50 protein-coding genes are annotated in these 52,636 nt (G+C 63.2%); 27 read left to right on the forward strand and 23 right to left on the reverse strand.

All coding sequences use genetic code 11. From position 1 onward, the window contains the following. Positions 1 to 167: 167 nt before the first annotated feature. Positions 168 to 491: a DUF2025 family protein gene (locus tag M5G11_RS18440; protein ID WP_273909831.1), complete on the reverse strand. Its 324-nt coding sequence runs from the start codon at positions 489 to 491 to the stop codon at positions 168 to 170. Between the two features lie 189 nt (positions 492 to 680). Here M5G11_RS18440 and M5G11_RS18445 point away from each other — a divergent pair, with 189 nt between their 5' ends. Continuing rightward, entirely contained in the window at positions 681 to 1,895 is a 1,215-nt protein-coding gene (locus tag M5G11_RS18445; protein ID WP_273909830.1) for a GAF domain-containing sensor histidine kinase, read from the forward strand. On the opposite strand, the gene M5G11_RS18450 is transcribed toward M5G11_RS18445, so the two are convergent. Continuing rightward, positions 1,834 to 2,751 carry a LysR family transcriptional regulator gene (locus M5G11_RS18450; RefSeq protein WP_273909829.1) on the reverse strand — a complete coding sequence of 306 codons (918 nt, stop codon included), beginning with the start codon at positions 2,749 to 2,751 and terminating at the stop codon, positions 1,834 to 1,836. The genes M5G11_RS18445 and M5G11_RS18450 overlap by 62 nt on opposite strands. Before the next feature lie 124 nt (positions 2,752 to 2,875). Between M5G11_RS18450 and M5G11_RS18455 the strand changes: the two genes are divergently transcribed. Next, positions 2,876 to 3,634 (forward strand): SDR family NAD(P)-dependent oxidoreductase, encoded by a 759-nt coding sequence (locus tag M5G11_RS18455; protein WP_273909828.1) that lies wholly within the window; start codon positions 2,876 to 2,878, stop codon positions 3,632 to 3,634. Between the two features lie 4 nt (positions 3,635 to 3,638). On the opposite strand, the gene M5G11_RS18460 is transcribed toward M5G11_RS18455, so the two are convergent. Continuing rightward, positions 3,639 to 4,424 (reverse strand): LysR family transcriptional regulator, encoded by a 786-nt coding sequence (locus tag M5G11_RS18460; protein ID WP_273909827.1) that lies wholly within the window; start codon positions 4,422 to 4,424, stop codon positions 3,639 to 3,641. A gap of 100 nt (positions 4,425 to 4,524) precedes the next feature. On the opposite strand from M5G11_RS18460, the gene M5G11_RS18465 reads away from it, so the two are divergent. Then, a complete protein-coding gene (locus tag M5G11_RS18465; RefSeq protein WP_273909826.1) occupies positions 4,525 to 5,250 on the forward strand; it encodes an SDR family oxidoreductase in 726 nt (241 codons plus the stop codon). Here M5G11_RS18465 and M5G11_RS18470 read toward each other — a convergent pair whose 3' ends face one another. The 6 genes from M5G11_RS18470 to M5G11_RS18490 all read right to left on the reverse strand — a co-directional run bounded on the left by M5G11_RS18470 (position 5,251) and on the right by M5G11_RS18490 (position 9,312). Next, entirely contained in the window at positions 5,251 to 6,111 is an 861-nt protein-coding gene (locus M5G11_RS18470) for an efflux RND transporter periplasmic adaptor subunit (protein ID WP_273909825.1), read from the reverse strand. A 10-nt stretch (positions 6,112 to 6,121) separates the two neighbouring features. Further along, complete coding sequence (locus M5G11_RS18475) at positions 6,122 to 6,328, reverse strand: DUF1656 domain-containing protein (RefSeq protein WP_273909824.1); 207 nt, start codon at positions 6,326 to 6,328, stop codon at positions 6,122 to 6,124. Further along, the gene (locus M5G11_RS18480; protein WP_273909823.1) at positions 6,315 to 8,303 is read right to left on the reverse strand and encodes an FUSC family protein; all 1,989 of its coding nucleotides are present in this window, start codon (positions 8,301 to 8,303) and stop codon (positions 6,315 to 6,317) included. The genes M5G11_RS18475 and M5G11_RS18480 overlap by 14 nt, the downstream gene beginning before the upstream one ends. Positions 8,304 to 8,521: 218 nt before the next feature. Then, the gene (gene ccoM, locus M5G11_RS27440) at positions 8,522 to 8,632 is read right to left on the reverse strand and encodes a cytochrome c oxidase subunit CcoM (RefSeq protein WP_337994599.1); all 111 of its coding nucleotides are present in this window, start codon (positions 8,630 to 8,632) and stop codon (positions 8,522 to 8,524) included. 134 nt (positions 8,633 to 8,766) lie between these two features. Continuing rightward, positions 8,767 to 8,928 (reverse strand): hypothetical protein, encoded by a 162-nt coding sequence (locus M5G11_RS18485; RefSeq protein ID WP_273909822.1) that lies wholly within the window; start codon positions 8,926 to 8,928, stop codon positions 8,767 to 8,769. Positions 8,929 to 8,973: 45 nt separating this feature from the next. Then, positions 8,974 to 9,312, reverse strand: a complete 339-nt coding sequence (locus M5G11_RS18490; RefSeq protein WP_273909821.1) for an aspartate-semialdehyde dehydrogenase — start codon at positions 9,310 to 9,312, stop codon at positions 8,974 to 8,976. Between the two features lie 198 nt (positions 9,313 to 9,510). On the opposite strand from M5G11_RS18490, the gene rapA reads away from it, so the two are divergent. Continuing rightward, entirely contained in the window at positions 9,511 to 12,357 is a 2,847-nt protein-coding gene (gene rapA, locus M5G11_RS18495; protein ID WP_273909820.1) for an RNA polymerase-associated protein RapA, read from the forward strand. 129 nt (positions 12,358 to 12,486) lie between these two features. On the opposite strand, the gene M5G11_RS18500 is transcribed toward rapA, so the two are convergent. Then, entirely contained in the window at positions 12,487 to 13,830 is a 1,344-nt protein-coding gene (locus M5G11_RS18500) for a spinster family MFS transporter (protein WP_273909819.1), read from the reverse strand. Between the two features lie 271 nt (positions 13,831 to 14,101). Here M5G11_RS18500 and M5G11_RS18505 point away from each other — a divergent pair, with 271 nt between their 5' ends. Then, on the forward strand, positions 14,102 to 16,366 hold the full coding sequence (locus tag M5G11_RS18505; protein WP_273909818.1) for a putative bifunctional diguanylate cyclase/phosphodiesterase: 2,265 nt from the start codon (positions 14,102 to 14,104) through the stop codon (positions 16,364 to 16,366). Here the strand turns inward: M5G11_RS18505 and M5G11_RS18510 are convergent. Next, complete coding sequence (locus M5G11_RS18510; RefSeq protein WP_273909817.1) at positions 16,266 to 17,153, reverse strand: NAD(P)-dependent oxidoreductase; 888 nt, start codon at positions 17,151 to 17,153, stop codon at positions 16,266 to 16,268. The genes M5G11_RS18505 and M5G11_RS18510 overlap by 101 nt on opposite strands. A gap of 201 nt (positions 17,154 to 17,354) precedes the next feature. On the opposite strand from M5G11_RS18510, the gene M5G11_RS18515 reads away from it, so the two are divergent. Then, positions 17,355 to 19,529, forward strand: coding sequence for a hypothetical protein (locus M5G11_RS18515; protein WP_273909816.1), 2,175 nt, complete (start codon positions 17,355 to 17,357; stop codon positions 19,527 to 19,529). Positions 19,530 to 19,728: 199 nt separating this feature from the next. Here M5G11_RS18515 and M5G11_RS18520 read toward each other — a convergent pair whose 3' ends face one another. Further along, positions 19,729 to 20,034 (reverse strand): DUF2288 domain-containing protein, encoded by a 306-nt coding sequence (locus M5G11_RS18520; RefSeq protein ID WP_273909815.1) that lies wholly within the window; start codon positions 20,032 to 20,034, stop codon positions 19,729 to 19,731. A 361-nt stretch (positions 20,035 to 20,395) separates the two neighbouring features. On the opposite strand from M5G11_RS18520, the gene M5G11_RS18525 reads away from it, so the two are divergent. The 9 genes from M5G11_RS18525 (at position 20,396) to M5G11_RS18565 (ending at position 27,974) form a co-directional block, all read left to right on the forward strand. After that, complete coding sequence (locus tag M5G11_RS18525; RefSeq protein ID WP_273909814.1) at positions 20,396 to 21,523, forward strand: branched-chain amino acid ABC transporter substrate-binding protein; 1,128 nt, start codon at positions 20,396 to 20,398, stop codon at positions 21,521 to 21,523. Between the two features lie 226 nt (positions 21,524 to 21,749). Beyond that, positions 21,750 to 22,673: a high-affinity branched-chain amino acid ABC transporter permease LivH gene (gene livH, locus M5G11_RS18530; protein WP_273909813.1), complete on the forward strand. Its 924-nt coding sequence runs from the start codon at positions 21,750 to 21,752 to the stop codon at positions 22,671 to 22,673. After that, positions 22,670 to 23,926: a high-affinity branched-chain amino acid ABC transporter permease LivM gene (locus M5G11_RS18535; protein ID WP_273909812.1), complete on the forward strand. Its 1,257-nt coding sequence runs from the start codon at positions 22,670 to 22,672 to the stop codon at positions 23,924 to 23,926. Before livH ends, M5G11_RS18535 begins: the two co-directional genes overlap by 4 nt. Then, positions 23,923 to 24,690, forward strand: coding sequence for a high-affinity branched-chain amino acid ABC transporter ATP-binding protein LivG (livG, locus tag M5G11_RS18540; protein ID WP_273909811.1), 768 nt, complete (start codon positions 23,923 to 23,925; stop codon positions 24,688 to 24,690). The genes M5G11_RS18535 and livG overlap by 4 nt, the downstream gene beginning before the upstream one ends. After that, positions 24,691 to 25,392 carry an ABC transporter ATP-binding protein gene (locus M5G11_RS18545; protein WP_273909810.1) on the forward strand — a complete coding sequence of 234 codons (702 nt, stop codon included), beginning with the start codon at positions 24,691 to 24,693 and terminating at the stop codon, positions 25,390 to 25,392. 137 nt (positions 25,393 to 25,529) lie between these two features. Beyond that, complete coding sequence (locus M5G11_RS18550; protein ID WP_273909809.1) at positions 25,530 to 25,823, forward strand: BufA1 family periplasmic bufferin-type metallophore; 294 nt, start codon at positions 25,530 to 25,532, stop codon at positions 25,821 to 25,823. 26 nt (positions 25,824 to 25,849) lie between these two features. Next, complete coding sequence (gene bufB, locus M5G11_RS18555; RefSeq protein WP_273909808.1) at positions 25,850 to 26,731, forward strand: MNIO family bufferin maturase; 882 nt, start codon at positions 25,850 to 25,852, stop codon at positions 26,729 to 26,731. Then, positions 26,728 to 27,483 carry an HvfC/BufC N-terminal domain-containing protein gene (locus tag M5G11_RS18560; protein ID WP_273909807.1) on the forward strand — a complete coding sequence of 252 codons (756 nt, stop codon included), beginning with the start codon at positions 26,728 to 26,730 and terminating at the stop codon, positions 27,481 to 27,483. Before bufB ends, M5G11_RS18560 begins: the two co-directional genes overlap by 4 nt. Continuing rightward, the gene (locus M5G11_RS18565) at positions 27,480 to 27,974 is read left to right on the forward strand and encodes a DoxX family protein (RefSeq protein WP_273909806.1); all 495 of its coding nucleotides are present in this window, start codon (positions 27,480 to 27,482) and stop codon (positions 27,972 to 27,974) included. The genes M5G11_RS18560 and M5G11_RS18565 overlap by 4 nt, the downstream gene beginning before the upstream one ends. Before the next feature lie 126 nt (positions 27,975 to 28,100). Here the strand turns inward: M5G11_RS18565 and M5G11_RS18570 are convergent, their stop codons facing one another. Beyond that, the gene (locus M5G11_RS18570) at positions 28,101 to 29,009 is read right to left on the reverse strand and encodes a LysR family transcriptional regulator (RefSeq protein WP_273909805.1); all 909 of its coding nucleotides are present in this window, start codon (positions 29,007 to 29,009) and stop codon (positions 28,101 to 28,103) included. Between the two features lie 107 nt (positions 29,010 to 29,116). Between M5G11_RS18570 and M5G11_RS18575 the strand changes: the two genes are divergently transcribed. The 4 genes from M5G11_RS18575 (at position 29,117) to nhaA (ending at position 33,539) form a co-directional block, all read left to right on the forward strand. After that, complete coding sequence (locus M5G11_RS18575) at positions 29,117 to 29,716, forward strand: short chain dehydrogenase (protein ID WP_273909804.1); 600 nt, start codon at positions 29,117 to 29,119, stop codon at positions 29,714 to 29,716. Between the two features lie 70 nt (positions 29,717 to 29,786). Then, positions 29,787 to 30,458: a COG3650 family protein gene (locus M5G11_RS18580; RefSeq protein WP_273909803.1), complete on the forward strand. Its 672-nt coding sequence runs from the start codon at positions 29,787 to 29,789 to the stop codon at positions 30,456 to 30,458. A 107-nt stretch (positions 30,459 to 30,565) separates the two neighbouring features. Then, positions 30,566 to 32,173: an NAD(P)/FAD-dependent oxidoreductase gene (locus M5G11_RS18585; RefSeq protein ID WP_273909802.1), complete on the forward strand. Its 1,608-nt coding sequence runs from the start codon at positions 30,566 to 30,568 to the stop codon at positions 32,171 to 32,173. 184 nt (positions 32,174 to 32,357) lie between these two features. Then, positions 32,358 to 33,539, forward strand: coding sequence for a Na+/H+ antiporter NhaA (gene nhaA, locus M5G11_RS18590; protein WP_273909801.1), 1,182 nt, complete (start codon positions 32,358 to 32,360; stop codon positions 33,537 to 33,539). 101 nt (positions 33,540 to 33,640) lie between these two features. On the opposite strand, the gene M5G11_RS18595 is transcribed toward nhaA, so the two are convergent. Next, positions 33,641 to 34,105 carry an outer membrane lipoprotein gene (locus M5G11_RS18595; protein ID WP_273909800.1) on the reverse strand — a complete coding sequence of 155 codons (465 nt, stop codon included), beginning with the start codon at positions 34,103 to 34,105 and terminating at the stop codon, positions 33,641 to 33,643. Positions 34,106 to 34,252: 147 nt separating this feature from the next. Here M5G11_RS18595 and M5G11_RS18600 point away from each other — a divergent pair, with 147 nt between their 5' ends. Next, positions 34,253 to 34,486 (forward strand): hypothetical protein, encoded by a 234-nt coding sequence (locus M5G11_RS18600; protein ID WP_273909799.1) that lies wholly within the window; start codon positions 34,253 to 34,255, stop codon positions 34,484 to 34,486. Here M5G11_RS18600 and pdxH read toward each other — a convergent pair. The 5 genes from pdxH to dinG all read right to left on the reverse strand — a co-directional run bounded on the left by pdxH (position 34,483) and on the right by dinG (position 41,966). Beyond that, positions 34,483 to 35,130, reverse strand: a complete 648-nt coding sequence (pdxH, locus tag M5G11_RS18605) for a pyridoxamine 5'-phosphate oxidase (protein WP_273909798.1) — start codon at positions 35,128 to 35,130, stop codon at positions 34,483 to 34,485. The two genes, M5G11_RS18600 and pdxH, sit on opposite strands and share 4 nt — an antisense overlap. Positions 35,131 to 35,148: 18 nt before the next feature. Then, positions 35,149 to 36,141: an OmpA family protein gene (locus M5G11_RS18610; protein WP_273909797.1), complete on the reverse strand. Its 993-nt coding sequence runs from the start codon at positions 36,139 to 36,141 to the stop codon at positions 35,149 to 35,151. 99 nt (positions 36,142 to 36,240) lie between these two features. Further along, complete coding sequence (locus M5G11_RS18615; protein ID WP_273909796.1) at positions 36,241 to 37,386, reverse strand: serine hydrolase domain-containing protein; 1,146 nt, start codon at positions 37,384 to 37,386, stop codon at positions 36,241 to 36,243. Between the two features lie 92 nt (positions 37,387 to 37,478). Further along, the gene (locus M5G11_RS18620; protein WP_273909795.1) at positions 37,479 to 39,740 is read right to left on the reverse strand and encodes a beta-galactosidase; all 2,262 of its coding nucleotides are present in this window, start codon (positions 39,738 to 39,740) and stop codon (positions 37,479 to 37,481) included. Positions 39,741 to 39,821: 81 nt separating this feature from the next. Then, positions 39,822 to 41,966, reverse strand: coding sequence for an ATP-dependent DNA helicase DinG (gene dinG / locus M5G11_RS18625; RefSeq protein WP_273909794.1), 2,145 nt, complete (start codon positions 41,964 to 41,966; stop codon positions 39,822 to 39,824). A gap of 97 nt (positions 41,967 to 42,063) precedes the next feature. On the opposite strand from dinG, the gene M5G11_RS18630 reads away from it, so the two are divergent. After that, entirely contained in the window at positions 42,064 to 42,528 is a 465-nt protein-coding gene (locus M5G11_RS18630; protein ID WP_273909793.1) for a CopD family protein, read from the forward strand. 143 nt (positions 42,529 to 42,671) lie between these two features. Here the strand turns inward: M5G11_RS18630 and M5G11_RS18635 are convergent, their stop codons facing one another. The 4 genes from M5G11_RS18635 to M5G11_RS18650 all read right to left on the reverse strand — a co-directional run bounded on the left by M5G11_RS18635 (position 42,672) and on the right by M5G11_RS18650 (position 45,304). Continuing rightward, a complete protein-coding gene (locus tag M5G11_RS18635; RefSeq protein ID WP_273909792.1) occupies positions 42,672 to 43,430 on the reverse strand; it encodes a collagen-like protein in 759 nt (252 codons plus the stop codon). Next, positions 43,423 to 43,698 (reverse strand): DUF1145 domain-containing protein, encoded by a 276-nt coding sequence (locus tag M5G11_RS18640; protein ID WP_273909791.1) that lies wholly within the window; start codon positions 43,696 to 43,698, stop codon positions 43,423 to 43,425. The genes M5G11_RS18635 and M5G11_RS18640 overlap by 8 nt, the downstream gene beginning before the upstream one ends. Positions 43,699 to 43,807: 109 nt before the next feature. Further along, the gene (locus M5G11_RS18645) at positions 43,808 to 44,521 is read right to left on the reverse strand and encodes a PA1041 family peptidoglycan-binding anchor lipoprotein (protein WP_273909790.1); all 714 of its coding nucleotides are present in this window, start codon (positions 44,519 to 44,521) and stop codon (positions 43,808 to 43,810) included. A 90-nt stretch (positions 44,522 to 44,611) separates the two neighbouring features. After that, entirely contained in the window at positions 44,612 to 45,304 is a 693-nt protein-coding gene (locus M5G11_RS18650; RefSeq protein ID WP_273909789.1) for a PA1041 family peptidoglycan-binding anchor lipoprotein, read from the reverse strand. Positions 45,305 to 45,464: 160 nt separating this feature from the next. Here M5G11_RS18650 and M5G11_RS18655 point away from each other — a divergent pair, with 160 nt between their 5' ends. From M5G11_RS18655 to M5G11_RS18680, 6 genes are all read left to right on the forward strand, one after another. Further along, the gene (locus M5G11_RS18655; protein ID WP_273909788.1) at positions 45,465 to 45,959 is read left to right on the forward strand and encodes a DUF6231 family protein; all 495 of its coding nucleotides are present in this window, start codon (positions 45,465 to 45,467) and stop codon (positions 45,957 to 45,959) included. Positions 45,960 to 45,963: 4 nt separating this feature from the next. Beyond that, positions 45,964 to 46,440 carry a YchJ family protein gene (locus M5G11_RS18660; protein ID WP_273909787.1) on the forward strand — a complete coding sequence of 159 codons (477 nt, stop codon included), beginning with the start codon at positions 45,964 to 45,966 and terminating at the stop codon, positions 46,438 to 46,440. Then, on the forward strand, positions 46,440 to 46,928 hold the full coding sequence (locus M5G11_RS18665; protein WP_273909786.1) for an LEA/WHy family protein: 489 nt from the start codon (positions 46,440 to 46,442) through the stop codon (positions 46,926 to 46,928). Before M5G11_RS18660 ends, M5G11_RS18665 begins: the two co-directional genes overlap by 1 nt. A gap of 6 nt (positions 46,929 to 46,934) precedes the next feature. Continuing rightward, entirely contained in the window at positions 46,935 to 47,144 is a 210-nt protein-coding gene (locus M5G11_RS18670) for an SEC-C metal-binding domain-containing protein (RefSeq protein ID WP_273909785.1), read from the forward strand. A gap of 269 nt (positions 47,145 to 47,413) precedes the next feature. Continuing rightward, the gene (locus M5G11_RS18675; protein ID WP_273909784.1) at positions 47,414 to 49,852 is read left to right on the forward strand and encodes a penicillin acylase family protein; all 2,439 of its coding nucleotides are present in this window, start codon (positions 47,414 to 47,416) and stop codon (positions 49,850 to 49,852) included. 203 nt (positions 49,853 to 50,055) lie between these two features. Continuing rightward, positions 50,056 to 52,098 (forward strand): c-type cytochrome, encoded by a 2,043-nt coding sequence (locus M5G11_RS18680; RefSeq protein ID WP_273909783.1) that lies wholly within the window; start codon positions 50,056 to 50,058, stop codon positions 52,096 to 52,098. The last annotated feature ends 538 nt before the right edge of the window (positions 52,099 to 52,636 follow it).

Below are 52,636 nucleotides of genomic sequence, written 5' to 3' on the forward strand. Positions count from 1 at the left end.
CAAAATTTCTGACACCCCCGAGGCTGGGGGCTTCATAGCAACATCCATAGCAACAGCAGCCCAACCCAACTATCTGTGGGAGCCGGCCTTGCCGGCGAAAGGGCTGTGCCGGCCTCATCGCCGGCAAGGCCGGCTCCCACAGGTTCTATAGTGCCAAGCCTGCGACCTTATGCGCGCAGCCGGCGCTGCGCGGCGATCTCCGGCAGGTCCTTGCGCCGCAGGTACACCCGCAACGGTTCGGTAATGTTCAGCCGCTCATCGACATTCTGCGCCAGCAAGACCTCGATCATGTCACGACGCAAGGTCATGACCTCGCCATCCTCGGTCGCCCAGACAAACTCGCAACTGGGGGTAATGCTGTCATCGGCCACGTCCATGCCGAACGAGTCCTCGCTAAAACGCACGATGTGCCTGCCACTCTTGTGATTGAAGCCCACGAAGCCCTTGAGCTGGTCAGCGGCGGCGCAGATATCCTGGGAAGTGATGTGCATGTCAAACCTCACGAAAAAAGGAATGGGCACGCGGGGCGGGAATGTCGCTGGCATTCCTCTGACGGGAACGCTCGATCGGCCAAGCGTACTAAACATTGCGCCCACTCGAACACGGATTTTTTACCCAGTGCGCCATCGCTCGCTAAACTTGCCCTCACAGACCCTCGAAACCCGTCACGTGGAAGCTCCATGATCAACGCTGTCACCTCCGATATCGCCACAATCGGCCGTATCAATGCCGTGCCTGCCATCCTCCAGGTGATCTGCGAAACCACCGGCTTGCGCTTTGCCGCCGTCGCCCGGGTGACCGAAAACAGCTGGACCGCCTGCGCCGTGCTCGACACCCTGGGTTTTGGCCTGGAAGCCGGCGGTGAACTGGACCTCAGCACCACCCTGTGCAACGAGATACGCAGCAGCCACCAGACCATCGTGATCGACAAGGCCAGCGACGACGCGCTCTACTGCCAGCACCACACCCCGCGCATCTACCACTTCGAAAGCTACATTTCGGTGCCGGTGTTTCGCGCTGACGGCAGTTTCTTCGGCACCATCTGCGCGCTCGACCCCAAGCCTGCCAACCTCAAGGGCAGCGCGATCCAACCGATGATGGAATCCTTTGCGCGGCTGCTGTCGATCCAGATCGAAAGCGAAGAAAACGCCCAACGCACCGAGGCGGCCCTGCAAAAGGAGCGGGCCATGGCCGAGCTGCGCGAGCAGTTCATCGCCGTGCTCGGGCACGACCTGCGCAATCCGCTGTTCGCCATCACCGCCGGCGCCGAACTGCTGACCAAACGCAACAGCGACCCTCGCTCGCAGACCATCGCCCAGCACATCCTGACGTGTGGGCGGCGCGCCACCCAGCTGGTGCAGGACGTGCTGGACTTTGCCCGTGGCCGCTTGGGCAACGGTATCGTGGTGAATATCCAGCCCTGCCCGGACCTGGACAGCGCCCTGCGCCATGTGGCCTCGGAGCTGCAGCGGGTACACCCGCAGCGGATGATCCGCGTGCGCATCGGCGACCTTGCCGGTATCCAGTGCGAACGTGAGCGCGTGGCGCAACTGCTCTCCAACCTGATCGCCAACGCCATCAGCCACGGCGCCGAGGATGGGCCGGTGGACATCTCGGCGGATATTCGCGACGAGGTGTTCATGCTCGGCGTACACAACCTCGGCCAGCCGATTGCGCCGCAGATCATGGCGCAGCTGTTCCAGCCGTTTTCGCGCCCGCTCGACGGCGCCCCGCAGCCTGGGCTTGGGCTGGGCCTCTACATCGCCAACCAGATCGCCCTGGCCCACGGCGGGCGCATGGAAGTGGTATCCAGTAGCGAAGCCGGCACCCTGTTCAGCTTCCGCCTGCCACTGGGTCAAGCTCCGTTGCCAGCACCTGCGCCAGCCACGTCATGAACACCCGCACCCGCTCCGGCAGGTGCACCTGTTGGGCATAGAGCAGTGACACCGGCATCGGCGCGGGTATGTGCGCGGGCAACACCTCGACCAGCTCACCACGCTCGAGAAATTCACGCACCCCGCTGTAAGGCGCCTGGATGATGCCAAGCCCGGCCAGCCCGGCACTTTCGTAGGCATCGGTGTTGTTCGCGGTGATCACCCCCGGCATGGCCTGGAACTGGGTTTTGCCGCCGTCCACATACTCGAAACCCACGCTACGCGCGCCCAACGACCTGACGTAATGCACCAGGCGGTGCTCGCTCAGCTCGGCCAGCGTGGTCGGCAGGCCAAATTGCGCCAGGTAGCCGGGGCTTGCACAGTTGAGCATGCGCAAGCTGCCCAGTGGGCGCGCTACCACCGCCAGGTCGCTCAGGGCACCGATACGCAGCACGCAATCGAAGCCCTCGCGCAGCAGATCCACTTCACGGTCGGTGCAGCTGATTTCCAGCGCCAGGTTCGGGTGCAAGGCCATGAACCGCGGCAAGCTCGGCAGGATGATGCGGCGCGCCATCAGCGTCGGCAGGTCGACCCGCAAGCGCCCGCTGAGCTCGGTGGGGCTGGCACGGAACAGCCCTTCGATCTCGTCCATGCGTGACAACAGGTCTTTGCTACGCTCGTACAGTTGCAAACCATCCTGGGTCGCCTGCACTCGCCGGGTGGTGCGGTTGAACAGCCGCGCGCCAAGCAGCCGTTCAAGCGCCTGGACCTGCTCGGACACCGTTGATCGCGGCAACCCCAGACATTCACCTGCCAGGGTGAAACTCGACAGCTCGCTGACCCTGACGAAGGTACGCAGCAGTTCCAGCTTGTTCATGTGGCCCCACTCCATTGTTCGCAGTTGCCGAACAGTATTTCCGAATTTACTGGATTTATCAGCAACCAGGCGATCAATAGACTTTTCTCGACTTCAGCCAATGTCCTACCTTGAGGAACAGACCATGAATCGGAAAATCGCACTCATCACCGGCGCCAGCCGAGGCCTGGGCAAGAATACCGCCCGGCACCTGGCCGCCCAGGGCATCGACATCATCGGCACCTATCACAGCAAGTCCGGCGAGGCTCAAACGGTGGCGGCGACCCTGGAGCAAAGTGGTATTCGCGCCGTGATGTTGCAACTGGACGTCAGCAACAGCGCCAGCTTCGAAGCCTTCGCGCAGCAGCTCAGCGACACCTTGCAGCGCAACTTCGGCCGCAGCCAGTTCGATTTCCTGGTGAACAACGCCGGCATCGGCATCCATGCGCCCTTCAGTGAAACCAGCGAAGAGCAGTTCGACCAGTTGCTCAATATCCAGCTCAAAGGACCGTTCTTCCTGACCCAGCGGCTGCTGCCGCTGTTGGCGGACCAGGGGCGGATCGTCAACATCTCCACCGGCCTGACCCGCTTCGCCCTGCCCGGCTATGCCGCCTACGCCGCGATGAAAGGCGCCATGGAGGTGCTGACCCGCTACCAGGCCAAGGAGCTGGGCGCACGCGGGATCCGGGTGAACATTCTCGCCCCCGGCGCCATCGAAACCGACTTTGGCGGCGGTGTGGTGCGTGACAACCATGACGTCAACGATTTCATCGCCGGCAACACCGCGCTCGGCCGGGTCGGCCTGCCCGACGATATCGGCGCGGCCGTGGCCTTGTTGTTGGGCGACGGCGGCGGCTGGATTACCGGCCAGCGCCTGGAAGTCTCCGGTGGGATGTTCCTCTGATCGGCTAACCAGCCATCGGTGCGCTGAGCGCCTGGTGCAACTGTGCCAACGCGGGCAGTTGCAGGGCCTGGGCGGCGTAGCACAAGCCGACGCGGCGGGTCAGCGCCGACTCCTGCCAATGGCGCCATTGCACACCGGGGTGGCGCTCGACCAACGATTGCGGCAGCAAGGCCCGGCCCAGGCCAGCGGCGACCATGTGCACGGCCTGTTGCAGGCTGCCAGCGTGGCCGGCCTGCGCCTCGTCACCATAGAAGCCGAGCAGGCGTTGGTGCGACTCATGCTGCGGGCAGGTGATCCAGCACTGCCCTGCCGATTGCGGGCTGCTGGCGAGCACGAAAGGTTCTTCCCACAGCGCCAGGAACAGCTCGTCTTCACAACACAGCGCCTCGACCCCCAGCCGCGCATCGCCCACACAGCCATCCAGCAGGGTCAGTTGCAAACCCGGCACCGCGGCACTGGCCAGGCGCACGCAGGCCTCGACCTGGCTTGCGGCAATGTCTGCCTCGATGCCCAACTGCAAAGGGGCACGGCTCTGTTGTTCACGAAAACGCCGGCTCAGCGCCTCGGCCTCAGCCACCATGCGTTGTGCCTGCGGGTACAGCTGCCGCGCCTGTTCGCTGACCTCCACCCCACGCGCCTGGCGCAGGAACAGCGCCACGCCCAATTCCTCCTCCAGTTGCCGGATGGTCACCGACAAGGTCGGCTGCGCCACGAACAGGCGTTGCGCCGCGAGGGTGATGTTGCGCTCCTCGAACACCGCGAGGAAGGCCTTGAGGTGACGGATATCCATAGGTTTTTCCGATGCCAGCCAATGAAATAAGCCGTTTCTCACGACGAAACCAGCTCAATACAATTGAGCCATTCAAAACGATTATGCCTAGGAGGCCATCATGCGCAAGCCATTGATCATCATCACCGGCGCCAGTTCCGGCATCGGCGAAGCCACTGCCCGCCATTTTTCGGCCGCCGGCCACCCGCTGCTACTGCTGGCCCGTCGCCTGGAGCGAATGCAGGCGCTGAACCTGCCCGACACCCTGTGCCGCGCCGTCGACATCACCGACCGCCAGGCGCTCCTCGCCGCCGTTGCAGAGGCCGAGGCGCAGTTCGGCCCAGCCGATGCGCTGGTCAACAATGCCGGGGTGATGCTGCTGGGCCTGATGCACGAGCAAGACCCCGCGCAGTGGGAGCAGATGCTCGACGTCAACGTCAAAGGCCTGCTCAACGGCGTGCATGCCGTGGCCAGCGGGATGATCGCACGCAGCCATGGCACGATCATCAACGTCAGCTCCGTGGCCGGGCGCAAGACTTTCCCCAACCATGTCGCCTATGTCGGCAGCAAGTTCGCGGTGCACGGTATTTCCGAAAACCTGCGTGAAGAGCTGTCGCCGCACAACGTGCGCGTGGTGACCATCGCACCGGGCGCGGTGGAAACCGAACTGCTCGGCCACACCACCGACGAAGCGATCAAGAGTGGCTACCAGGCCTGGAAGGCCGATATGGGCGGCGTGGTGCTCAGCGCCGACGATGTGGCCAGCGCGATTGCCTATGCCTACCAGCAACCGCAACACGTGTGCATCCGCGAGATCGTGCTGGCCGCGACCCGCCAGCAGCCGTGATCAATCCTGTTCGTGGACCTGCACGCTGGCAGTCATCCCGGCGCTGAGCGGCAGGTTCTCGGGCAGCTTGTCGAGCTTGATCCGCACCGGGATGCGCTGGGCCAGGCGCACCCAGTTGAAAGTCGGCTCGACCTCTGCCAGCAACTGGCCGTCGGGGTTGGCGTTGCGGTCGGTGATGCCGCGGCTGATGCTCTCGACGTGGCCCTGCATCGATTCGCCGGCGCTCATCAGCCAGACCTTCACCGGTGCGCCGACCTTGATGCGCGGCAGCTTGGTTTCTTCGAAATACGCCTGTACATAGAAGGTCGAGTCGTCGACCAGGGCCATCACCGATTGCCCGGCATTGACGTAGTTGCCTTCGGCCAGGCGCAGGTTGGTGATGTGCCCGTCACGCGGGGCCTTGACCTGGCTGCGGGCAAGGTTGAGGGCCGCGACCTTGACCTCGGCCTGTGCTTCGCGCAGTTCCCCGCGCGCCACGGCGGCGCCGATCTGGGCGTTCTCGCGCAGCTCCGCGCTGATCGCCTGCGGGCCCAGTGCGGCGCGGCGCGAGGCTTCATGCTCACGCAGGCGCAGTTGCTGCTGGCGGGTTTCGGCGACGGCGCTGGCTTTTTCCAGTGCTGCCTCGAAACGGTCACGGTCAATCGACATGAGCAGGTCGCCAGCCTTGACCTGCTGGTTGTCGTGCACCTTCAGCTCGCGCACCCAGCCGGAGACGTCCGGGGCGATGATGACCACGTCGGCGCGGATTTTCGCGTCGCGCGTCCAGGGGGTGAGCATGTAGTACTGCCACAGCTGGAAGCCGGCGAACACCGCCACGGCCACCAGGCACAGGGTTACTGCAACACGTACGGAAGTACGCATGGTCAACTCCTTATAAAGGCCCCAGCGTGCGGGTTACCAGGGTCAGGATACAAACGAACAAGGCCACATCGAACAGTGCTTCGTGCCACACCCAGCGCCCCAGCGGCGTCAGGCGCAGCAACAGGCGCACCGCGAAGGTCAGCAGCAGTGCCAGCGTCACGTAGATCAGAAACGGGCTGAGCAATATTCCGCCCAGCGCCCACTCACGCAAGCCCATGGATTTCCTCCTGCCGGCGGCACCACTTGCCCCAGCTTTTTTGCAATTGCAGCACCGCACCGACAGCCAGGCGCAAGGGATCACTGAGCGGCTGTTGTTCCAGCGCGTTGATAAAGCGTGCACTGGCATCGTCCAGGCGCTGTTCGCGCCCCGCACCCGGGCCTTCGGCCAGGGCGGATTCCAGCTCACGCAGGTACGCCTGCTGTGCCCGCTCGACCGGCACCTGGGCCACCGCCAGGCACATGCGCAGGTGCAACAGCTCATCGCCCATGTCCAGGCCGTGCAGGCCGTCATCCCAGCGCTGGCGCTCCGGCTCTGGCAGTGCGTTGTAGTGCCGGGCCAGCTGCAACAGGCGGTCGGCCATGCGACCGCCAAACCAGGTTTCGGCGCCGCGCAGTTCACGCCGGGTCAGGCGTACCAGGTCGCTCTGGGTTGCCGCGCGCAGGCGCTTGCCATGCCAATAGGGGTTGCGCAGCACCAGCAGCTTGAACGCCAGCACTGCCGCGCCCACTCCCAGCACTATCGCCTGGGCACTGTTGAGGAATACCCCGACGTCGAAGTTCATGCTGTTGAGCGGCGCGACCAGGACGATGAAGTGCAGGCAGTAGGAGGTGGCAGTCGCGCCGATCTTCGGGTTGGCCATGCCCAGCGCCCCGAAGAACAGCGGCACGCCCATGCCCAGGCACAGCAGCGGGAAGCCGGCCCATTGCGGCAGCAGGATCTGCCCGACGAAGAATGCCACCGGGATGGCCAGCAGGATGCCGCGCAAAAAACTCATGCCGATCTGCGCGCCGTTCTCGCGGCTGGCGAACAGGCTGCAGACCACGCAGGTCAGGACCAGGCCACCGGGCGCCGCTGTCCAGGCGGTGGCCAGCCAGAAGCTGGCCATGGCCAGAAACGCCAGGGCGCTACGCGAGCCGAACAACAGCGCCAGCGACAGGTCGCGGTGCACGGCCAGGCTGTCGGGCACATCGCTGGGCGCCTTGCCCTCCTCCACCGCCTTCAGGGCCAGGGTCGCGGCCATGGCATTGTCCAGCAGCAAGGTCATGCGGGCCAGGCAATAGTGTTCGTCGGAACTGTTGCGCTCATCATGCGCGGCGTCCCAGATACGTTGGCGCAGCTCCAGCAGTGCCGCGGGCTCAGGTGCCGCCAGCGCTGCCTGGACTTGCTCCAGCCACGGCGCCATGTGCCGCGCCTGGGTATCGTCGAGTTGCCGCCATTGGCGACGTACCGAACGGGCGATGCGCAGCAGGATCAGCAGCTTCTGGCTCAACCCGCGAATCGCCCGGCCACGTTGGCGGCCGAGGTTGCCTTCGAACCAGGCGTGCTCGCGCTGGGCATCGACCGCGACGATACGCCCGAGAATTTCCAGCAAGCCCTGGCGCCCCTGTTCGTCACCGGTGAGTGTTGCGCTGGCGGCCCTCATCCCGCTTTCCCAGGCCTGGCGGGCCTGGCCGCCGAGTTGCTGCTCGACGCGCAGGGGCCAGAGCAAGGCGCTGCAGACGGTGGCGCAGATGATCCCCAGGCTGATTTCGGTGCAGCGGGCCACGGCCTGGTCGAAGACCAGCAATGGATGGTTGATGGCCGGCAAGGTGATGATCGCCACGGTGTAGCCGGCCAATACGAAGGAATAGGCCCAGGCGCTGCGCAACAGTGTCGAACAGGCGGTGCACAGGGCCAGCCAGAGGGCCAGGGCGAGCAGGAACAGCCAGGGCGTCTGGGCGAACAGGCCCATGAAGACCACCGACATCACGGTCCCGACCAGGGTCCCGAACAGCCGGGCCAGGCCCTTCTGCAAGACCATCCCGGACAACGGCTGGGCAACGATGAACGCTGTCATCAACGCCCACGCCGGCTGCTCCAAGCCCCAGCGCAACGCCAGCCACAAGGCCAGCCCACCGCCCAGCAGGGTCTTGATGGCAAATTGCACGGCAAGTTTGTTCGGCGCCAGGAGGGCCTGCAAAGTGGTGGGCACGGATCGAACCTTGGTGAGCGGTGTTGTAAAGATAGACAGGGAATGCGGGGAGCGGCCAGGGATGATTATTAGCTAGCTAACTAATAAAGGTAAAGGAGATTTTTCTGTGGCCAAGGACCTCATCGCGGGACAAGCCCGACAAATCCCAGGCAAAAAAAATGGGCGACCGAAGTCGCCCAAAATGCCTTGCGTGCTCGTGCTACCCGGAAGAACCCGCGCTATTTGCGCTTGTTCGAATCCCTCCAGATGAATATGCCAAAACCGGCGAAGAACAAAACCATCAGGCCTACCGTAACAATTCCAGCGATAACCACATTATCGAAGAACATGGAGGCCTCCATTTGCCTGCACCTGTCTGATGGGGTAACAGTAGCGAATGTGCCGGGAGGGAAAATTGATCGAGGTCAATGGCGCCCTGGGACAGGCGCGGGAGGAGGATGCAGGCTTGACCTGCATCAAGTTTTCAACGCTTCTTCGGTTTGCCCTTGGGCTTCTTCTTCGCCTTGCCCAGCGGCATGGCCTGCTCAAAGGCCTGGCGCACTTCGTTCAGGCGCTTCTCTTTAAGGTCGTGCACGCGGCGGGCGCGTTCGGCACCGAAGTCGATCAGGTTGTCGTCTTGGCTCATGGCAAGGCTCGGGTAGCAACAGCAGATGACGCAATAATGCACGTCTCAGACTTCGATATCCACCAACAGCCCCTGGCGCGGCTGGTCTTCCAGTAGCGGGGCGACCGGCACGGTGTTGTCGGCGTTGACCTCGTCACCCGGCATCGGCTGGTAGAACTCGTCATCCCCCGGCGTGCCCTGGCGCTGACGCTGCCCGTGGCGGCGGCGCTGCTCTTCACGCAACAACACGGCAGGCTCTTGCGGGTTGCGATGCTTGAGGTCGATGGCACCTTCACTGGCGCTCGGTTGGGTCGGCACCACGGGCTTGATATCAGGTGTCGGCTTGACCGGGTCAAGTTGCGAGGTAACCGGCGCAGCACTGAGCGGGATGATCGGCGGCAGCATGGGATAAATTCTCCTGTCGCTCGTGTATCGGCCAGGGAGTGCCAGGCTTGAGCCGGCCTGTGCGGTTCTGTGCGTTGGTGCACAGTCGACCAGCAGTCGGGCCCGACGTTCGGTCGCCAGCTATATTGCTAGAACCTTTGGTCAATGAGCCCCTATCCGTTAAGATAGTCGGCTTTTTCATGGCGGGAGCAAGGCAGTATGGCGCAGCAGTATCAACCGGGGCAACGCTGGATCAGCGACAGCGAAGCCGAGCTAGGTCTGGGTACCGTTCTGGCACAGGACGGCCGCTTGTTGACCGTGCTCTATCCGGCCACTGGCGAAACCCGCCAGTATTCACTGCGCAACGCCCCCCTGACCCGGGTGCGCTTCTCGCCAGGTGACCAGATCACCCATTTCGAAGGCTGGAAACTGACCGTTCGCGAAGTCGACGATGTCGACGGCCTGCTGGTCTACCACGGCCTCGACGCCCAGAACCAGGCCTGCACCCTGCCTGAAACGCAGCTGTCGAACTTCATCCAGTTCCGCCTGGCCAGCGACCGCCTGTTCGCCGGGCAGATCGACCCGCTGTCGTGGTTCTCGCTGCGCTACAACACCCTGGAGCACACCAGCCGCCAGCTGCAATCGTCGCTGTGGGGCCTGGGCGGCACTCGCGCCCAGCCTATCGCGCACCAACTGCATATCGCCCGTGAAGTCGCCGACCGGATCGCCCCGCGCGTCCTGCTGGCCGATGAAGTGGGCCTGGGCAAGACCATCGAGGCAGGCCTGGTGATTCACCGCCAGATGCTCTCTGGCCGCGCCAGCCGCGTGCTGATCCTGGTACCGGAAAACCTGCAGCACCAGTGGCTGGTGGAAATGCGTCGGCGCTTCAACCTGGAAGTCGCCCTGTTCGACGCCGAACGCTTCATCGAAAGCGACGCCAGCAACCCGTTCGAAGACGCCCAGATGGCGTTGGTTGCACTGGAGTGGGTAACCGAGGACGAAAAGGCCCAGGACGCGCTATTCGCCGCTGGCTGGGACCTGCTGGTGGTCGACGAAGCTCACCACCTGGTCTGGCATGAAGAGCAGGCCAGCCCGGAGTACGCGCTGGTCGAGCAATTGGCCGAGGTTATCCCGGGCGTGCTGCTGCTGACCGCAACCCCGGAGCAACTGGGCCAGGACAGCCACTTCGCCCGTCTGCGCCTGCTCGACCCGAACCGTTTCCACGACCTGGCTGCCTTCCGCGCCGAGAGCGAGAACTATCGCCCGGTGGCCGAAGCCGTACAGGAACTGCTCGATGAAGGCCGCCTGTCGGCCAAGGCCCACGCTACCATTCAAGGCTTCCTGGGTGCCGAGGGCGAAGCCCTGCTGGCCGCCGTCAACGACGGCGACACCCAGGCCAGCGCCCGCTTGATCCGTGAGCTGCTCGACCGTCACGGCACCGGCCGCGTGCTGTTTCGCAACACCCGCGCCGCGGTGCAGGGCTTCCCGCAGCGTCAGCTGCACGCCTACCCGCTGCCGTGCCCGGACGAGTACATGGAACTGCCGGTGGGCGAGCATGCCGACCTGTACCCGGAAGTGAGCTTCCAGGCCCAGGGCGACAGCGACGAAGACAGCCGCTGGTGGCGCTTCGACCCACGGGTCGAATGGCTGATCGACACCCTGAAGATGCTCAAGCGGGTCAAGGTCCTGGTGATCTGCGCCCACGCCGAAACCGCAATGGACCTGGAAGACGCCCTGCGCGTACGTTCGGGCATCCCGGCCACGGTGTTCCATGAAGGCATGAGCATCCTTGAGCGTGACCGTGCGGCAGCTTACTTCGCCGATGAAGAATTCGGTGCCCAGGTGCTGATCTGTTCGGAAATCGGCAGTGAAGGCCGCAACTTCCAGTTCGCCCATCACCTGGTGCTGTTCGACCTGCCGGCTCACCCGGACCTGCTGGAGCAGCGTATCGGTCGTCTGGACCGGATCGGCCAGAAGCACGTGATCGAGCTGCACGTTCCGCACCTGCAGAACAGCCCGCAAGAGCGTCTGTTCCAGTGGTACGACCAGGCGCTGAACGCCTTCCTCAACACCTGCCCTACCGGCAACGCCCTGCAACACCAGTTCGGCCCGCGCCTGCTGCCGTTGCTGGAAAGCGGTGACGATGGCGAGTGGGATGCCCTGGTCAAGGAAGCCCGCGCCGAGCGCGAGCGCCTGGAAGCCGAGCTGCACAGCGGCCGTGACCGCCTGCTGGAGTTGAACTCCGGCGGCGCTGGCGAAGGCCAGGAGCTGGTCGAGGCGATCCTTGAGCAGGACGACCAGTTCGCCCTGCCGATCTACATGGAAACCCTGTTCGATGCCTTCGGTATCGACAGCGAGGACCATTCGGAAAACGCCCTGATCCTCAAGCCGAGCGAGAAGATGCTCGACGCCAGCTTCCCGCTGGGCGACGACGAAGGCGTGACCATCACCTACGACCGCAACCAGGCACTGTCCCGCGAGGACATGCAGTTCATCACCTGGGAACACCCGATGGTGCAGGGCGGCATGGACCTGGTGCTCAGCGGTTCGATGGGCAACACCGCCGTGGCCTTGCTCAAGAACAAGGCGCTCAAGCCGGGCACCGTGTTGCTGGAGCTGCTGTATGTGAGTGAAGTGGTTGCCCCGCGCGCCCTGCAACTGGGCCGTTACCTGCCGCCGGCGGCGCTGCGCTGCCTGCTGGACGCGACCGGCAACGACCTGGCGAGCCGGGTGTCGTTCGAAACCTTGAACGATCAGCTCGAAGGTGTGCCACGGGCCAGCGCCAACAAGTTCATCCAGGCCCAGCGCGAAGTGCTGACGCCGCGGATCAACAGTGGCGAAGCGAAGATCATGCCGCGTCACGCCGAGCGTGTTGCCGAGGCGCAGCGTCGCCTGGCAGCGGAGACTGACGAAGAGCTGGCGCGCTTGACCGCGTTGCAGGCAGTCAACCCGACGGTACGTGACAGCGAAATCGAAGCGGTGCGCAAGCAACGTGAAGACGGGCTGGCGATGCTGGATAAAGCGGCGTTGCGTCTGGAAGCGATTCGGGTGTTGGTCGCCGGTTAACCCTGTAGCAACCTCTCCGTGGGAGCCGGCCTTGCCGGCGATGGGCCGGCTCGCCGGCCCCGTTCAGTCGGCAAGACTTCGTCTTGCATCGCCGGCAAGGCCGGCTCCCACAGTTTTGCTCCGCAGCGCTCAAGCAGTCGCGGCCACCCCCGCACTGTCCTCCACCATCCCCTCCTTCATCCGCTGCGCATCCCGGGCAAAGCAGCGCGACGCCAACAACAGGAACACCAGCGTCAGCATCAATGCCACCGGTATCAGGTACATCGCGTCATGCAAGCCAATGGCCTTGAATGCCTCGGTCATCTCCCCTTCCCCCGCCGCCAGCATCGCCGCCTCGGCAAAGTGGTCCGACAGCAAGCCGACCACCACCGGCCCCAGCCCGCCACCCAGCAGGTACAACCCGGCAAAGAACAACGCCATCGCAGTGGCCCGCAAGCGCGGTTGCACCACATCCTGGATCGAGGTGTACACGCAGGTATAGAAGTTGTAGGCGAACAACCAGCCCACCCCGAACACCGCCACGAACACGCCAATTTCAACACGCCCGGCATGCAGCGCCCACGCCGTCGCCAGCGTCGCCACCAGCATGCTGAACGCCCCGAACAGCAGGCGCCCGGTCGGCATGCGCTGGTGGATCTTGTCAGCCACCCAACCGCCCAAAGTCAGCCCCACCAGCCCGGTCAAGCCGACGATCACCCCGGTGGCCACCGCCGCCTGCTGCAACGACAGCAGGAAATAGCGCTGCAACATCGGCACCATGAACGAGTTGCAGGCGTAGGTCGCAAAGTTGTAGGTCAAGCCGGCCAACACCAGCCAGCCGAACGTCGGCACCATCAATACCCGTCGCAGCGGCCGGTCCACCGGCGCCTGGGACACCTTGACCGCCTCCGCCGCGCCGCGTGCCGGCTCGCGGATCATGAACATGAACAGCGCCAGCACCAGCCCCGGCACGGCGGCGATGAGGAACGGCGCCCGCCAGCTGCCAAATGCCTGGACCATCGCGCCAATCGTGAAGAACGCCAGCAATAACCCCAGCGGCAGGCCGAGCATGAAGATGCCCATCGCCCGCGCCCGCTTCTCAGCCGGGAACAGGTCGCCAATCAGCGAGTTGGCCGCCGGCGCATAACTGGCCTCGCCAATCCCCACGCCCATGCGCACCAGCAGGAAGCTCCAGAAACTGCCGACCATGCCGTTCACCGCGGTCAGCCCGCTCCAGGCAACCAGCCCCCAGCCCATCAATTTGCTCCGCGAGCCGGTATCGGCCAGGCGCCCCAACGGCAGGCCGGCAATCGCATAGACCAGGGTAAAGGCGGTGCCGATCAGGCCGATCTGGAAATCGCTCAGGCGCCATTCCATGCGGATCGGCTCGATGATGATGGCGGGAATCGTACGGTCGAAGAAATTGAACAGGTTGGCCAGGAACAGCAGGAACAAAATGCGCCAGGCATTCGCCGCTTGGGTGGGGCTCTGCATCGGTAGGTCCCTCTTCTAATGTCGGAGCGTGCCAGCACGCCGATGAAATCTAGAAGGCCATTGCCGTTCTGTCTGCCACCATTGACCGAAGTGATATCACTCAATTGTAACGATTTGCGCCCATAGAACCCGACGCTATGGATTCAATGCCCAAATCGTAGGAATCAATGTGCCATTAATCAGGATGGGTTAATCCGCTCTTCCTATACTCTGTCGGAACGGTCTCCAGCGCATCGGGGGCACGAGCGCAATCTCGACGAAGAGGCATGCTATGGAGTGGCTGGGGCTACATGTGCTCGCCGACCTTCCGGCAACCGGACAGACCATCCTCGATTGCACCCACAACCCTTATCTGGTTGTGCTCGCATACCTTGTCGCGTGCGCCGGCAGTTTTGCCACGCTGGACATGCTCGAGCGGATCGGCAGCACCGAACTACCGCCCGCCCAGCGCCAGTGGCGCCTGCTCGGCAGCTGTTGCCTGGCGGGCAGCATCTGGGCCATGCACTACATCAGCATGCTGGCCTTCCAGGCCACCCTGGAAGTGCACTACGACGCCACCCTGACCGCCACTTCATTGCTGCTGATGCTGCTGGCGTCGTGGCTGGCCCTGGATACCCTCAGCCGCAAGACCTGGCACACCCGGCATATCCTGCTGGCCACGCTCTATATCGGCGTGGGCATCGGCGCCATGCACTACACCGGCATGGCCGCCATGCGCTCCAATGCCCTGCAGTACTATCGCCCGGAGCTGTTCGGCGCCTCGATCGTCATTGCCCTGGGTTCCAGCCTGCTGTCACTGCTGCTGGTGCAGCGTTTTCGCCATGGCAGCGGCACGCTGCACCAGCTGTTCAAGTACGGCGCCAGCCTGGTGATGGCCGGCGGCATCATCGCCACCCACTTCACCGGCATGTGGGCGCTGACCCTGGTGTTGCCCCACGGCGTGCCGCTGCAACTGCCGCTGACCGACAACAGCCTGCAACTGAGCCTGACCATCGCCTTCATCACCCTGTTGATCAGCGCCAGCAGCATCAGCGCCGCCCTGGCGGACAAGAAGCTGCAAAGCAAGGAGCACGACCTGCGCCGGGTCAACATGCTGCTCAGCCAGCTCGATCAGGCGCGGGTCTCGCTGCAGCAGGCGGCGCATTACGACGCGCTGACCAACCTGATCAACCGGCGCGGCTTCAACCAGGTGTTCGCCGAACGCCTGGCCGAACAGACCAGCAACGAAGGCATGCTGGCGGTGATGTTCCTCGACATCGACCACTTCAAGCGGATCAACGACAGCCTCGGCCATGATGCCGGCGACCAGTTGCTCAAGGTGATCGCCGGGCATATCAAGGCCGCCACCCGCCCGCAGGATGTGGTCGCGCGCTTTGGCGGTGACGAGTTCTGCATCCTAATCGGCCTGCACAACCGCGATGAAGCCCGCCACCTGGCCCAGCGGGTGATGCAAAAGCTCAAGGACCCGATCGACCTGGCCGGTCGGCGCATGGTCATGACCACCAGCATCGGCATCAGCGTGTTCCCCGATGACGGCAGTACCTGCGATGAACTACTGAAAAACGCCGACCTTGCGCTCTACCAGTCCAAGGGCTGCGGGCGCAACAACCTGAACTTTTTCAGCAGCAACCTGAAAACCCGCGCCACGCTGGAGCTGCAACTGGAAGAAGAACTGCGCATCGCCCTGCTCGAAGAGCGCGGGCTGCGCATCCACTACCAGCCGATTTTCGATCTGCACAGCGGCCAGGTGTCCAAGCTTGAAGCGCTGATCCGCTGGCAGCACCCGCAGCACGGCCTGCTCAGCCCCGACCGTTTCATCAGCATCGCCGAAGCCAACGGGCTGATCGCCGACCTCGACCTGTGGGTGTTGCGCCGCGCCTGCCAGGACCTGGCCCTGCTCAACCGCCACGGCTTCGACAACCTCAAGGTGACGGTCAACTGCTCGGCCCTGACCCTGGGCCGTGAAGAGCTGCCCAACGAAGTCGAAGACGCGCTGACCACCGCCAACCTGCCGGCCTGGCGCCTGGAACTGGAAGTGACCGAGAACGCGCTGATGGGCAACATCCACAGCACGATTGCCCTGCTCAAGCGCATTCGCGCCAAAGGCGTTTCGCTTTCCATCGACGATTTCGGCACGGGCTACTCGTCGCTGGCCTACCTCAAGCGCCTGCCGCTGGACACCCTGAAGATCGACCGCTCGTTCATCCAGGATATTCCGCGCTCCAGCCAGGACATGGAAATCGTCCAGGCCATCATGATCATGGCCCACACCCTGCACCTGAAGGTGATTACCGAAGGGGTGGAAACCGTCGAGCAATATGCCTTCCTCAGCGAGCACGGCTGCGATGCCATCCAGGGCTACCTGCTCAGCCGCCCAGTGCCGCTGGGCGAACTGCGCTCGGTGCTCACCGAGCTCAATCAGCGCGAAGAACGCCTCATGGCGTACTGCGATACAGATCGATCAGGGTCGCCGGATCTTTTTGCAGATAACCCTGACTACCGTGCAAGCGCATCAGTTGCGCCGCGAGGCCGCTGAGCGGGGTGGCCGAACCCTGCTCGCGCGAGAACTTCACCGCCGTGTCCAGGTCCTTCAGCAAAGTGCGAACGTGCCACTTGACCGGCTCGTAGCGGCTTTCAGCCATTTGCGGGGCGAGGATCTGCAATGGCTTGGAGTCGGCAAAGCCACCGGCCAGGGCCTCGGCGATCAGGCTGGCGTCGACCCCGGACTGCTCGGCCAGGGCCACCACTTCGGCAATTACCAAGGCATTGCAGGCGACGATCATCTGGTTGCAGGCCTTGGTCACCTGCCCGGCACCGACCGCCCCCATATGGGTAACGCGCTGGCCAAGGGTCAGCAATACCGGGCGCACGCGCTCAAGATCGGCCGCCTGACCACCCACCATGATCGCCAGGCTGCCCGCCTCCGCGCCAGGCGTACCGCCTGATACCGGCGTATCGAGCCAGCTCATGCCAGTACGTTCGGCCAGTTCTGCGGCCATTTCCCGGGTGGCGGTCGGTTCCAGGCTGGAGAAATCCACCAGCAGTTGCCCGGCGCGCGCGCCTTCGACCACACCCTGGGCACCAAACACCACCTCGCGCACTACCTGGGTGTCCGCCAGGCACAGCATCACCACGTCTGCCGCCTGGCACAACTCGGCCGGCGTTGCCACCACCCGGGCGCCGGCCTCGACCAGTGCCGCGCACTTGTCTGGCGAACGGTTCCACACCGTCAGCGGGTAACCGGCGGCCAGCAACCGCCGACACATCGGCAAGCCCATCAGGCCGATACCGGCAAAAACCAGGGAAGGCAATGCAGTGCTCATGTAACGCTCCAGGCAAATTAAAGAAGTTGATCGATTGGACGATTCAGTTATGCAGGCGTGACAGGTAAACCCCTAGAGGGTTATAGGGCAAGACCCTATCGCTCACGCCAAACGCGCGCTGCTACAGTCGCGACACTTATCCCGTGATGGCTCGATGATATCTGCCTTGAACAGCCGTCCACCCCAGGCAAATGGCGCAAAATGACTTCCAAGAACACTTCTGCCAATGCGGTTTCCGAGCTGATGCCAGCCACCACCACGAGCGTCCCGCGAGAATACTACAGCCCGCGCACGCTCAACCCGCAGCAGTACCTGTACTTCACCGAGACCGATACCCAGCGCATTCTCGACAACCTCGACGGCCTGCGCGACCTGGTGTTCCCGCCCAGCGTGCACGTCGAAGACGATAGCCAACTGCGCCTGGACCAGCAGTTCCCCTCGGTGTGCCTGATCGGCCTGGGCCGTTGCGGTTCGAACATTGCGCTGGATGTCGCGGAGCTGGTGTACAACGCCCGGACCTTCTACCTCAACGAATTCAACAACGAAGACCGTGTGAGTAACGAGCAGAGCTACAGCCCGGCGCGCTGGATCCGCAACAACCTGCGCCTGGTACAGAACAAAGGCGCCAAGCCGGTGTTCCTGGTGGAGCCGCTGGTGATGCTGGGTGACCTGGACAAGGACATCGCCGGGCGTATCCGCTTCTCGCGCAAGGGCGAAAAAAGCGGCTTTTTGCGCGACTACAGCAAAATGAAGATCATGGACCTCTCCGAGGTGCATGCCGGGGGCGCGGGTAACGCACCGATCCTGGGCCAGTACCTGGCCAAGATCATCCTGAACAAGGAAACCCACCGTTTCTCCAGCGCCGACTGGAAACTGATCCACTCGTACCTGATCGACTCGTGCGGCATCAAGGCCAACCAGTCGCGGCTGTACTTCTACATCTTCAGCGCCGGCGGCGGTACCGGTTCGGGCATGGCCTCGGAATTCGGCCTGGCCCAGCAATACTCGTACATGAACAAGACCTTCGACACCAAGCCGGCCGACGAGAACGACGGCAAGAGCGGGCACTCGTTCGTCTTCGAGCCGATTTTCACCAGCGGCATCTGCGTGCTGCCAAACATCTCCGACCACCGCAGCGAGATGTCCGAGGCGCTGCACATCAACGCCGGTCGCCTGCTCTGTAAATACCTGTCGGAAGAATGGGACTTTTCCTACAACTTCGACAACGAAGACAGCAGCGAAGCCAGCGTGATGGGGCGGATCCGCCCATGGAACGCGATGATGCTGATCTCCAACGACATCATGCGCTATGCCGAAGAGAACGATGACGGCAACATCCAGAACATCGATGTCAATGCGATGGAGAAGCACGCCAACCAGTACATCTCCCAGCAGATCTTCAACATCCTGACCGCCCAGGCGGTGACCACCGACTACGACCAGAACTACTTCCGCCGCGCCGGCATCGACATCGGCGAGACCATTCGCCTGGACGCCAACGACCTGTTCATGAGCCTGGCCGGGCCGGTGGCGATTGCCTACGCCGAATCGGTAGTGCCTGAGCAGCCGCAGCCGGGCTCGGACAAGTTCAAGGTGTTCGAGAAAGAACAGCCTCGGTTGAACATCGACGACCTGTTCTTCCGCTCCATCGACCTGCCGCACTTCAACAAGGTGACCCAGGCCATCGAGGGCATCAGCCTGCTGCCGATCGAGTCCAAGCGCTATCGCGCGGCGCTGGAGCAGTACAAGGCCTCGGCCTACGACTCGGCGGCGCTGCATGACCTGCACTTCTTCAAGAACTGCTCGTCGGTGGTGTCGATCGTGTCCCTGCCCAAGGACTACAAGCTGTCCTACATGGACCTGAACCGCCTCAAGACCCACCTCAACAGCCTGTTCCCCAACACCACGCTCAAGCGTTATGCGCTGGTGATCGGTGCGTCGGCAAACCTGTCGTTGACCACCCTGATCGCCAAGAGCCCGTGCCTGTCGGACGACTTCCTGACCCTGATCGTGGCCTTCATCAAGCGTTGCTTTGCGCGCACGCCGTACCGCTTCGACGACACCCTGGACAATGAAATCCTCGATTTCATTACCCGCGAAGAGTTCGAAGAGGGGCGTATCGACGAATTGCTCAACGAGTTCGAGAACCCGGCGAAGATCCTCGATACCAACTGGTACGCGATCAAGCCGATGTACGAGAAGAAGTACCGCGAGCTGATCAACGACAAGAGCAAGTTTGTCTCGATCAACGATATCCGCCTGTCACGCGAATGCGTGAAGAAGGCGGTGAAGTACCTGCGCGAGATCTACCGTCACCGGATCGGCAAGACCCGGGTGATCTCGCTGAACAACCATACCGGGAAGGTCGATTACTGATATCCGGGGCCGCCTTGCGGCCCATCGCGGGACCCGCCCGCTCCCACAGTGCATGGCTCTGTGTGGGAGCGGGCGGGTCCCGCGATGCGTTCAACTGTTACCGCGCCTTTTTAAATCACACCCACTGTTACCAACAACCACCCCGCCTGAACGCTCCTGCGCACCAAAAACTGCAGGCTGCTCATTTTCGCGCACCAAATCAGTGCGGCTTCTTTTCCTGAATCACGATGAACGGCGAAACCACCACCGCCCAGATCTGCGGATCCCGCGTCTGAAGGTCTAGCGCACGCTCTGCGCTGAGGGGTCCAACGGTGCCAGCATTGCGCCATTGGGCGAAGGTTTCGCTACGGTTCTCGGCCATTGCCTGTGCCACTTCGATCAGGTCCACACTCGGCTCGACCCAAATCAGGTCACCCTTGGCCCAAAAACGCTCCAGTGCTTTCCACTCAATGATTGCCGTCTCGCCGAGCAATTTGGCATAGAGGGTGCTTGGTTGATCTGTCATGGGTTCCTACCAGAAATAATTCGACGGCTTAAAGGTCGGTATTTTTGCAGAAAAACCCAGTTTCAAATAAGTAATTGATCGGCAAGGATAAGAAAGCGCCGCAGTAGCGGGAAATACCAGCCAGGTAATGGCGCTTTTTTGAATCTTTGTGTCAATTAGGCGACACCCCTGGATTTTGCCCCGAAAGGCCCGCTTTTCAAGCGATCAAGCGGCGCTCTACACTGTACCGGTACAGTTGCCGGGGCATTTTCCGGGACAAGCGGGGCCTGCGGTACGGCGTGGCCGTACCGATGTTCCCGATCCGGTCCTGTTGCCCTGGCCGCCAGGACTATAAAAATTACAACAGAATGAGTGGAGCACTATGAGCAAGGCTACTAAGCAGATTTCCAAGCTGTTTGCCGCAATGGTACTGGCCGGGGTTGCCAGCCATTCGTTTGCAGCCGATACCATCAAGATCGGCATCGCCGGCCCGAAAACCGGCCCGGTTACTCAGTACGGCGACATGCAGTTCGTTGGCGCCAAGCAAGCCATCAAGGACATCAACGCCAAAGGCGGTATCGATGGCAAGATGCTCGAAGCCAAGGAATACGACGATGCCTGCGACCCTAAACAGGCCGTAGCCGTCGCCAACAAAGTGGTCAACGACGGCGTCAAGTTCGTGGTTGGCCACCTGTGCTCCAGCTCCACCCAGCCTGCGTCCGACATCTACGAAGACGAAGGCGTGATCATGATCACCCCAGCTGCCACCAGCCCGGAAATCACCGCGCGTGGCTACAAGCTGATGTTCCGCACCATCGGCCTGGACAGCGCCCAGGGCCCAGCGGCCGGCAACTACATCGCCGACCACGTGAAGCCTAAAGTGGTTGCCGTACTGCACGACAAGCAGCAATACGGTGAAGGCATCGCCACCGCAGTCAAGCAGACCCTCGAAGGCAAAGGCACCAAGGTTGCCGTCTTCGAAGGCCTGAACGCTGGCGACAAGGACTTCTCCTCGATCATCCAGAAGCTCAAGCAAGCCAACGTCGACTTCGTCTACTACGGCGGCTACCACCCAGAGCTGGGCCTGATCCTGCGCCAAGCCCAGGAAAAAGGCCTGAAAGCCAAGTTCATGGGCCCAGAAGGCGTCGGCAACGACTCCATCTCGCAAATCGCCCAGGGCGCTTCCGAAGGCCTGCTGGTCACCCTGCCAAAATCCTTCGACGCTGACCCGGCCAACAAAGCCATCGTTGACGCGATCAAGGCTGACGGCAAGGACCCAAGCGGCCCGTTCGTGTTCCCGGCCTACTCGGCTGTTGAACTGATCGCCGAAGGCATCAAGGCGGCCAAGTCCGAAGACACCGCCAAGGTGGCTGAAGCCATCCACGCCGGTACTTTCAAAACCCCAACCGGCGAGCTGTCGTACGACGCCAAGGGCGACCTGAAAGACTTCAAGTTCGTGGTCTACGAATGGCATTTCGGCAAACCTAAAACCGAAGTTTCTCCTCAGTAATCCCGTCTGACTCATGACCACAAGCCCACTGTGCGAGCAGTGGGCTTTGTTTTACGAGGTTCATGGGCCCGATTCCCGCGATCCGGGAGTGGGTTCACCTGAAAATCTTAAAACCGTCACCAGCGGTTCTCTGGCAGTGCACGTGTCGAGGTGGCTCAAGACCACAAGGCCGCGCCGGGCTCACCCCCACCAGTGAAATGCGTATCAGGTTTTTAGGAGCGCTGTAATGCCTGAGATCTATCACTTCTTCCAACAGCTGGTTAATGGCCTGACCATTGGCAGCACCTATGCCTTGATAGCCATTGGCTACACAATGGTTTACGGCATCATTGGAATGATCAACTTCGCCCATGGCGAGGTGTACATGATTGGCTCCTACGTGGCCTTTATCGCCCTTGCCGGGCTGGCCATGATGGGTATTCACTCACTGCCGATATTGATGACCGCCGCGTTCGTCGCGACGATCCTCGTAACCAGTGCCTACGGCTACAGTATCGAACGGGTCGCCTACCGCCCTTTGCGTAACAGCAACCGGTTGATCCCGCTGATCTCGGCCATCGGCATGTCGATCTTCCTGCAAAACACGGTTCTGCTCTCGCAGGACTCCAAGGACAAATCCATTCCCAACCTGATCCCGGGGAGCTTCTCCTTCGGCCCGGGCGGCGCGGAAGAAGTCCTGATTTCCTACATGCAGATTCTGGTCTTCGTGGTCACCCTGATCGCCATGACCGGCTTGACCCTGTTCATCTCCCGTTCTCGCCTGGGCCGCGCCTGCCGCGCCTGTGCCGAGGACATCAAGATGGCCAACCTGCTGGGTATCAACACCAACAACATCATCGCCCTGACCTTCGTCATCGGTGCCGCCCTGGCGGCCGTGGCGGCGGTACTGCTGAGCATGCAGTACGGCGTGATCAACCCCAACGCCGGTTTCCTGGTGGGCCTGAAGGCCTTCACCGCGGCCGTGCTGGGTGGCATCGGCAGTATCCCGGGCGCGATGCTCGGTGGCCTGGTGCTCGGGGTGGCCGAAGCCTTCGGCGCCGACATCTTCGGCGACCAGTACAAGGACGTGGTGGCATTCGGTCTATTGGTTCTGGTGCTGTTGTTCCGGCCGACCGGCATTCTGGGCCGTCCGGAGGTTGAAAAAGTATGAACAGACATCTCAAATCGGCGTTTTTCAGCGCCTTGCTGGTCTGGGCCGTGGCCTTCCCGGTACTGGGCCTGAAGCTCAGCATCGTCGGCATCAACCTTGAAGTGCATGGCCAGGGTCCATTGACCTTGACCGTGATCGCCGTGTGTTCGGTGCTGATGTTCCTGCGCGTGCTGTTCGACAAGCAATGGAGCGCCCTGATGAAGTCCGGGCCGAAAGGCTCGCTGGTTTCGCCCAAGGTCAGCAACTTCCTGACCCTGCCGCGCACCCAGCGCTACATCATCATGGGCCTGATCGTCGCAGCGCTGATCTGGCCGTTCTTCGGCTCGCGCGGCGCGGTCGACATCGCCACCCTGATCCTGATCTACGTACTGCTCGGGCTGGGCCTGAACATCGTGGTCGGTCTGGCGGGCCTGCTCGACCTGGGTTATGTCGGCTTCTATGCCGTCGGCGCCTACAGCTACGCCATGCTGTCGCACTACTTCGGCCTGAGCTTCTGGATCTGCCTGCCGATTGCCGGCCTGATGGCAGCCACCTTCGGCTTCCTGCTGGGCTTCCCGGTATTGCGTCTGCGCGGTGACTACCTGGCGATCGTGACCCTCGGTTTCGGGGAAATCATCCGCCTGTTCCTGCGTAACCTCACCGAGCTTACCGGCGGCCCGAACGGCATCAGCAACATTCCCAAGCCGACCTTCTTCGGCCTGAGTTTCGAGCGTACCGCCGCCGAAGGCATGCAGACCTTCCACGAGTTCTTCGGCCTGCAGTACAACTCGGTGAACAAGGTAGTGTTCCTCTACCTGGTTGCCTTGTGCCTGGCACTGCTGGCGTTGTTCGTGATCAACCGCCTGCTGCGCATGCCGATCGGGCGTGCCTGGGAAGCGCTGCGTGAAGACGAGATCGCCTGCCGGGCCCTGGGCCTGAACCCGACCATCATCAAGCTGTCGGCCTTCACCCTGGGCGCCTGCTTCGCTGGTTTCGCCGGTAGCTTCTTTGCCGCGCGCCAGGGCCTGGTGACCCCGGAATCGTTCACCTTCATCGAATCGGCAATCATCCTCGCCATTGTTGTTCTGGGCGGCATGGGCTCGCAATTGGGCGTGATTCTCGCGGCCATCGTGATGATCCTGCTACCTGAGCTGATGCGCGAATTCAGTGAGTATCGGATGCTGATGTTCGGCGCCCTGATGGTCCTGATGATGATCTGGCGTCCGCAGGGCTTGCTGCCTATGCAACGTCCCCATATGGAGCTGCGTCGATGAGCCGTGAAATTCTGCAAGTAAGCGGCCTGAGCATGCGCTTCGGCGGCCTGTTGGCGGTCAACGGCGTGGCCCTGTCCGTCAAGGAAAAACAAGTGGTGGCGCTGATCGGCCCGAACGGCGCCGGCAAGACCACCGTGTTCAACTGCCTGACCGGTTTCTACAAGCCGAGCGGCGGCAGCATCCTGCTCGACGGCCAGCCTATCCAGGGCCTGGCCGGCCACGAGATCGCCCGCAAGGGCGTGGTGCGGACCTTCCAGAACGTTCGTCTGTTCAAGGAAATGACCGCGCTGGAGAACCTGCTGATCGCCCAGCACCGGCACCTGAACACCAACTTCTTTGCCGGCCTGTTCAAGACCCCGGGGTTCCGTCGCAGCGAGCGCGAGGCGATGGACTTTGCCCAGTTCTGGCTGGAAAAGGTCAACCTCACCGAGTTCGCCAACCGTACCGCCGGAACCCTGGCCTACGGTCAGCAACGGCGCCTGGAAATCGCCCGCTGCATGATGACCCGCCCGCGGATCCTCATGCTCGACGAACCGGCGGCGGGCTTGAACCCCAAGGAAACCGAAGACCTCAAGGCACTGATCAGCCTGCTGCGTGAAGAGCACAACGTCACCGTGCTGCTGATCGAACACGACATGAAACTGGTCATGAGCATTTCCGACCATATCGTGGTGATCAACCAGGGCACCCCGCTGGCCGACGGTACCCCGGAACAGATCCGTGACAACCCTGAAGTGATCAAAGCCTACCTGGGGGAAGCGTAAATGCTGCAGTTCGAAAACGTTTCCACCTTCTATGGCAAGATCCAGGCGCTGCACAGCGTCAACGTCGAGATCCGCCAGGGCGAAATCGTCACCCTGATCGGTGCCAACGGCGCTGGCAAATCGACCCTGCTGATGACCTTGTGCGGCTCGCCGCAGGCGCACAGCGGCAGCATCCGCTACATGGGTGAAGAGCTGGTCGGCCAGTCCTCGGCGCACATCATGCGCAAGAGCATTGCGGTGGTGCCGGAAGGCCGTCGCGTGTTCTCTCGCCTGACCGTGGAAGAGAACCTGGCGATGGGCGGTTTCTTCACCGAGAAGGGCGATTTCCAGGAGCAGATGGACAAGGTCCTGCACCTGTTCCCTCGGCTCAAGGAGCGCTTCGCCCAGCGTGGCGGCACCATGTCTGGTGGTGAGCAGCAGATGCTCGCCATTGGCCGGGCGCTGATGAGCAAGCCCAAGCTGTTGCTGCTGGATGAGCCGTCGCTGGGGTTGGCGCCGATCATCATCCAGCAGATTTTCGACATCATTGAGCAGCTACGCAAGGACGGGGTGACGGTGTTCCTGGTCGAGCAGAACGCCAACCAGGCGCTGAAAATCGCCGATCGCGCCTATGTACTGGAAAACGGCCGGGTGGTAATGGAAGGCACGGGCGAAGCCCTGCTGACCGACCCGAAAGTGCGTGATGCCTACCTGGGTGGTTGACGCCCAGCGGTAGAAAAATGCCCCTTCTTTCACAAGCCGGGGCATTTTTTATGGGTGGCTGTAACGCCAGCCAACCTTCCTGCTCTAGAGATACAAGCGGTGCATGAACCGCCTTATCCCCTCTCTGGAGATTCACCATGAACAACAAGACCCTCACCACCGCCACCCTGGTACTGGCCCTTGGTTCGGCCATCGGCCTCGCCGCCATGCCTGCGCATGCCGCCGACGACATGGAAAAATGCTTCGGTGTGGCCATGAAAGGCAAGAACGACTGCGCCGCAGGCGCCGGCACCACCTGCGCCGGTACCGCAAAAATGAACGACCAGGCCAATGCCTGGAAACTGGTACCCAAAGGCACCTGTGAAAAAACCGCCAGCAGCACCTCGCCCACCGGCTTCGGGCAAATGGCTGCCTTCACGCCAAAATCGTAATAGCGCTTGGGCCTGGGTATTCGAGCATGCGTACGTTCCCCTGCAACCGCAACACCCAGGCCCGCGCCTGCGAGCTTCCAGCCCAGGCCGGGCTGGGGCTCAAGCCGGCGTTCTTCGAGGCCTTGCTCAGTAGCGAGCCGGCCCTGGGCTTTGTGGAGATACACGCCGAGAACTACATGGTCGATGGTGGGCCGTTCCACCATTACCTGGGGCTGCTGCGTGAGCGCTATGCCCTGTCGATCCACGGCGTCGGCCTGTCCATCGGCGCCGACGCCGCGCTGGACGCACTGCACCTGCAACGCCTGAAAACCCTGCTGGACCGCTACCAGCCCGAATCTTTTTCCGAGCACCTGGCCTGGTCCACCCATGGCCCGTGCTTTCTCAATGACCTGCTGCCGCTGCAATACGACCAGGCCAGCCTGGACCGCGTCTGTGACCATATCGATCAGGTCCAGCACACCCTGGGCCGGCGCATGCTGCTGGAGAACCCCGCGACCTATCTGCAATTTCGGGGTTCCAGCCTGGAAGAGCCGCAGTTCATCAACGAGGTGATACGCCGCACCGGCTGCGGGCTGCTGCTGGACGTGTGCAACATCCATGTGTCCTGCAGCAACCATCACTGGTCCATTGCCGACTACCTGCACGCCCTGCCCTTGCACGCCGTGGGCGAGATCCACCTGGCCGGGTTCAGCGAAGACCTCGACAGCAGCGGCGAGCAACTGCTCATCGACAGCCACTCGGCGCCGATTGCCCAGGCCGTCTGGGCGCTTTACCAGCAGGTGCTGGAGATGATCGGGCCGGTCGCCACCTTGATCGAGCGTGACAACGAGGTGCCAGCACTGGACGTGTTGCTGGCCGAGGCTGGCCAGGCGCAGCGCCTGCTGGATCGCCAGGGAGCCCGGCAATGAACACCCAGGCACTGTTCAGTGTAGCCCTGCTCGCCCCGCAGGCCGCCTGCCCCAGCGAGCTGTTCGCGGGCGACGCTGCCGCCAGTCGTTTCGCGGTGTACCGCAACAATGTATTCAGCTCACTGACGGCGGCATTGTCCGACAGCTACCCGGTGGTCGAGCAATTGGTCGGCAGCGCGTTCTTCCAGGCCATGGCCCGGGTGTTCATCGAGCACAGTCCTCCGCGCTCCCCGGTACTGGTGAACTACGGGCAGGACTTCGCGGACTTCATTGATCGTTTCGAGCCAGCCGCCAGCCTGCCTTACCTGGGAGATGTCGCGCGCCTGGAGCGCCTGCGCGTCGAGGCCTATCACGCGGCGGACTGCCCGGTGATCAGCGCGCAAGCGCTGGGCGCGTATCTCCAACAGCCCGAACAACTGATGCAACTGCGCATGAAGCTACGCCCGGGCCTGGCGGTACTCACGTCAAAACATCCCGTGTATTCCCTGTGGACGGCCCATCAAGGCATCGGCGACCTGGCCAGTATTCACCTGGCACAGGCAGAACAGCTGCTGGTGCTGCGCGATGGCCTGGAGGTGTTGCTGCTACCGCTGCCGTCTGCCAGCGCCGTATTCATCCAGGCGTTGCAACGCGGCGAAGGATTTGCCGATGCCGTCGTAGCAGCGCTGCCGCTTGCCCCCGAATTCGATGCAGGCCCAAGCCTTGCCTTGCTGATCCGTCACAGCGCCATCACCGAACTGGAGCCATCATGAACACATCCCCCAGCGTTGCGTTTGTCAGCCGCCTGTTTGCGCTGTTCGAACGCATCCCGCACAGCCTGATCGCGTTTCTTGGGCGCTTTTCGATAGCGGCCGTGTTCTGGAAGTCCGGGCAGACCAAGGTGGAAGGCTTTGCCATCGACCTGTTCAACGGCACCTTCGAGCTGGGTTGGCCGCACCTGAGCAGTTCGGCGGTGTACCTGTTCCAGAACGAATACAAGCTGCCGCTGCTGTCGCCGGAACTGGCAGCCCACTTGTCGGCAACGGCGGAACATGTGTTCCCGGTGTTGCTGCTGATCGGCCTGGGGACACGCTTTGCCGCCCTGGCGCTGCTGGGGATGACGGCAGTGATCGAGATATTCGTCTACCCCGATGCCTACCCGGTGCACGGGACCTGGGCGGCGGTATTGCTGTACCTGATTGCCAAGGGGCCGGGGCGCTGGTCGCTGGATCATCTGATTGCGCGGCATTTCAACCGGCCTTAGCAATACAGTTTTCGTAGCCGCTGCCGGCAGGCTGCGCTGGAGTCCGCAAGGGCTCCCAAAGGCGACGCCTGCCATGCAGGCGAGCGCAGCCTCACGGCAGCGGCTACATAGTGCGGGTGGCAGTATCTACAGCGCCCCCAACACCCGACTACCCCGCTGGAACCAGCGGCTGAGGTAGTCGACCAGCACCTGGACCCTCTTGGGCATCGCCCCCTGATACGGGTGCACCAGGAACATCGGTGTGCTGCGCGTCTGGAAATCCCGCAGCAACCATTTCAAGCGCCCATCCGCCAGCTCACTGGCCAGCATGTACGACGGCAGCCGGGCGATACCGGCATCCAGCAATGCCGCCTTCTTCAGCAAGCTGTAATGGTTGCTGGCAAACGGCCCGGACACCGGCACCCGCAACAACGCATGCTGCTGGTGGTACAGCCACTCCTCGCGGCCCTGATAGTGGCTGTTGAGCAGGCAGCGGTGCTGGCTCAGGTCTGCCGGCTTTTGCGGCTCACCATAGCGTGCCAGATACCCCGGGCTGGCACAGGTCAGCTCCTGCATCGCCAGCAGCGGCCGCGCCACCAGGCGCGCATCGCTCTGCACATCGGTGCGGATCGCCAGGTCGAAGCCATCGCCGAGCAAATCGCGATAACCATTGTTCAACTCAAGTTCCACCTGCATGTCCGGATGCGCCAGGGCGAACTCCAGCAGCAAGCCCTCGAAGAACGTCTCCCCCAGCGAGACCGGCACGCTCATGCGCACCGGGCCGGCCAGTTCATCCTTGAGCATGGCCAGGGTCTGCCGCGCCCCTTCCATCTGCCGCACCAAAGCCTGCGCCTGCGGCAGCAACATCGCCCCCGCCGCCGTCAGGCTCAGGCGCCGCGTGGTGCGGTGCAACAACTTGACCGAGTGGCTGGCCTCCAGCTGGCTGATGCGCTTGGACAACTGGCCCTTGCTCCAGCCCAGCTGCTGCGCAGCCTGGGTGAAGCTGCCCGCATCCATCAACACGGCAAACGCCGCCAGATCGTCCAGGTCGCTCATTGGATTGTTTCCATACGAAAACCAAAGGTTGCCTATTAGCACGCTTATCTACGGAAAAATCCACCCTAGACTGGTACGACATTCACCTGACCGCAAGGAACTGCCCCATGAAAATCCTCTTGATCGGCGCCAACGGCACCATCGGTTCGGCTGTCGCAACTGAACTGGCTCAGCGTCATGACGTAGTGCATATCGGCCGCAGCAGCGGCGACTTCCAGGTCGACATCAGCGACAGCGCCTCGATCCGCCGCCTGTTCGCCCAAACCGGCCGCTTTGACGCGCTGGTCTGCGCGGCGGGCAACGTCACCTTCGCCCCGCTCGCCGAGATGACGGAAGAAAGCTTCGCCCTGGGCCTACAAGACAAGCTGATGGGCCAGGTCAACCTGCTGCTGATCGGCCGCGAGTTCATCAACGATGGCGGCTCGTTCACCTTTACCAGCGGCATTCTCAACCGTGACCCGATCCGCGCAGGTGCCTCCGCCAGCCTGGTCAATGGCGCGATTGACGCCTTTGTGCGCGCCGCCGCCATCGAGCTGCCACGCGGCATCCGCGTCAACTCGATCAGCCCGACCGTGCTGGTCGAAGCCATGGAGGGCTACGCCCCGTACTTCCGCGGCTTCAAGCCAGTGCCGGCCGCCGATGTTGCCCTGGCCTACGCCAAGAGCGTCGAAGGCCTGCAGACCGGGCAGACCTACCTGGTCGGCTGAAACCTTGTGATTGCGCGTCAGCCTGCGTAACGTGGCGGCACTTTCTGATCGAGATTCCGGAGTTCCCTCGATGCGTGCCGCCCCTTCGCTGTTGCTAGTCGCCCTGCTGCCCCTGTTTGGCGGTTGCCAGATGCTCAACGAAAAGCCGGTGGAGTCCACCGCCGGCCAGACCCGCATGCAGGGCGAACTCACGGCGGCCGGCGGCCAGTTGCTGTTCAAGCCGTGCAGCGAAACCCGGCGCTTCGCCATCACCGATGGTGGCAGCACCGGCATCCTGCAGGAAGCCGTGGCGCTGGCAGCCACCCCCGGCCCGCTGTTCGCCGACCTGCGCGGCAACCTGGGCGGCAGCAAGGTTGCCGGCAATGACGGCCAGCTGGATGTGCAGAAGCTCTACCGCATCGAGCACTCGCACAACGACTGCGGCGACCCGAACTTCAAGCGCCTGACCGTACGCGCCCATGGCAACGAGCCAGACTGGGACCTCAAGGCCGGCGGCAAAGGCATGGTACTGAGCCGCCCGGGCGTGCCCGAGCTGGCCGTACCCTACCTGGAAGAGCAACTGCCGGACGGGCGCTACACCCTCAGCACCGAGGCCAACGGCCAGCGCGTCGACCTGTGGGTCGCCCCGCAACGCTGCGTCGACAGCATGACTGGCGCCGTCAGCCACCTGAGTGCCGAGCTGCGCGTGGACGGCCAGGCGATGCGTGGTTGCGCCTACTTCGGCGGCGCGCGCAACGACTGACCATCGGCAGGCGGCGTTTAAGCTGCCTGCACGGCGTTGAACAGCTTATACTTGGCGGTTTGTGCAAAGCCGCCGGCCCATTCATGGCCGGGATACTGGACCCTGTCATGCTACGAATCACTGAACTGAAGTTGCCGCTGGACCATCCCGACGAAGCCCTGCGCGAAGCCATCGTGCAGCGCCTGGGGGTCAGCGACGACCAGCTGCTGGACTTCACCCTGTTCAAGCGCAGCTACGATGCCCGCAAGAAGAACAGCGAAATGCTGTTCATCTACACCATCGACCTGAGCGTGCGCGACGAAGCCGCCGTGCTCGCCAAATTCGCCGACGATCACAACGTCAACACCGCCCCGGATGTCAGCTACAAGGTCGTCGGCCATGCGCCCGAAGGCCTGACCGAGCGCCCGGTAGTGGTCGGTTTTGGCCCGTGCGGGATTTTCGCCGGCCTGTTGCTGGCCCAGATGGGCTTCAAGCCGATCATCCTCGAACGCGGCAAGGAAGTGCGCCAGCGCACCAAGGACACCTGGGGCCTGTGGCGTAAAAGCGTGCTCAACCCCGAGTCCAACGTGCAGTTTGGCGAAGGCGGTGCCGGGACCTTCTCCGACGGCAAGCTGTACAGCCAGATCAAGGACCCGCAACACCACGGCCGCAAGGTGTTGCACGAGTTCGTCAGGGCCGGCGCGCCGGACGAGATTCTCTACGTCAACAAGCCGCACATCGGTACCTTCCGCCTGACCGGCATGGTCGAGACCATGCGTGAAGAAATCATTAAGCTGGGCGGCGAAGTACGCTTCGAACAGAAAGTCACCGAACTGCTGATCGACGACGACCAGTTGAACGGTGTGGTACTGGAAAGCGGCGAGCAGATCGAATCGCGCCACGTGGTCATGGCGCTGGGCCACAGTGCCCGCGACACCTTCCGCATGCTCCACGCCCGTGGCGTGTTCATGGAAGCCAAGCCGTTCTCCATCGGTTTCCGTATCGAGCACCCGCAATCGCTGATCGACCAGGCGCGCCTGGGCAAGTATGCCGGGCACCCGAAACTCGGCGCCGCCGACTACAAGCTGGTGCACCACGCCAAAAACGGTCGCTCGGTGTACAGCTTCTGCATGTGCCCGGGCGGCACGGTAGTGGCCGCGACCAGCGAGCCAGGTCGTGTGGTCACCAACGGCATGAGCCAGTACTCGCGCAACGAGCGCAACGCCAACTCCGGTATCGTCGTCGGGATCACCCCCGAGCAGGACTACCCGGGTGGCCCGCTGGCCGGTATCGAGTTGCAGGAGCGCCTGGAAGCCCACGCCTACGTGCTGGGTGGCAGCAACTATGAAGCGCCGGCGCAACTGGTCGGTGACTTTGTCGCCGGCAAGCCGTCGACCGCGATTGGCAGTGTCGAGCCGTCGTACAAGCCGGGCGTAAGCCTGGGCGACCTGGCACTGGCCCTGCCGGACTTCGCCATCGAAGCGATTCGCGAAGCCCTGCCGGCGTTTGATCGGCAGATCAAGGGTTACAACCTGCACGACGCGGTGTTGACCGGCATCGAGACGCGGACCTCCTCGCCGCTGCGCATCACCCGTGACGCCAGCTACCAGAGCCTGAACCTCAAGGGCCTGTTCCCGGCAGGTGAAGGCGCCGGCTACGCGGGCGGGATTCTCTCCGCCGGGGTTGACGGGATCCGCATCGCCGAGGCCGTGGCCAAGAGCATGTTGGGGCTGTAAGCCCCGCAACGCCGGCAGGCCGGCTCCCACAATGATTGCCTATGTACAGTGTGGGAGGCGGCCTTGTCGGCAGTGGCGGCAAGGCAACAGCTTATAACAAAAAAGAATATAACTTTTGTTTTAATGACTAACCGTACGGGTTAGGGTGTGCCACCTTTTCTTAAATCAGGATGGAGGAGCAACCTTGCCTCTGCGTAGCACTTTCACTCGTTTCTTTCAGTTGGAAGCTGCCAGCGGTCTGTTATTGATTGCTGCAGCTGCCCTGGCCCTGATCATCAACAACTCGCCGTTGTCGTACTTGTACAACGGCTTGTTGCAGGTTCCAGTGGTCACCCAGATCGGTGCCTTGGAGATCGCCAAACCCTTGCTGCTGTGGATCAACGACGGCCTGATGGCCCTGTTTTTCCTGTTGATCGGCCTTGAGGTCAAACGCGAGATCATCGACGGCCACCTGTCCAAACCCTCGCAAATCGTCCTGCCGGGCGCTGCCGCTATTGGTGGCATGGTCGTGCCGGCGTTGATCTACTGGTTCCTCAACAAGGACAACCCGGCGGCTATCGCCGGCTGGGCCATCCCGATGGCCACCGACATCGCCTTCGCCCTGGGCGTACTGGCGCTGCTGGGCAAGCGGGTTCCGGTTTCGCTGAAACTGTTCCTGATGACCCTGGCGATCATCGACGACCTGGGCGCGATCATCGTCATCGCCCTGTTCTACTCCGGCACCCTGTCGAGCCTGTCGCTGATGCTGGCGGCGGCCTGCTTGATAGCGCTGGTGTTGATGAACCGGCTGGGCGTGATCAAGCTTGGGCCGTACATGATCATCGGCCTGATTCTCTGGGTATGTGTACTCAAGAGCGGCGTGCACGCGACGCTGGCCGGCGTGACCCTGGCCTTGTGCATTCCGATGCGCACCAAGAACGCCGAGCCATCGCCATTGATGACCCTCGAGCACGCCCTGCACCCGTGGGTGGCCTACGGCATCCTGCCGCTGTTCGCCTTCGCCAACGCCGGCGTGTCGTTGAGCGGCGTGACGCTGGAAAGCTTCACCCACCATGTACCGATGGGTATCGCTGCCGGCCTGCTGCTGGGCAAGACGGTCGGGGTGTTTGGCTTGACCTGGCTGGCCGTCAAGATCGGCATCGCGTCCTTGCCTGCAGGGGCCAACTGGGGTCAGGTGCTGGGGGTCGCGATCCTCTGCGGCATCGGCTTCACCATGAGCCTGTTTGTCGGTTCGCTGGCCTTCGTGCCGGGTGCCAGTGAATTTGCCGGCATGGACCGCATGGGTATCCTCACCGGGTCGATCCTGGCGGCGGTAATCGGTTATGCAGTGACGGCACTCGCCAGTCGCAAGCAAGCCACCGCCTGATTCAAAGGCACAAAACAATCGCGGGACTAGCCCGCTCCCACAAGGTTCTCAATGAACCTGTGGGAGCGGGCTAGTCCCGCGATGTTTTTTGCGGCGTTAAATCAGTGAGAAACGCGGCTGGTACCGTTGACGGTCATGATGCGCACGCGCTCGCCGACACGGAAAATCTCGTTTTCCTGAACTGCCTGCACGTAGGCGCGCATGCTGCCGTCGTCTTCACGCACGGTGATTTCAACACCCTGGGTGCGGGTCAGGCCTTCTTCGGTTGCCGAGCCCAGCAGGCCGCCGGCTACCGCACCGATCACGGCAGCAACGATGCTGCCCTTGCCACCACCCACGGCACTACCGGCCACGCCGCCGACCACGGCACCGGCGCCTGCGCCGATTGGGGTCTTGGTGCCTTCGATTTTCACCGGACGCAAGGATTCGATGGTCCCCATGCGCACGGTCTGCACACGGCGCGCATCTTCACGGGAATAGGAGTCGCCGGTCAGGCTGGAGGCGCAGCCGCCCAGCAACAACGACATCACGGTGAACGAAGCCACCAGCAGAGCAGATTTACGCATAGGATCATCTCCAGAAGACAGGGTGTCATTAAACTCCGCGTATTGACGGCTGTCACGGCACGCAAAGTATTAAATTGCTTCCATTCAGCTTCAGTACAGTCGGTGCAGCTGCACCTGCTTGCACGTACCTAGCAGACAAGGATAGACATGGATTACTTCATCATCGCCATCACCACCCTCGCGGGCCTGTATTTTCATGGCTGGCTGTATGTGCGCATCAAGCGCTGGATGGACCGCGACCTGGCGCTTTCGTTCGCCGGTGACGATGAAGACAAACGCGCGTTCATGCTTGAACGTCTGGACAACGCCCGCGCGAAAAAGGTCAAACGAAAGGAACTGGCGGCCTGGCTGGAACGCGCGGCCGCCGAATACGGCGTTTAAGGTGCCAGGCGCTCGCGCCCCCAGGTGCCCTGCTCCAGGCGGTAGTTCAGGCGGTCATGCAGGCGGCTCGGGCGACCTTGCCAGAACTCGATGCGCTCGGGCAGCAAACGATAGCCGCCCCAATGCTCCGGGCAGTCTGGCTGAGTATCGCTGAAGCGCTGCTCGGTGGCCTTGAGCAAACCTTCCAACTCACCACGATCAGCAATCACCCGGCTCTGCGGCGAAGCCCAGGCGCCCAGGCGGCTGCCCAGTGGGCGCACCTGGTAATACGCGTCCGACTCCTGCGCCGTGACCTTGACCACCTGGCCTTCAATGCGCACCTGGCGCTCCAGGGTCGGCCAGAAGAAGGTCATTGCCGCGCGCGGGTTGGCCAGCAGATGCTGGCCCTTGGCGCTCTCGTAGTTGGTGAAGAAGGTGAAGCCCTGCTCATCCAGCCCCTTGAGCAGCAACACCCGGCAATGTGGCCGGCCTTCGCCGTCCACGGTGGCCAGCATCATCGCGTTGGCTTCGACCGGCGGCTGCTCGGTCTTGACCGCATCGGCGAACCATTGATGGAACAGCGCAAACGGCTCCACCGGCGCCTGGGCTTCGCTCAGGCCATCTCGGGTGTAGTCGCGGCGCATATCAGCCAGGGTTTGGGTCATTACAGCGTTCCTTGACGATCAGTTGGTCTTCGCAGGGCTGTTGTTGGCGGCGACTTTCTTGTCGGCCGGCGCGGCTTTTTTCGCGGCAGGTTTTGCCGCAGGCGCTTTTTTCGGTGCAGCAGCGGCCTTGGCTGGCGCTGCTTTCTTGGCCGTGGTGGCCGCTTTCTTCGCCGCAGGCTTGGCAGCGGCTTTGGCAGCAGGCTTGGCGACAGGCTTGACCGCCGGCTTGGCGTCCTGCACGGCCACCAGCTCCGCCGGGCTCGGGGTTGGCTGCTGGTACTTGGCGAGCAGTGCCACCATGGTCTCGCGCGGGGTCAGGATCAATTCCACACGACGGTTCAGCGAGCGGCCTTGCAGGCTGTCGTTGGCCGCACGTGGCATCACCGAGCCCATGCCGCGCAAGGTCAGGCGGTCACGTTGCAGGCCGCTGAGACGGAAGATCGCGGCCACCGAGCTGGCGCGTTCCTGGCTCAGCTTCTGGTTGGCAGCGGCGGCGCCGCTGGTGTCGGCATGGCCGAGGATCAGCACGGAGGTTTTGTTGTCGGCTTCAAGCACTTTCGCGACGCGGGTGATCGGGCCCAGGGTGACTGGCAGCAACATCGCCGGGCGATCCGGGTTGTAGCCGCTGTCGACCGGCAGCGTCACGACCAGCACGTCTTCACGACGCTCCAGCTCCAGCTTGCTGTCCTTGATGGCTTCGCGCATTTTCGGCTCGTTGGCATCGAGCCAGGCCTGGGTGGCCTTGGTGTCGATCTTCGGTACGGCCGCCTTGGCCTCGACCTTTTCGCTGTCACCGAACGGCCACCACCAGCGGCTGGCGCTTTCGGACTTGGCATCGGCCTTGGCGACCTTTTCAACCACCACTGCCTTCACTTCCTGGTCGGCCACCTGGTCCGAACCGAATGGCCACCAGCTGCTGAGGCCGCTGTCTGCCGAGGCGTTCTGCGGGTGCTGCGCGCAACCGGTCACGGCCAGGCACAGGGCGAGAGCTAAGGTTTTATGTGAAGACATCACTGATACACCATGAAAATGAAGGAAAAAGGAGCCGCCAACGGACACCGTTGGAGTGCAGAATAGCCAAAGGGTTGCAAATACACAGGTGCTGCCCGATCAAAGGCAGCTTTTCAGAATCCGCACCAGGTTCTGTGCGCGCGGGTCCATGAGGATGTAAGGGCCGAGGGTATTGGTGACGAAGCCAAATGCCACGTCGTACTCCGGGTCGGCAAAGCCCACCGAGCCGCCAGCGCCCGGATGCCCGAAGGCGCGTGCGCCCAGGCCGAAGGTGGCGTTGGCAACCGCAGGCTGGTCGAGCATGCAGCCCAGGCCGAAGCGCGTCTGGGTCAACAGGGTCATGTCGTCGCCCAGGCTATGTTCGCGGGTCAACTCATCCAGCAGTTCCGATTCGAGCAGGCTGCCGTCGAGCAGGCCGGCATAGAAACCGGCCAGGCTGCGCGCGTTGCCGTGACCATTCGCCGCCGGCTGCTGCATGCGCCGCCACTCGGGCTTGTTGGTGCTGGTGAGAATCGCCGGCGGGTTGGTGAAGGCGCGGGTCGACAGGGCCTGCGGCTCGGTCATGGTCACCTTCAACAGGCGCTTGGCCGCTTCATCACCCATGTTGCCCTTGCCGCGAGCGATATGCGCCACGCGGTGGAACTCTTCGTCCGCCAGGCCGATATGGAAATCCAGCCCCAGCGGCTTGGCCGTGCGGGCCACGATCGACTCGCCCGGCCCACGGCCATCAGCGCGGCGAATCAGCTCGCCCACCAGCCAGCCATAGGTAATGGCGGCATAGCCATGGGCGGTGCCCGGCGTCCACCAAGGCGCTTCAGCGGCCAGGGCGTCGACCATGGTTTGCCAGTCGTACAGGGCTTCGGCGGCCATCAGCTCGCGAATCGCCGGCAGCCCGGCCTGGTGGCAGAGCAACTGACGCAGGGTCACCGCCTCTTTGCCGGCCTGGGCGAACTCGGGCCAGTAACGTGCAACCGGGGCATCCAGGGCCAGCTTGCCCTCGCCCACCAGTTGCAGCGCCGTGACGGCTGCGAAGGTCTTGGTGCAGGAGAACAGGTTGAGGATGGTGTCGCTGTGCCAGGCCTCGCTGCCGTCCTTGTCGGCGCTGCCGGCCCAGAGGTCGAGGACCGTTTCGCCACCGACCTGAATGCACAGCGCGGCGCCGCGCTCCTGACGATCCTCGAAGAGCGCGGCAAAGGCTTCACGCACTGCTTCGAACTTGAGCTCGTAATGACCTTGAATCTGCACCCAACGACTCCTGCACAACCTGACTACAAAGTGGCGTGCATTGTTTCAGCCCGAAGCCGATTTGGGAACAGATTGTGGTCAGATGGTCGACCTCAGCCTTGCGGCTTGGGTTTGGCCACCGGCTTGCTCAGTTGCTCCAGCAGTTGCAGGTTGGCCTTGCGCACGCTGTCGACAAAGCCCGGGAACGGCACGTCGGTAATCCCGACCAGGCCGAAGTGGCCGTTTTCGCCATCCAGCAGGCGACCGCTGGCCGGTTGATCGAGGTACTGGAACCAGTGCGCGCCGACAATCGACGGCTCCGCTGCTGCCGCCTTGAGGAACGCGGCATAGGCCGGGCCACGGTCTTCCTCGCGTGCCACTTCCATCGGCCCCGGCCCGAACGGCCCGCGATCACGGGAGCCGAACTGGAACTCCGAGACCAGCACCGGCTTGTCCAGCGCCGCGAGCTGGCTGAAGTCATAGCCGTCCTGCGGCTTGGGCGCGTAGACGTTGAAGCTCAGCACGTCGCAGTACTGCGCGCAGGCCTTGACCGCTTCCGGGGTGCTCACGGCGAAGCGGCCACCCAGCAACAGGTGGTTCGGCGCATGCCATTTCAGCGAATCGGAGATGGTCTTGAAGTAGGTCTCGGCAAACACCTGCTGGAAGTATTTGAAGTCCGCTTCGATTTCCGGATGTTCCGGGTTCGGCAGCGGCGGCTCGAAGCCTGGGTCTTCCATCAGTTCCCACGCCGTGAGGTTGATACCCCAGGCCTTGGACAGCCCTTCCTGGTTGCGGTACTTGTCACGCAATTGCTTGAGGAAGGCGCGCTTGGCCGGTACGTCGGTGGTCAGGCGCAAGGTGCCGTAGGCCAGCGCGTAGCGGGCTTTCGGGTCGTTGCCCGGGGCAGCCCAGGACAGTTCGTTGTCGGCAAAGTAGCCAATCAGCCATGGGTCGTCGCGATGGTCGCGGGCGGCAATGGCCACGGCGCGCTCGGTGGCCATGGCAAAGCGCGGGTCGAACGGGTCGGGCATCGCGCCCCACCAGTCCATGCCGGTGCTGATACTGGTGTAGTCGCCGACAATCGCCAACGGCAAGGTGTAGGGCACCCGATCACTCTTCTCAAGTTCGGAATCGCTCCAGTTGCCCACGGTGTTGAAACCCCAGGCCTGCAAGCGATCAAGACTGTGCGCTTGCCAACGCGACGCATCGAACGCCGGTGCCGGGCATGGGCTGGCGAGGTGTTCACCCTTGGCCTTGAGCTCTGTGCTCACTGGCGTGCAAGGCTTGCCATAGGTGCGCTCAAGGTTCGCCGCATAGAAGTCGAACCAGCGGCCCTGGTCGAAATTGCGCCCCTTGGACGAGCCGTTGCCGTCGTGGTTGTTGCCCTCGCCGTAGAACTGCGCCAGCGCCTGGCCCTCTTGCGGCAAGCTGCTGAACATCGCTTCACGGCCGGCCACGTAGGTCCGCCCGCCGTCCGCCGCCACGGCGTTCACGCCCAGCGAATAGAACGGATGCCCTTGCGGGGTCACCAGGTACCAGCGCCCGTCTCGTTTCTCGGTACGGAAGAAGCCCTTGGCCGGGAAGCTCTCGCCGCCGGTCCAGCCGCCGAACTTGTCCTGCTTGAGCTTGGCATGCTCGGCCAGCCAACCCTTGAGCTGTTGCTGCTCACGCGCAGCGCCGGTCTTGAGTTGCTCGTCGTTGCTGATCTTTTCCGGCCAGCGGCCACGACTGAACTGGCCGTAGCCATCGATCAGGCCGTTGTAGGCGGCTTTTTGCAGCAGGTCGTCGTCCTGCACGCCAAAGCGCTCGATCAGGATGCTCTGGGCCACATTGGGCTTGCTCATCGACAAAGTGACCGAGACCACCTGCTTGAGGTCGATTTCGCCGGCACTGCTGCTCAGCAGTACGCGCTGGCCTTCGTGGGTCCATGGCATCGGTGGGCCGACGCGCATGCCCTGGCTCAGCGGCGAGCTGGCAACCAGCGGCACCAGGACGGTTTGCGCAGGCCCCGCCGGCAGGTCGATGCGGCTGGTGAGGGTGCGCCCGTCATTGCTCTGCACCGTGACATCAACGGTCAGCGCCCAGTCCATCCCGCTCTGCAGGCGCAAGGTCATGGCCGTGGCGCTGGACCAGTCCCAGGCACCGGTCTGCGGGCTGAGCTTGAGGTTCGGTCGCTCCACCGGGTTGAACACCACGCGGCGCAGCACCTCGCCGCTGGCCGTCTGCTCGGCGTTGTATTGCGGCAGGCTGGCATCCTCGGTCTGTACATTGACCACGGCGGCCGGGCGAACGAAGTTGAACAGCGTCTGTTGTCCGGCCAGCAATGGCGTGCTGAACATCAGTGCAAATACGGCAGGCAGGGTACGGCGCAACATAAGGCTGGAGTTCTCCTTGAAGGCCCGGTCGGGCCTCGATCTCGCAAATAGACAACGCCTCGGGGCATTCAGCACCGAGGGTCAGGAAATTTCCCGGCGAAACGGCGGCAATGCATTGAGAATAGCCTTGCCGTAGCGCTGGGTGACTACTCGACGGTCGAGCAGCGTGATGGTGCCGCGGTCTTCTTCGGTCCGCAGCAGGCGGCCACAGGCCTGGATCAGGCGCAGCGAGGCGTCGGGCACGGCGATTTCCATGAACGGGTTGCCGCCACGGGCTTCGATCCATTCGGCCAGGGCCGCTTCGACCGGGTCATCCGGCACCGCGAAGGGGATCTTGGCGATGACCACGTGCTCACAGTAGGCACCTGGCAAGTCGACACCCTCGGCAAAACTGGCCAGGCCGAACAGCACGCTGGTATCGCCGCCGTCCACCCGCGCCTTGTGCTTGTTCAGGGTTTCCTGCTTGGACAGGTTGCCCTGGATGAACACCTGCTTGCGCCAGTCGCGGTCCAGGCCGTCGAACACGTCCTGCATCTGCTTGCGCGAGGAGAACAGCACCAGGGTGCCGCGCGAACCTTCCACCAACTCCGGCAGGTCGCGGATGATCGCGGCGGTGTGGGCCGGGGCGTCGCGCGGGTCGGCGCGCAGGTCCGGGACCCGCAGCACACCGGCATCGGTGTGGTGGAACGGGCTCGGCACCACGGCGGTGACGGCGTCCTTGGGCAGGCCGGCGCGCATGCGGAAGCGGTCGAATTTGCCCAGCGCGGTGAGCGTCGCCGAGGTTACCAGGGCGCCATAGGCGACATTCCACAGGTTGCGACGCAGCATCTCGGCGGCCAGGATCGGGCTGGCATTGACCTCGATGTCGAACAGCGCACCGGTTTCCGCCAGGCTCAGCCAGCGCGCCATGGGCGGGCTGTCTTCAGGGTCTTCGGCGGTGAAGGCGGTCCACAGGTCCCAGTTGCCCTGGGCACGTACCAGCAAACTGCCGAACAGCGGGTACCATTCTTCGGCCTGGTGGCTCGGGATGCCGATGCTGACTTCAGCGTCCATCCCTTCCTTGAGCAGGTCGGTCAGGCGGGTGAACAGGTCGGTGAGGCGGCCGAAGCCTTTCTTCAGCTCGATACCCATCTCGCGCATGTGTTCCGGCACCACCCCGCCAACAAAGCGATGGCGCGGCCGGTCGCGGCCTTCCATGTCTTCACCGGGGCGGAAGTCGGCCACCTGCTCGCAGGCCGCGAACATGAACTGTTGTTGATCCTTGATTTCCCGCGCCAGCTCCGGCACCTGTTCGATGAACTTGCCCAGGTCGCCCGGCAGCGGGTTCTGCGCCAGCAGCTTGGCCAGGTTCTTGGCCGTGGTTTCCAGCCAGTCGGCGGTGGAGCGCAGGCGGCTGTAATGGGCGAAGTGCCCAATGGCCTTGTCTGGCAGGTGATGGCCTTCGTCAAACACGTACATGGTGTCGCGCGGGTCGGGCAATACCGCACCGCCGCCCAGGGCCAGGTCGGCCAGGACCATGTCGTGGTTGGTGACGATCACATCGACCTTGCCCATGCCTTCACGGGCTTTATAGAAGGTGCACTGGCCGAAGTTCGGGCAGTGGCGGCCGGTGCACTGGCTGTGGTCGGTGGTCACGCGGGACCAGTCCTGATCCTCCAGCGCGACCGGCCAGCTGTCACGGTCGCCGTCCCATTTGTTCCCGGCGAGCTTCTCGATCATGCTGGTGAACAACTTCTGGCTGACCTCATCCACCTCGATCTTGAAGCCTTCTTCCTCGAACAGCTGCGCCGTGGCGGTTTGCGCGTGGCCTTCCTGCAACAGCTGGTCGAGCTTGGACAGGCACAGGTAGCGCCCACGGCCCTTGGCCAGCGCGAAGGTGAAATTCAGCCCGCTGTTGCGCATCAGGTCGGGCAGGTCCTTGAACACGATCTGCTCTTGCAGAGCCACGGTGGCGGTGGCGATCACCAGGCGTTTGCCGGCGGCCTTGGCGGCCGGAATCGTCGCCAGGCTGTAGGCGACCGTCTTGCCGGTACCGGTGCCAGCCTCGACCGCGACCACGGCGGGGTCACCGCTGCGGCGCCCTTCGTCGTCCACGGCAATGTCGCCCAGCACCTTGGCCACTTCGGCAATCATCAGGCGCTGGCCATAGCGTGGTTTGAGGCTCTTGGCTTCGAGAAAACGCGAATAGGCGCCCTGAATCTGGGATTTGAGTTCGGTGCTGATCATGGTGTGGGCGCGCCCGAAGGGCTGGATAAATTTTCAGTGTTTCGAATGGGCCGCTATCATACCCCGCTATTGCCCCTTGCGCCGAACGGAGTTCCCGATGACTGCTTTTGCCCTGCCCTATAGCCTGCATGTCCTGGCCGCCCTGGTCTGGGTCGGCGGCATGTTCTTCGCCTGGCTGGTCCTGCGCCCGGCGGCCGTTGTAGCCCTGGACGGACCGGCGCGGTTGCGCCTCTGGGTAGAAGTGTTTCAGCGTTTTTTCGGCTGGGTCTGGGTGGCGATTGCGGTGCTGGCGATCAGTGGCGTGGGGATGATCCACATGCGCTTTGCCGGGTTTGAAACCGCACCTAAATATGTGCAGGTGATGATTGGCGGGTTTATCGCGATGACCGCGTTGTTTATCCGGGTGCAGTCGCTGTTGCTGCCGGAGTTGCGCAAGGCGGTGCAGGAAGAGGACTGGCAGGCCGGCGCGGCGGTGATGGGCAGGATCCGCCGGGTGGTGGGGTTCAATCTGTTGCTGGGGGTGGCGGTGGTCGTGGTGGCCACTTCCCGGTTGATGTTCTGAGCGACAGTACGCACTGTGGGAGCCGGCCTTGCCGGCGATGAGGCCAGCACTGCCAGCCCACATCGGTGAGCGCTTTGCGCTCAATCGCCGGCAAGGCCGGCTCCCACAGAGGTTTGGGTAAGGCTTTTTTTTGGGGGGGGGAGTTACAAGCGCTGTACCGTCAGCTCACCCGCAGACCCCGCCAACCCCGGCTGCCCTGCCGCCCCTGGCCGACCCGCAGGCCCGGCATCGGTGCGATACACCAGGCAACCCTTGCTCGCCCCGCCCGCCCCCGGTTTGCCGGCAGCACCCGGTACACCCGGGGCCCCGCCCTCAAGACGAACCTTGATCTGCTCATCCGGATAGTTCGACGGCAACACCAGGCGCACCTGACCGCCCGCCGCGCCGTCATGGCCGTTGCCGCCGTTGTCACCATTGGCCCCGCGTGAAGCCTGGCCCCAAGTGCAGCCACCGGCCTTGCCGTTGGCCCCATCCAAGCCAACGTAGCCTGGCGCCCCAGCCCCGCCACGGGCATCAACGGCCAACTGCGTGGCGTCCAGCGCCAGCACCTTCAGTTCAATGTTGCGACCCGGCCGCGCCGGCTTTTCATAGGTACCCGGCGCCCCGTGCGCGGCGAACTCGCTACCCGCCCCCAACGACGCCCGCAGCACTTCGATCTTCAGCGGTGCATCCGCCGGCACAATGGCGATACGCGCCTCGCGCCCCAACTGCAATTCGTCGACTTTCAGTTCGACCAGGCTCGCCGGCAGCAACAGGGTTGCCGAATCGGCCACTTCAAGGCGCTGCAGATGGACGACGCTGGACTTGTTCGGCAGGCGCAACACCGAATGTGCAGCCACGCTGATCGCATCAGCCAATGCCAACGGGCTGAACATCGCTGCCAGCAATAACCACTTACGCATGAGGTGCCTCCTGGCGCGGAGCCGGAATAGATTGAATATGGAAAATGCCCACCAGCAGGATTTGCAGGCGGTCGAACCAGCGGTGGCTGCGCTCACGCAGGCAACCGTTGAACAGCAACACTTCGAGAAAGTGCAGCCCCAGCAACCCGGCCCCGGCCGCGTTGATCAATACATGAAAAGGCTTCTCTGCCGGCATCAGCAGATTCATCAGCACCACCCACCAGAAGACCACGGTCAGGGCTTTGCCCAGCCCCCACAACCCTTTCATATGCATGCGCCCCTTGCTGTTCTTGTATTGGGTTGGCAGCCCGCCCACGCGAACGCGGGCAGTGCCTGCAACAGTAACGGCAGACAGTGCCCGGTGCCAGCCCTGACGATCAGTTCAGGTGCAGATCGACACGACGGTTCTGCGCCCGCCCGGCGTCGGTTTCGTTATCCGCCACCGGCTCGCTTTCGCCCTTGCCCTGGCTGGTGACTTTCTGCGCTGACAGCCCCTGGCTGATCAGGTACTCGGCCACGCTGTTCGCGCGTCGCTCCGACAACGCCTGGTTATAGGCATCGGTGCCCTTGCTGTCGGTGTGCCCGACTACCTTGATACGCCCCACCGACGGGTCGTTGAGCTTGCCCATCAAGCCTTGCAGCTGGGTCTTGGCGGCGGCGGTCAGTTCGGCCGAGTCGAAGGCAAACAACACGTTGCCCTGATCGCTGAGGGTGATGACTTCAGCAACCGGCTCGGGCGCCTTCTGCGTGACCGGGTATTGCGGCAATGGGCAACCGGTGTGGCTGACCGGTGTATTGGCTGGGGTGTCGGGGCAGCGGTCGCGGCGGTCGAACACGCCGTCGCCATCTTCGTCGCCGTCCTGGGCATAGCAGATCAGGCCACCGGCAAGTACGCCCAAGGCGGCCCCGCCCCCGGCCCAGGCCGAGTTTTCGATTGCCCCCAGGCCGCCACCTACCAGGCCGCCAAGCAGGCTGCAGATGGGCCATGTCCTTTGATTGAGTGGTGCGCTGCCATCGCTGTGGGTGGCGCAACCGGAGAGCAGGCTACCGGCCAACAGCACGGGAAGCGCGGCTTTGGTGAGTACACTCATTGCAAATGCTCCTGTGTCACCGGCCCTTACCGGTCACTCAGGAGTAAAGACCGGCCTGCGGCACTTCTCAAGCCGCAGGCCGAATGCGCGTCAACGCTCGATGCGAATCTCCACGCGGCGGTTCATCGCGCGGCCATCTGCCGTCTTGTTGTCGGCCACAGGCTGGGTTTCACCGGCGCCTTGTACCGAGATGAAGCTGCTGCGCGGAACGCCGCTTTCCACCAGGTAGTTGGTGACCGAATGCGCACGTTTTTCCGACAGTTTCTGGTTGTAGGCGTCTTTGCCGACGCTGTCGGTATGCCCGGTCACACTGAGCCTGGCATTCGCCGCTTCGTTTTTCAGGCGAGTGGCGATCTTGTCCAGGCGCACCTTGTCAGCACTGGTGAGCTTGGCCGAGTCGAACTGGAACAGCACATCGCGAATGACGATGACTTCTTCCTTGGCGACTACCACTTCCTCGACCACGGCAACCGGCTCAGGTGGGCAGCCATTGGCATCCACCTGCACGCCACGCGGCGTACCCGGGCACTTGTCGCGGCTGTCCGGCACGCCATCGCCGTCTTCATCGCCGTCGCCATGCGCCCAGCAGTAACCCGCCGCCAGGCCGCCGCCGATCAGCGCGCCCCAACCAGCCCAGCTTGAGCTTTCAATAGCGCCTAATGCTGCGCCGCCTACACCCCCGACGGCAGCACACTTCGGCCAGTCGGTTTTTTGCAAACCTGCACAACCAGTCAGCAGACTGGTTAGCAGAACCAAAGGTAATGCTGTGCGAACTATGCTCATTTTGTTGCTTCTCCTAGGGGGAATCGGTGCTAAACCGATGCTCTGGGAGTAAAGACCCGTCGTTCAATCTCCGCCAGCAATAAGCCATGACGCAAACACCGAGCCCTCTAGCCCTGCGCCTGCCAGGCGGCTAGTCTTGACGCTCAGATGAGGATTTTCGATGACCGAACGCTTTTCTTCACGCACGCCTCAACAGGCCCTGGCCGCCCTGCTCGAACATCATGCACCGCAACGTCTGCTGTTGGTCGGCTCGCAGTTCCCGGCACTGGAGGCCTTTGCCGCCGCCCACCCCTCGGTAGATATCGCCCTCGCTGCACCCGGCCCCCTGCCTGCCGAACTGGCCGGGCAACGCTTTGACCTGGCCTTGCTGGTCGATTGCCTGGAGCACCTGCCCAAGCGCAGCGGCCTGCAACTGCTGGGCGGCATTCGCAACCTCAATGCCAGCCGCGTGGCGGTGCTGGCCGACCTTGCGGCGTGCGGCTGGGACGACACCGACTTCTTCTCGCTGGCGTTGCAGGCCAGTGAGCGTTTCCAGCGTGACGAGCAGACATTGGTGTTGTTCACCTATGATCTACGTGACTACAAACAGGTACCGGACTGGCTGAACGCCAAGTTCTGGGCCAACCCGCAAAATTTCGGCAAGTACTGGTGGTGATGCAATGAGTGTTTCGGTTTGTCCCTGCGGCAGCGGCAACCTGCTGGACGCGTGCTGCGGGCATTATCACGCCGGTCACCCGGCCCCCGACGCACAGACGCTGATGCGCTCGCGCTACAGCGCCTATGTGCTGGGCTTGATCGACTACCTGGTGGACACCACCCTGACGGTGCAGCAGCCGCGCCTGGATCGCCCGGCCATTGCCGCGTGGAGCGCGCAAAGCACCTGGCTGGGCCTTGAGGTGGAGTCGGCGGAAGTCTTCGGCGGTCAGCCGGAGCATGCCTTTGTCACCTTTACCGCCCGCTGGCACGACCTTGAAGGCGAGCACAGCCACCGCGAGCGCTCGGCCTTCGTGCAGCACGATGGCCGCTGGTACTTCATCGACCCGACTGTTGGCCTGAAGGCCAGCCGCAACGACGCCTGCCCTTGCGCCAGCGGGCAGAAATACAAGAAATGCTGCGCCAGTTACATCGGTAGCTGATGACTACACCGCGCCGCGCCGGCCTGCTCCTGTTCAGCCTCCTGCTGCTGAACCTGGCCGGCTGTGCCAGCTGGTTTGACAGCAGCGAAACGCGCGACCCGCAGATACACCTGTTGAAGATCGAAACGGTCAAGGCGCGGCTGATGGAGCAGCAGTTCATCCTGCATATGCGCATCGACAACCCGAATGACTCAAGCCTGGTGGTGCGCAGCCTGCACTATGCGGTGCGGCTCAATGACCTGCTGCTGACCGAGGGTGATGCCGATTTGTGGTTCACCGTCGAGGGCAAAGGCCGTGAGACCTTCGAGGTGCCGGTGCGCACCAATCTTTGGCAGCACCTCAAGCCGATCGTGAAAATGCTGAAGAACACCGACCAGCCGATCCACTATCAACTCACCGCCGAGTTGGGCACCGGATTATTCTTCACGCGCGACCTGCACTTGTTGCACAAGGGTGAGATAATTCCCGGCGATCTTTTTCCGGAGTAACCCTCAATGACGCAACAACCACACGTTCATGGCCCAGACTGCGACCACGACCATGACCATGACCATCATCACGAGCAAGAGCGAGGCCACGTACATGGCCCGCACTGCAACCACGTCCACCAGGAGCCCGTGCGCAACGCCCTGAAGGACGTGGGTCGCAACGATCCGTGCCCATGCGGCAATGGCAAGAAGTTCAAGAAGTGCCACGGGGCCTGAAGCTGAACCTGTGGGAGCTGGCAAGGCCAGCTCCTTGTAGCCGCTGCCGTCAGGCTGCGCTCGCCTGCACAGCAGGCGCCGCTTTTGGGAGCCCTCACGGGCTCGAGCGCAGCCTACCGGCAGCGGCTACAAAAAATGCGCAGAACAAGTGCCCCTCCAACCATTCGTCGCCCCCCCGCGAAAATAAAGCCCCCGCCCCCGCTTGCATGGTGTGATCGCCCTCACTAACGTAGCGCCTTTCTAGACGCCACACCCAGCAGGAGCTCACCATGGCCTCGCCAGCCCTTACACATGTACTTCCCCGGTTCGGCGTCGCCGCAACCCTGCTTGGGCTGCTCGGCCTGGGCGGTTGCCAGATGGGCAACTACCGCGACAGCGTGCCGCCAACCGTCGGCGTGCAACCACTCAAGGGCCTGGCGCAGAACGTTTCCGTTCGCCGCAACGCCCAAGGCTCGGCGCTGATCGAAAGCAGCAGCTTCCACGACGCCCTGTTCAGCCTGGGTTACGTGCACGCGGGCGACCGCATCGGCCAGATGGTCGGCATACGCCTGCTGGCGCAAGGGCGCCTGGCAGAAATGGCCGGCCCCGAGGTGCTTGAGGTGGACCGCTTCATGCGCGCCGCCAACCTGAAAAAGAGTGCCAACGAACTCTACGCCGACGCCTCCCCACGCCTGAAGCGCTTCTTCGAGGTATACGCCCGTGGCGTCAACGCCTACCTGTTCCGCTACCGCGACAACCTGCCCGCGCCCCTGGCGCAGAGCGGCTATCGCCCGGAATACTGGAAGCCGGAAGATTCGGCGCTGATCTTCGCGCTGTACAGCTTCAGCCAGTCGGTGAACCTGCAGGAAGAAATCGCCGCGCTGACCCTGGCGCAGAAAGTCGGCGCCGACAAACTCGCCTGGCTGCTGCCCAGCTACCCGGATGAACCACTGCCGCAGGCCGAAGCCGACAAGCTCAAGGGCCTGAACCTCGGCAGCCAGTTGGCCGGGCTCGCCCCATTGGCCGCTGTCAGCGAGCAATTGGCCGCGCTGAACCTGCTGGGCAGCGCCGGTTCGAGCAACTGGGCCATCGCCCCACAACGCAGCCGCAGCGGCAAGAGCCTGCTGGCCAGTGACACCACCGGTGCCTGGGCCCTCAGCCCGGTGCAGATCCGCACCAGCAAATACCAGGCCGCAGGCTTCAGCCTGCCTGGCCTGCCGTTAGTGCTTTCCGGCTTCAACGGCAAGCTGGCCTGGAGCAGCAGCGCCGCCATGGGCGACAACCAGGACCTGTACCTGGAAAAACTGCGCCGCGAAGGCAGCCGCCTGATGTACGAAGTCGACGGACGCTGGCAGCCGGTGCAGGCACGCAACGAAACCTACTTCGTCAAAGGCCAGCGCCCGCAGCGCGAAACCCTCTACGAAACCCGCCACGGCGCCCTGCTCACCGGCACCCAGGGCACGCTTGGCCTGGCCTTGAAGATGCCGGACCTCAAGGGTGACAAGAGCCTTGATGCATTGTTCGACCTGACCCGCGCGCAAAACGTCGAGCGCGCCTTCGAGGCCAGCCGCGAAATCGGCGGCGCCGCGCTGAACCTGGTGTTTGCCGACGCCAGCAATGTCGCCTGGCAGGTCACCGGGCGCTACCCGAACCGCCGCGAAGGCCAGGGCCTGCTGCCCTCGCCGGGCTGGGACAGCCTCTATGACTGGGACGGTTTCGCCGACCCGATGCTCCACCCGTATGACCAGGACCCGCCGCAAGGCTGGCTGGGCAACGCCAACCAGCGCAGTGCGCCGCGTGGCTATGGCATGCAGCTGTCCAACAGCTGGTTTTACCCAGAGCGCGCCGAACGCCTGGCCCAGCTCGCCGGCAACGGCAAGCACGACAACCGCAGCCTGGTCGCCATGCAGAACGACCAGACCACGCTGTTCGCCGCCAAGCTCAAGGCGATGTTCGAGGCACCGGGCATGGCCCAACCGCTGAAACAGGCCATCGAGGCCTTGCCGGCCGAGCAGAAGGCCAAGGCGCGCGAAGCCTACACCCGGCTGATGGCCTTTGATGGCCGCCTGAGTTCGCAATCGGCGGATGCCGCGTTGTACGAGCTGTTCCTCCAGGAAAGCGCCAAGCAGACCTTCCTCGACGAGTTGGGCCCGGAATCCAGCGCCAGCTGGCAAGCCTTCGTCGCCAACGCCCGGCTGTCCTATTCGGCGCAGGCCGACCACCTGCTCGGTCGCGACGACAGCCCGTTCTGGGATGACCAGAAAACCCCGGCCAAGGAAGACAAGCCGACCATTCTGGCCCGTAGCCTCGCCGCGGCAGTCAGTGCCGGCGAAGCACAACTGGGCAATGACCGTCGTGCCTGGCAGTGGGGCAAGCTGCACCAGTACCGTTGGCCGGTTAACAGCTTCCATGGCCTGGGTGATGGCCAGACCCGCACCGCGCAAGCTACCGGCGGCGACCACACCACCCTGAACGCCACGCCATACGCCTGGGGCCGGAACTTCGACGCGCAACTGACGCCATCGATGCGCATGATCGTCGACTTCGGCCTGGCGGAGCCGCTGATGGGCCTGAGCAGCAGCGGCCAGTCGGGCAACCCGGCCAGCGCGCACTTCGCTGACGGCCTGAACGCCTGGTTCAAGGGCCAGTACCTGAGCTTCCCGATGCAGACGCAGAACTTCGAGCGCGTCTACGGCAGCAAGCGCCTGACCCTGACCCCCGGCAAGTAATCCCCTCCCCCCAACGCCGCGTCGAGACCTTCTCGACGCGGCGTTCGTTTGTCCTGACTCACGTCAACAGGCCGTCCGGCCAAATCCGTTACAAAGAAGCTGGGAGACCTTTACCTCCCGCATCAGCCTGATGCCCATAACAACGAATGTGCACCTGCGCCCAGGGGACCACCCCAGGCACGGGGAATTAAAGGACTAACGTGATGGCTTCTTCCCTTCTGCGCCTGGCCGTTATCGGCTCGGTGCTGGCTTTTGGCAGCCCGTTGCTGGCCGACCAGTCGACCCCGACAGCGGCATCCAGCGCCAGCCAAGTTGAACGCGGCGAGTACATCGCCCGGCTGGGCGATTGCATCGCTTGCCATACCGCCCCGCAAGGCAAGCTCATGGCCGGTGGCCTGGAGCTGAGCACGCCGATGGGCACCATCTACTCCAGCAACATCACCCCGGACCCGGCCACCGGCATCGGTGGCTACAGCTTCGAGCAGTTCGACAAGGCCATGCGCCAAGGCGTCAACGCGGCCGGTCAGAACCTCTACCCGGCGATGCCCTACCCGTCCTACGCGAAAATGAGCGAGGCGGACATGCGTGACCTGTATGCCTACCTGATGCAGGGCGTGACCGCCGAAAGCCATGCCAACCGGGAAGCCGAGATGGATTGGCCGTTCAACCAGCGCTGGGGCCTGGCGCTGTGGAACCTGGTGTTCGTCGACGACCAGCCTTTCGTTGCCGACCCTGCGCGCGATGAAGTGATCAACCGAGGTGCCTACCTGGTGCAGGGCCTGGGCCACTGCGGCGCCTGCCACACCCCGCGCGGCATCGCCTTCCAGGAAAAGGCCATGGACGACGGCGGGCGCAGCGGCAAGCACTTCCTCGCCGGGGAAACCGTCGAACATTGGCAGGCCTTGAGCCTGCGTGACCTGTGGACCGTGCCGGACACCGTGCAACTGCTCAAGACCGGGCAGAACCGTTTTGCCACGGTCTCCGGCAACATGGCCGAGGTGATCCATCACAGTACCCAGCACTTCAGCGATGCGGACCTGACGGCCATCGCCAGCTACCTGAAATCCTTGCCGCCGGGGGAGAACGACTTGCCGATGCCGGCCGTTGCCAAGCAACCGGCCAAGCCGCCGCAAGCGCTGTTCACCAGCCGTGGCGGCCTGGGCTACACGCAGTTCTGCAGCGATTGCCACCGCCCGGATGGCGGCGGCGTGCCGGGGCTGTTCCCGCCGTTGGCGAACAACCCGAGCGTGGCCTCGAACAACCCGACCTCGTTGATGCACATCACCCTTACCGGATGGAAAACCGCAGAGACCGCTGCCCATCCACGGGTGTACACCATGCCTGGCTTTGCGCGCCTGAGTGATCAGGAGATTGCCGAGATTCTCACCTTCATACGCGGCAACTGGGGCAACCAAGGCAGCGCGATCAGCGAGAAGCAGGTGGCGCAGTTGCGCCAGCAGCTCAACCCGCAGTTCAACAACTCGACCGCGTTCGAAACGCCACGCCTGGCGAACCTGCTGGCGGCGGCCAATGCCGACCAGGTGGTGCGCGGGATGCGCCTGCACCTGCAAACCAAGGAACTGCTGCCGGACAACGTCGGCAACGCACTCAACTGCACCAGTTGCCACCTGAACGCCGGTACCGTGGCGGACGGCTCGCCCTTTGTCGGGGTGTCGGCGTTCTTCCCCGGCTATGCGCCGCGTGCAGGCAAGGTGATCACCCTGGAGGAGCGGATCAACGGGTGCTTCCGTCGGTCCATGAACGGCAAGCCGATCCCGCCCCAAGGGGCAGACATGCAGGCGATGGTGGCCTATTTCGACTGGATGAAGTTCAACACCAAACCGGAAGACAAAGTCGCCGGGCGGGGGGTGGGCAAGGTTGATCCGTCGATCAAGCCCAACCTTGAGCATGGTAGCCAGGTGTATGCCAAGCAATGCGCGGTGTGCCATGGCAACAATGGCGAAGGGCTGGTGCGGGCGGATGGCACGATGATCTATCCGCCGCTGTGGGGGGACCAGTCGTTCAATATCGGGGCCGGGATGGCTCGCACCTATACGGCGGCTGCGTTCGTTAAGCGCAATATGCCGATCGGGTTCCATGAGCAGTTCCCGTTGGGGCAAGGGGGGTTGTCTGATCAGGATGCCGTGGATGTGGCGGCCTGGTTCTCCCAGCAGCCGAGGCCTGATTTTGTTGATAAGGGGAAGGATTGGCCTAATGGCGGGAGGCCGGTGGATGCTCGGTACTGATCGACCTCGGGGCTGACGGGTAGCGAGCTTGTCCGAGGTTTGTGGGGGGGCTTGTGGCCCCTTCCACCTTTACGGCGGGTTACTTTGGAAAAGCCGGTGTGCCGGCCCAGCCCAAAGTAATCAAAGGGTTCGTCCCACACGGTTTGTGCTGGTCAACTTCCGGTCCTACGACCTATCCTACGCGGTCTGTCGCAGCCAACTGATTGCCAGGGAAACACTTGCGTACTAGCCTCGCTCAGTCACCGAATACATCGGTGATCGGGTTTGGCGACTCGGCATACCAGTTACCTCCATAGCGAATCTTCTATGGCGGCTGTGCGTGGGAGGGTTTCGACCCTGCCGGCCTCCTGGTACCGGTTCGCCAACCTGCGCATAGCTGCCACCCATTCGTTTGGCGACGAGCACCCAGCAATAGGTGACCGCGGTGTTTCAGGGGCTTGAAGGTGGGCCTCATGTAGCCGCTGCCGTAAGGCTGCGCTCGCCTGCATAGCAGGCGCCGCCTTTGGGAGCCCTGCGGTCTCCAGCGCAGCCTGTCGGC

Source organism: Pseudomonas fontis, from assembly GCF_028656955.1.
Lineage (GTDB): Bacteria > Pseudomonadota > Gammaproteobacteria > Pseudomonadales > Pseudomonadaceae > Aquipseudomonas > Aquipseudomonas fontis.

Coding starts and splice junctions, on each gene's coding strand:
- M5G11_RS18520 (WP_273909815.1), bottom strand. CDS start 20,034: ATGACAGATCAACCAAGCACCCTCTATGCCAAATTGCTCGGCGAGACG.
- pdxH (WP_273909798.1), bottom strand. CDS start 35,130: ATGACCCAAACCCTGGCTGATATGCGCCGCGACTACACCCGAGATGGC.
- M5G11_RS18560 (WP_273909807.1), top strand. CDS start 26,728: ATGAACACCCAGGCACTGTTCAGTGTAGCCCTGCTCGCCCCGCAGGCC.
- M5G11_RS18630 (WP_273909793.1), top strand. CDS start 42,064: ATGACTGCTTTTGCCCTGCCCTATAGCCTGCATGTCCTGGCCGCCCTG.
- M5G11_RS18440 (WP_273909831.1), bottom strand. CDS start 491: ATGCACATCACTTCCCAGGATATCTGCGCCGCCGCTGACCAGCTCAAG.
- M5G11_RS18550 (WP_273909809.1), top strand. CDS start 25,530: ATGAACAACAAGACCCTCACCACCGCCACCCTGGTACTGGCCCTTGGT.
- M5G11_RS18470 (WP_273909825.1), bottom strand. CDS start 6,111: ATGCGTACTTCCGTACGTGTTGCAGTAACCCTGTGCCTGGTGGCCGTG.
- dinG (WP_273909794.1), bottom strand. CDS start 41,966: ATGATCAGCACCGAACTCAAATCCCAGATTCAGGGCGCCTATTCGCGT.
- M5G11_RS18465 (WP_273909826.1), top strand. CDS start 4,525: ATGCGCAAGCCATTGATCATCATCACCGGCGCCAGTTCCGGCATCGGC.
- livH (WP_273909813.1), top strand. CDS start 21,750: ATGCCTGAGATCTATCACTTCTTCCAACAGCTGGTTAATGGCCTGACC.
- M5G11_RS18565 (WP_273909806.1), top strand. CDS start 27,480: ATGAACACATCCCCCAGCGTTGCGTTTGTCAGCCGCCTGTTTGCGCTG.
- livG (WP_273909811.1), top strand. CDS start 23,923: ATGAGCCGTGAAATTCTGCAAGTAAGCGGCCTGAGCATGCGCTTCGGC.
- M5G11_RS18490 (WP_273909821.1), bottom strand. CDS start 9,312: ATGCTGCCGCCGATCATCCCGCTCAGTGCTGCGCCGGTTACCTCGCAA.
- rapA (WP_273909820.1), top strand. CDS start 9,511: ATGGCGCAGCAGTATCAACCGGGGCAACGCTGGATCAGCGACAGCGAA.
- M5G11_RS18485 (WP_273909822.1), bottom strand. CDS start 8,928: ATGAGCCAAGACGACAACCTGATCGACTTCGGTGCCGAACGCGCCCGC.
- M5G11_RS18650 (WP_273909789.1), bottom strand. CDS start 45,304: ATGAGCATAGTTCGCACAGCATTACCTTTGGTTCTGCTAACCAGTCTG.
- M5G11_RS18450 (WP_273909829.1), bottom strand. CDS start 2,751: ATGAACAAGCTGGAACTGCTGCGTACCTTCGTCAGGGTCAGCGAGCTG.
- M5G11_RS18510 (WP_273909817.1), bottom strand. CDS start 17,153: ATGAGCACTGCATTGCCTTCCCTGGTTTTTGCCGGTATCGGCCTGATG.
- M5G11_RS18610 (WP_273909797.1), bottom strand. CDS start 36,141: ATGTCTTCACATAAAACCTTAGCTCTCGCCCTGTGCCTGGCCGTGACC.
- M5G11_RS18675 (WP_273909784.1), top strand. CDS start 47,414: ATGGCCTCGCCAGCCCTTACACATGTACTTCCCCGGTTCGGCGTCGCC.
- M5G11_RS18595 (WP_273909800.1), bottom strand. CDS start 34,105: ATGCGTAAATCTGCTCTGCTGGTGGCTTCGTTCACCGTGATGTCGTTG.
- M5G11_RS18515 (WP_273909816.1), top strand. CDS start 17,355: ATGACTTCCAAGAACACTTCTGCCAATGCGGTTTCCGAGCTGATGCCA.
- ccoM (WP_337994599.1), bottom strand. CDS start 8,632: ATGTTCTTCGATAATGTGGTTATCGCTGGAATTGTTACGGTAGGCCTG.
- M5G11_RS18475 (WP_273909824.1), bottom strand. CDS start 6,328: ATGGGCTTGCGTGAGTGGGCGCTGGGCGGAATATTGCTCAGCCCGTTT.
- M5G11_RS18645 (WP_273909790.1), bottom strand. CDS start 44,521: ATGAGTGTACTCACCAAAGCCGCGCTTCCCGTGCTGTTGGCCGGTAGC.
- M5G11_RS18460 (WP_273909827.1), bottom strand. CDS start 4,424: ATGGATATCCGTCACCTCAAGGCCTTCCTCGCGGTGTTCGAGGAGCGC.
- M5G11_RS18585 (WP_273909802.1), top strand. CDS start 30,566: ATGCTACGAATCACTGAACTGAAGTTGCCGCTGGACCATCCCGACGAA.
- M5G11_RS18620 (WP_273909795.1), bottom strand. CDS start 39,740: ATGTTGCGCCGTACCCTGCCTGCCGTATTTGCACTGATGTTCAGCACG.
- M5G11_RS18545 (WP_273909810.1), top strand. CDS start 24,691: ATGCTGCAGTTCGAAAACGTTTCCACCTTCTATGGCAAGATCCAGGCG.
- M5G11_RS18670 (WP_273909785.1), top strand. CDS start 46,935: ATGACGCAACAACCACACGTTCATGGCCCAGACTGCGACCACGACCAT.
- M5G11_RS18640 (WP_273909791.1), bottom strand. CDS start 43,698: ATGAAAGGGTTGTGGGGGCTGGGCAAAGCCCTGACCGTGGTCTTCTGG.
- M5G11_RS18575 (WP_273909804.1), top strand. CDS start 29,117: ATGAAAATCCTCTTGATCGGCGCCAACGGCACCATCGGTTCGGCTGTC.
- M5G11_RS18600 (WP_273909799.1), top strand. CDS start 34,253: ATGGATTACTTCATCATCGCCATCACCACCCTCGCGGGCCTGTATTTT.
- M5G11_RS18660 (WP_273909787.1), top strand. CDS start 45,964: ATGAGTGTTTCGGTTTGTCCCTGCGGCAGCGGCAACCTGCTGGACGCG.
- M5G11_RS18580 (WP_273909803.1), top strand. CDS start 29,787: ATGCGTGCCGCCCCTTCGCTGTTGCTAGTCGCCCTGCTGCCCCTGTTT.
- bufB (WP_273909808.1), top strand. CDS start 25,850: ATGCGTACGTTCCCCTGCAACCGCAACACCCAGGCCCGCGCCTGCGAG.
- M5G11_RS18445 (WP_273909830.1), top strand. CDS start 681: ATGATCAACGCTGTCACCTCCGATATCGCCACAATCGGCCGTATCAAT.
- M5G11_RS18525 (WP_273909814.1), top strand. CDS start 20,396: ATGAGCAAGGCTACTAAGCAGATTTCCAAGCTGTTTGCCGCAATGGTA.
- M5G11_RS18635 (WP_273909792.1), bottom strand. CDS start 43,430: ATGCGTAAGTGGTTATTGCTGGCAGCGATGTTCAGCCCGTTGGCATTG.
- M5G11_RS18680 (WP_273909783.1), top strand. CDS start 50,056: ATGGCTTCTTCCCTTCTGCGCCTGGCCGTTATCGGCTCGGTGCTGGCT.
- M5G11_RS18500 (WP_273909819.1), bottom strand. CDS start 13,830: ATGCAGAGCCCCACCCAAGCGGCGAATGCCTGGCGCATTTTGTTCCTG.
- M5G11_RS18665 (WP_273909786.1), top strand. CDS start 46,440: ATGACTACACCGCGCCGCGCCGGCCTGCTCCTGTTCAGCCTCCTGCTG.
- M5G11_RS18535 (WP_273909812.1), top strand. CDS start 22,670: ATGAACAGACATCTCAAATCGGCGTTTTTCAGCGCCTTGCTGGTCTGG.
- M5G11_RS18505 (WP_273909818.1), top strand. CDS start 14,102: ATGGAGTGGCTGGGGCTACATGTGCTCGCCGACCTTCCGGCAACCGGA.
- M5G11_RS18455 (WP_273909828.1), top strand. CDS start 2,876: ATGAATCGGAAAATCGCACTCATCACCGGCGCCAGCCGAGGCCTGGGC.
- M5G11_RS18655 (WP_273909788.1), top strand. CDS start 45,465: ATGACCGAACGCTTTTCTTCACGCACGCCTCAACAGGCCCTGGCCGCC.
- M5G11_RS18570 (WP_273909805.1), bottom strand. CDS start 29,009: ATGAGCGACCTGGACGATCTGGCGGCGTTTGCCGTGTTGATGGATGCG.